Source organism: Lacrimispora sp., from assembly GCF_047605665.1.
Taxonomy (GTDB): Bacteria; Bacillota; Clostridia; order Lachnospirales; family Lachnospiraceae; genus Lacrimispora.
The window spans coordinates 1-57,671 of record NZ_JASGFH010000015.1; the positions used below are offsets into that span (position 1 = coordinate 1).

53 protein-coding genes, 1 tRNA gene and 1 pseudogene (1 of these 55 running past the window's edge) are annotated in these 57,671 nt (G+C 47.3%); 26 read left to right on the top strand and 29 right to left on the bottom strand.

The window, feature by feature from the left end; all coding sequences use genetic code 11:
- The first annotated feature begins 117 nt into the window (after positions 1 to 117).
- Together QM657_RS12930 and QM657_RS12935 are read left to right on the top strand one after the other, a co-directional pair.
- Positions 118 to 1,269 carry a tyrosine-type recombinase/integrase gene (locus QM657_RS12930; RefSeq protein WP_415067093.1) on the top strand — a complete coding sequence of 384 codons (1,152 nt, stop codon included), beginning with the start codon at positions 118 to 120 and terminating at the stop codon, positions 1,267 to 1,269.
- Positions 1,270 to 1,539: 270 nt separating this feature from the next.
- Positions 1,540 to 3,123 carry a recombinase family protein gene (locus tag QM657_RS12935; RefSeq protein ID WP_415067094.1) on the top strand — a complete coding sequence of 528 codons (1,584 nt, stop codon included), beginning with the start codon at positions 1,540 to 1,542 and terminating at the stop codon, positions 3,121 to 3,123.
- Positions 3,124 to 3,174: 51 nt separating this feature from the next.
- Here QM657_RS12935 and QM657_RS12940 read toward each other — a convergent pair.
- Positions 3,175 to 3,891, bottom strand: a pseudogene (locus QM657_RS12940) (LysM peptidoglycan-binding domain-containing protein); the annotation flags it as partial.
- A 140-nt stretch (positions 3,892 to 4,031) separates the two neighbouring features.
- On the opposite strand from QM657_RS12940, the gene QM657_RS12945 reads away from it, so the two are divergent.
- Together QM657_RS12945 and QM657_RS12950 are read left to right on the top strand one after the other, a co-directional pair.
- Entirely contained in the window at positions 4,032 to 4,727 is a 696-nt protein-coding gene (locus QM657_RS12945) for a response regulator transcription factor (protein WP_415067096.1), read from the top strand.
- An 8-nt stretch (positions 4,728 to 4,735) separates the two neighbouring features.
- Entirely contained in the window at positions 4,736 to 7,003 is a 2,268-nt protein-coding gene (locus tag QM657_RS12950) for a sensor histidine kinase (RefSeq protein ID WP_415067097.1), read from the top strand.
- Here QM657_RS12950 and QM657_RS12955 read toward each other — a convergent pair.
- Positions 6,993 to 8,354, bottom strand: a complete 1,362-nt coding sequence (locus QM657_RS12955; protein WP_415067099.1) for an MATE family efflux transporter — start codon at positions 8,352 to 8,354, stop codon at positions 6,993 to 6,995. The two genes, QM657_RS12950 and QM657_RS12955, sit on opposite strands and share 11 nt — an antisense overlap.
- A gap of 15 nt (positions 8,355 to 8,369) precedes the next feature.
- On the bottom strand, positions 8,370 to 9,893 hold the full coding sequence (locus QM657_RS12960) for a peptidoglycan-binding protein (protein ID WP_415067228.1): 1,524 nt from the start codon (positions 9,891 to 9,893) through the stop codon (positions 8,370 to 8,372).
- Positions 9,894 to 10,065: 172 nt separating this feature from the next.
- Here QM657_RS12960 and QM657_RS12965 point away from each other — a divergent pair, with 172 nt between their 5' ends.
- The 4 genes from QM657_RS12965 to QM657_RS12980 all read left to right on the top strand — a co-directional run bounded on the left by QM657_RS12965 (position 10,066) and on the right by QM657_RS12980 (position 13,018).
- Positions 10,066 to 10,872 (top strand): ZIP family metal transporter, encoded by an 807-nt coding sequence (locus QM657_RS12965; protein ID WP_415067101.1) that lies wholly within the window; start codon positions 10,066 to 10,068, stop codon positions 10,870 to 10,872.
- Positions 10,873 to 11,061: 189 nt separating this feature from the next.
- Positions 11,062 to 11,436, top strand: coding sequence for a GntR family transcriptional regulator (locus tag QM657_RS12970; protein WP_415067102.1), 375 nt, complete (start codon positions 11,062 to 11,064; stop codon positions 11,434 to 11,436).
- Positions 11,433 to 12,140, top strand: coding sequence for an ABC transporter ATP-binding protein (locus QM657_RS12975; RefSeq protein WP_415067104.1), 708 nt, complete (start codon positions 11,433 to 11,435; stop codon positions 12,138 to 12,140). Before QM657_RS12970 ends, QM657_RS12975 begins: the two co-directional genes overlap by 4 nt.
- Before the next feature lie 17 nt (positions 12,141 to 12,157).
- Complete coding sequence (locus QM657_RS12980) at positions 12,158 to 13,018, top strand: hypothetical protein (RefSeq protein ID WP_415067106.1); 861 nt, start codon at positions 12,158 to 12,160, stop codon at positions 13,016 to 13,018.
- A 197-nt stretch (positions 13,019 to 13,215) separates the two neighbouring features.
- On the opposite strand, the gene atpC is transcribed toward QM657_RS12980, so the two are convergent.
- Genes atpC through QM657_RS13020 form a run of 8 tightly spaced genes read right to left on the bottom strand, consistent with a single transcriptional unit; the run spans position 13,216 to position 19,411 of the window.
- Complete coding sequence (gene atpC / locus QM657_RS12985) at positions 13,216 to 13,632, bottom strand: ATP synthase F1 subunit epsilon (RefSeq protein ID WP_415067107.1); 417 nt, start codon at positions 13,630 to 13,632, stop codon at positions 13,216 to 13,218.
- 16 nt (positions 13,633 to 13,648) lie between these two features.
- On the bottom strand, positions 13,649 to 15,043 hold the full coding sequence (gene atpD, locus QM657_RS12990) for a F0F1 ATP synthase subunit beta (protein ID WP_415067108.1): 1,395 nt from the start codon (positions 15,041 to 15,043) through the stop codon (positions 13,649 to 13,651).
- 6 nt (positions 15,044 to 15,049) lie between these two features.
- Positions 15,050 to 15,946 (bottom strand): ATP synthase F1 subunit gamma, encoded by an 897-nt coding sequence (atpG, locus tag QM657_RS12995; RefSeq protein ID WP_415067110.1) that lies wholly within the window; start codon positions 15,944 to 15,946, stop codon positions 15,050 to 15,052.
- 3 nt (positions 15,947 to 15,949) lie between these two features.
- Complete coding sequence (gene atpA, locus QM657_RS13000) at positions 15,950 to 17,458, bottom strand: F0F1 ATP synthase subunit alpha (protein ID WP_415067111.1); 1,509 nt, start codon at positions 17,456 to 17,458, stop codon at positions 15,950 to 15,952.
- Positions 17,459 to 17,463: 5 nt separating this feature from the next.
- On the bottom strand, positions 17,464 to 17,967 hold the full coding sequence (atpH, locus tag QM657_RS13005; protein ID WP_415067112.1) for an ATP synthase F1 subunit delta: 504 nt from the start codon (positions 17,965 to 17,967) through the stop codon (positions 17,464 to 17,466).
- On the bottom strand, positions 17,948 to 18,448 hold the full coding sequence (gene atpF / locus QM657_RS13010) for a F0F1 ATP synthase subunit B (RefSeq protein WP_415067113.1): 501 nt from the start codon (positions 18,446 to 18,448) through the stop codon (positions 17,948 to 17,950). Before atpF ends, atpH begins: the two co-directional genes overlap by 20 nt.
- A 51-nt stretch (positions 18,449 to 18,499) precedes the next feature.
- Complete coding sequence (atpE, locus tag QM657_RS13015) at positions 18,500 to 18,724, bottom strand: ATP synthase F0 subunit C (RefSeq protein ID WP_333647074.1); 225 nt, start codon at positions 18,722 to 18,724, stop codon at positions 18,500 to 18,502.
- Positions 18,725 to 18,748: 24 nt separating this feature from the next.
- The gene (locus QM657_RS13020; RefSeq protein WP_415067229.1) at positions 18,749 to 19,411 is read right to left on the bottom strand and encodes a F0F1 ATP synthase subunit A; all 663 of its coding nucleotides are present in this window, start codon (positions 19,409 to 19,411) and stop codon (positions 18,749 to 18,751) included.
- Between the two features lie 622 nt (positions 19,412 to 20,033).
- Between QM657_RS13020 and pta the strand changes: the two genes are divergently transcribed.
- Positions 20,034 to 21,005, top strand: coding sequence for a phosphate acetyltransferase (pta, locus tag QM657_RS13025; protein ID WP_415067114.1), 972 nt, complete (start codon positions 20,034 to 20,036; stop codon positions 21,003 to 21,005).
- A gap of 75 nt (positions 21,006 to 21,080) precedes the next feature.
- Here pta and QM657_RS13030 read toward each other — a convergent pair whose 3' ends face one another.
- The 5 genes from QM657_RS13030 to QM657_RS13050 all read right to left on the bottom strand — a co-directional run bounded on the left by QM657_RS13030 (position 21,081) and on the right by QM657_RS13050 (position 27,765).
- On the bottom strand, positions 21,081 to 22,622 hold the full coding sequence (locus QM657_RS13030; RefSeq protein ID WP_415067115.1) for a response regulator: 1,542 nt from the start codon (positions 22,620 to 22,622) through the stop codon (positions 21,081 to 21,083).
- On the bottom strand, positions 22,600 to 24,066 hold the full coding sequence (locus QM657_RS13035; protein ID WP_415067117.1) for a sensor histidine kinase: 1,467 nt from the start codon (positions 24,064 to 24,066) through the stop codon (positions 22,600 to 22,602). The genes QM657_RS13030 and QM657_RS13035 overlap by 23 nt, the downstream gene beginning before the upstream one ends.
- A gap of 60 nt (positions 24,067 to 24,126) precedes the next feature.
- Positions 24,127 to 25,167 carry a substrate-binding domain-containing protein gene (locus QM657_RS13040; protein ID WP_415067119.1) on the bottom strand — a complete coding sequence of 347 codons (1,041 nt, stop codon included), beginning with the start codon at positions 25,165 to 25,167 and terminating at the stop codon, positions 24,127 to 24,129.
- Between the two features lie 64 nt (positions 25,168 to 25,231).
- Positions 25,232 to 26,758 (bottom strand): sugar ABC transporter ATP-binding protein, encoded by a 1,527-nt coding sequence (locus tag QM657_RS13045; protein WP_415067120.1) that lies wholly within the window; start codon positions 26,756 to 26,758, stop codon positions 25,232 to 25,234.
- 11 nt (positions 26,759 to 26,769) lie between these two features.
- Positions 26,770 to 27,765: an ABC transporter permease gene (locus tag QM657_RS13050; protein ID WP_415067121.1), complete on the bottom strand. Its 996-nt coding sequence runs from the start codon at positions 27,763 to 27,765 to the stop codon at positions 26,770 to 26,772.
- Between the two features lie 310 nt (positions 27,766 to 28,075).
- Between QM657_RS13050 and QM657_RS13055 the strand changes: the two genes are divergently transcribed.
- Positions 28,076 to 28,930 (top strand): AraC family transcriptional regulator, encoded by an 855-nt coding sequence (locus tag QM657_RS13055; protein ID WP_415067123.1) that lies wholly within the window; start codon positions 28,076 to 28,078, stop codon positions 28,928 to 28,930.
- Here QM657_RS13055 and QM657_RS13060 read toward each other — a convergent pair.
- From QM657_RS13060 to QM657_RS13090, 7 genes are all read right to left on the bottom strand, one after another.
- On the bottom strand, positions 28,869 to 29,792 hold the full coding sequence (locus QM657_RS13060) for an SMP-30/gluconolactonase/LRE family protein (protein WP_415067124.1): 924 nt from the start codon (positions 29,790 to 29,792) through the stop codon (positions 28,869 to 28,871). The genes QM657_RS13055 and QM657_RS13060 overlap by 62 nt on opposite strands.
- A gap of 10 nt (positions 29,793 to 29,802) precedes the next feature.
- Complete coding sequence (locus tag QM657_RS13065) at positions 29,803 to 30,540, bottom strand: SDR family NAD(P)-dependent oxidoreductase (protein WP_415067125.1); 738 nt, start codon at positions 30,538 to 30,540, stop codon at positions 29,803 to 29,805.
- Between the two features lie 9 nt (positions 30,541 to 30,549).
- Positions 30,550 to 31,206 (bottom strand): RraA family protein, encoded by a 657-nt coding sequence (locus tag QM657_RS13070; protein ID WP_415067127.1) that lies wholly within the window; start codon positions 31,204 to 31,206, stop codon positions 30,550 to 30,552.
- A gap of 13 nt (positions 31,207 to 31,219) precedes the next feature.
- Entirely contained in the window at positions 31,220 to 32,539 is a 1,320-nt protein-coding gene (locus QM657_RS13075) for a mandelate racemase/muconate lactonizing enzyme family protein (RefSeq protein ID WP_415067128.1), read from the bottom strand.
- A 259-nt stretch (positions 32,540 to 32,798) separates the two neighbouring features.
- Positions 32,799 to 33,224 carry an acyl-CoA thioesterase gene (locus QM657_RS13080; protein WP_415067129.1) on the bottom strand — a complete coding sequence of 142 codons (426 nt, stop codon included), beginning with the start codon at positions 33,222 to 33,224 and terminating at the stop codon, positions 32,799 to 32,801.
- Positions 33,225 to 33,379: 155 nt separating this feature from the next.
- A complete protein-coding gene (locus QM657_RS13085; RefSeq protein ID WP_415067131.1) occupies positions 33,380 to 34,801 on the bottom strand; it encodes an HD domain-containing phosphohydrolase in 1,422 nt (473 codons plus the stop codon).
- 34 nt (positions 34,802 to 34,835) lie between these two features.
- On the bottom strand, positions 34,836 to 37,055 hold the full coding sequence (locus QM657_RS13090; protein ID WP_415067132.1) for a methyl-accepting chemotaxis protein: 2,220 nt from the start codon (positions 37,053 to 37,055) through the stop codon (positions 34,836 to 34,838).
- Between the two features lie 327 nt (positions 37,056 to 37,382).
- Between QM657_RS13090 and QM657_RS13095 the strand changes: the two genes are divergently transcribed.
- Entirely contained in the window at positions 37,383 to 38,003 is a 621-nt protein-coding gene (locus tag QM657_RS13095; protein WP_415067133.1) for a recombinase family protein, read from the top strand.
- A gap of 81 nt (positions 38,004 to 38,084) precedes the next feature.
- On the opposite strand, the gene QM657_RS13100 is transcribed toward QM657_RS13095, so the two are convergent.
- From QM657_RS13100 to trmB, 4 genes are all read right to left on the bottom strand, one after another.
- Positions 38,085 to 39,062: a helix-turn-helix domain-containing protein gene (locus tag QM657_RS13100; RefSeq protein WP_415067135.1), complete on the bottom strand. Its 978-nt coding sequence runs from the start codon at positions 39,060 to 39,062 to the stop codon at positions 38,085 to 38,087.
- A gap of 340 nt (positions 39,063 to 39,402) precedes the next feature.
- Positions 39,403 to 39,475: transfer RNA gene (locus QM657_RS13105), tRNA-Lys, on the bottom strand.
- 106 nt (positions 39,476 to 39,581) lie between these two features.
- A complete protein-coding gene (locus QM657_RS13110) occupies positions 39,582 to 39,734 on the bottom strand; it encodes a hypothetical protein (protein ID WP_415067136.1) in 153 nt (50 codons plus the stop codon).
- Between the two features lie 89 nt (positions 39,735 to 39,823).
- Complete coding sequence (gene trmB, locus QM657_RS13115) at positions 39,824 to 40,462, bottom strand: tRNA (guanosine(46)-N7)-methyltransferase TrmB (RefSeq protein ID WP_415067138.1); 639 nt, start codon at positions 40,460 to 40,462, stop codon at positions 39,824 to 39,826.
- A 213-nt stretch (positions 40,463 to 40,675) separates the two neighbouring features.
- On the opposite strand from trmB, the gene QM657_RS13120 reads away from it, so the two are divergent.
- The 10 genes from QM657_RS13120 (at position 40,676) to QM657_RS13165 (ending at position 50,434) form a co-directional block, all read left to right on the top strand.
- The gene (locus tag QM657_RS13120; protein WP_415067139.1) at positions 40,676 to 41,791 is read left to right on the top strand and encodes an SH3 domain-containing protein; all 1,116 of its coding nucleotides are present in this window, start codon (positions 40,676 to 40,678) and stop codon (positions 41,789 to 41,791) included.
- Between the two features lie 151 nt (positions 41,792 to 41,942).
- Positions 41,943 to 42,254: an ATPase gene (locus QM657_RS13125; RefSeq protein ID WP_415067141.1), complete on the top strand. Its 312-nt coding sequence runs from the start codon at positions 41,943 to 41,945 to the stop codon at positions 42,252 to 42,254.
- Between the two features lie 4 nt (positions 42,255 to 42,258).
- Positions 42,259 to 43,302 (top strand): V0D/AC39 family V-type ATPase subunit, encoded by a 1,044-nt coding sequence (locus QM657_RS13130; protein WP_415067142.1) that lies wholly within the window; start codon positions 42,259 to 42,261, stop codon positions 43,300 to 43,302.
- A gap of 16 nt (positions 43,303 to 43,318) precedes the next feature.
- On the top strand, positions 43,319 to 45,241 hold the full coding sequence (locus QM657_RS13135; RefSeq protein ID WP_415067143.1) for a V-type ATP synthase subunit I: 1,923 nt from the start codon (positions 43,319 to 43,321) through the stop codon (positions 45,239 to 45,241).
- Between the two features lie 23 nt (positions 45,242 to 45,264).
- Positions 45,265 to 45,696, top strand: a complete 432-nt coding sequence (locus QM657_RS13140; RefSeq protein ID WP_415067145.1) for an ATP synthase subunit C — start codon at positions 45,265 to 45,267, stop codon at positions 45,694 to 45,696.
- 2 nt (positions 45,697 to 45,698) lie between these two features.
- Positions 45,699 to 46,007: a V-type ATP synthase subunit F gene (locus tag QM657_RS13145; protein ID WP_415067146.1), complete on the top strand. Its 309-nt coding sequence runs from the start codon at positions 45,699 to 45,701 to the stop codon at positions 46,005 to 46,007.
- 15 nt (positions 46,008 to 46,022) lie between these two features.
- Positions 46,023 to 46,625, top strand: coding sequence for a V-type ATP synthase subunit E (locus QM657_RS13150; RefSeq protein WP_415067147.1), 603 nt, complete (start codon positions 46,023 to 46,025; stop codon positions 46,623 to 46,625).
- Positions 46,618 to 48,384, top strand: a complete 1,767-nt coding sequence (locus tag QM657_RS13155) for a V-type ATP synthase subunit A (RefSeq protein WP_415067148.1) — start codon at positions 46,618 to 46,620, stop codon at positions 48,382 to 48,384. The genes QM657_RS13150 and QM657_RS13155 overlap by 8 nt, the downstream gene beginning before the upstream one ends.
- 14 nt (positions 48,385 to 48,398) lie before the next feature.
- Positions 48,399 to 49,802, top strand: a complete 1,404-nt coding sequence (locus QM657_RS13160) for a V-type ATP synthase subunit B (protein WP_415067150.1) — start codon at positions 48,399 to 48,401, stop codon at positions 49,800 to 49,802.
- An 11-nt stretch (positions 49,803 to 49,813) separates the two neighbouring features.
- Positions 49,814 to 50,434: a V-type ATP synthase subunit D gene (locus QM657_RS13165; protein WP_415067152.1), complete on the top strand. Its 621-nt coding sequence runs from the start codon at positions 49,814 to 49,816 to the stop codon at positions 50,432 to 50,434.
- 146 nt (positions 50,435 to 50,580) lie between these two features.
- On the opposite strand, the gene QM657_RS13170 is transcribed toward QM657_RS13165, so the two are convergent.
- Positions 50,581 to 52,326: a methyl-accepting chemotaxis protein gene (locus QM657_RS13170; RefSeq protein ID WP_415067153.1), complete on the bottom strand. Its 1,746-nt coding sequence runs from the start codon at positions 52,324 to 52,326 to the stop codon at positions 50,581 to 50,583.
- Between the two features lie 286 nt (positions 52,327 to 52,612).
- Between QM657_RS13170 and QM657_RS13175 the strand changes: the two genes are divergently transcribed.
- From QM657_RS13175 to QM657_RS13195, 5 genes are all read left to right on the top strand, one after another.
- Positions 52,613 to 53,263, top strand: a complete 651-nt coding sequence (locus QM657_RS13175; RefSeq protein WP_415067154.1) for a trimeric intracellular cation channel family protein — start codon at positions 52,613 to 52,615, stop codon at positions 53,261 to 53,263.
- 21 nt (positions 53,264 to 53,284) lie between these two features.
- Entirely contained in the window at positions 53,285 to 53,980 is a 696-nt protein-coding gene (locus QM657_RS13180; protein ID WP_415067155.1) for a TIGR01906 family membrane protein, read from the top strand.
- Between the two features lie 85 nt (positions 53,981 to 54,065).
- Positions 54,066 to 55,556: a D-alanyl-D-alanine carboxypeptidase family protein gene (locus QM657_RS13185; RefSeq protein ID WP_415067156.1), complete on the top strand. Its 1,491-nt coding sequence runs from the start codon at positions 54,066 to 54,068 to the stop codon at positions 55,554 to 55,556.
- Positions 55,557 to 55,573: 17 nt separating this feature from the next.
- A complete protein-coding gene (locus QM657_RS13190) occupies positions 55,574 to 56,665 on the top strand; it encodes an ATP-binding protein (protein WP_415067157.1) in 1,092 nt (363 codons plus the stop codon).
- Positions 56,658 to 57,368 carry a response regulator gene (locus QM657_RS13195; RefSeq protein WP_415067159.1) on the top strand — a complete coding sequence of 237 codons (711 nt, stop codon included), beginning with the start codon at positions 56,658 to 56,660 and terminating at the stop codon, positions 57,366 to 57,368. The genes QM657_RS13190 and QM657_RS13195 overlap by 8 nt, the downstream gene beginning before the upstream one ends.
- Here the strand turns inward: QM657_RS13195 and QM657_RS13200 are convergent.
- Positions 57,365 to 57,671: the 3' portion of an exonuclease domain-containing protein gene (locus QM657_RS13200; protein ID WP_415067160.1), read on the bottom strand. The gene runs 683 nt beyond the window's last position; 307 of the gene's 990 nt are visible here — the last part of the coding sequence; its start codon lies beyond the right edge, outside the window; its stop codon occupies positions 57,365 to 57,367. The two genes, QM657_RS13195 and QM657_RS13200, sit on opposite strands and share 4 nt — an antisense overlap.

Sequence of the window (57,671 nt, forward strand, 5' to 3'; positions counted from 1 at the left end):
AGAGAAAAGCCCTCAATCACCCAAATAGGTAAATCAAAGGCTTTCCAGACTATAAAACGTCTCGCAAACTTATTATAGCCTGGAAGCCATCTAAAATCAAGTAGGAGGATTTTTACAATGGCAAAGAGAGGACAAGGCGAGGGAACCATTTCAAAGCGTCCAGACGGTACATGGTGGGCTAGAGTTAGCTTAGGGTATGATGGCCAAGGCAAACGTAAAAGAAAGGCTTTTTACGGAAAGACCAGGAAGGAAGTACAGGAAAAACTTACTGCCGCTCTGAACGATATTAATAATGACGAATATGTAGAATCATCAGACATGACCTTTGAACGGTGGCTTGATGTATGGCTTCTTGAATATAAAAAGAATTATATTGAGCAAAGAACCTATAACATATATAGACGATATTCAAAACGAGTAATAAAAGGCTTAGGACATTATAAAATCAAGGATTTGAAGCCGAGCATCATACAGAAATACATCAATGATGAAATACAAGTCATTGAATATAGCGGAGTAGAAAAGTGTAGGTATGTGATTCGTGCTTCATTGCAACAAGCGGTTAAAAATAAAATGCTAAAGGAAAACGTAGCAACAGAATGTAAAATTCCCGATAAGAAAGCTAAGGAAAAACGGATATTAACTCCTGCAGAGCAGGATGACTTCATTAAGGCTGCAAGCCAAATGAAAGGCTGTGAAGTCTTTATAATGGCTCTAGCCACCGGAATGAGAATAGGTGAATTGCTTGCTTTACAATGGAGTGATGTCGATTTTGAAGCAGGTATTGTAACGGTAAACAAAACACAAATTAAGGTGTTTGATGTCGACGACCCAGACACTAAATTGACCTGGTCAGTAGGTCCACCTAAGACAAAATCAAGTAATAGGGTAATTCCTTTACTTCCTGCAGTCAATACCCTTTTTGAAATACTAAAACAACGACAAGCGGAAAATAAAATTCGATATGGAAAGAAATATAAAGATTCTGACTTTGTGTTCTGCCATAAATGGGGTGGAATGATGTCATATGATTATGCAGTATCACAGCTTGACCGCCTGAAAAAAGAGTTAGGTATGGACGGTATATCCCCTCACGCTTTACGCCATACATTTGCTACCAGAGGTTTAGAAAGCGGTGTGGAATTAAAGGTTATGCAAGAGCTTTTAGGACATTCCAGCATTAATATGACAGCCGACCTATACACTCACGTATTGGTTGATAAGAAGAAAAGCTCTATCATGAAAATGGAAAACACAATTAAGATATAGCTTTGACACCAGAACGTATGTTTGGTATAATATACTAAAGATTAGAATAATAAGTCAAGCCGTGGCCAAAGGGTCACGGTTCTTATTTACAAGTGGGTGGGTATAAGGTGGGTATATTTATATAGAAGAAATACGGCGAAAGCCTTATATTTTAAGGCATTTTTGAGATTTAAGAACCGTACTGGCAAGGGGCGTATTTTTTATACCCAAAATCAGAATTATGCCCCCATTATCCCCATAAACTAAAACAGATCAAGAAAGGAGACGCCCATGTCATACCTTATGTACCTCCGAAAGAGTCGGGCCGATAAAGAGGCCGAAGCCCGCGGCGAAGGTGAAACCCTCGCCCGCCATGAGCAATTACTAACCGAACTCTCCATCAAAATGGGGCTTGAGATCGGCGCCACATATAAAGAACTGGTATCCGGGGAAACCATATCATCACGCCCAAAGATGCAGCAAGTACTATTAGAGGTCATGCAGGGCATGTGGGAGGGCGTCCTTGTTATGGAGGTAGAACGTCTGGCCAGAGGTGATACCAAAGACCAGGGAACCGTAGCTGAGGCTTTCAAATTCAGCAACACCAAGATCATCACTCCCCTAAAAACTTACGATCCCTCCGATGAGTTTGACGAAGAATACTTTGAATTCAATCTCTTCATGTCCCGCCGGGAATATAAAACTATCAATCGTAGAATCCAAAGAGGCCGTATTGCCGCATTCCGTGACGGCTGGTACATAGCCGGGACAGCCCCCTATGGGTATGAAAGAGTGAAGCACAAAGGAGACAAAGGCTATACCCTTGATATTGTTCCGGAAGAAGCAAAGATAATAGAATATATTTACGAACTCTACACCACCGGCGAACCGCAGGAAGACGGCACTTATACACCCTTCGGCTCCTACCAGATCCGGGACCGGTTAAATGATTTAAACGTACCCTCACGAAATGGAAAGCCCTGGTCCGCATCCTCCATCATTGACATCCTAAGCAACCCAACATATTGCGGATACCAGCGCTGGCAATGGCGTAAGGTACACAAACAAATGGTAAACGGTCAGATCATTGAAACCCGGCCAAAGGATGCGGATTGCGAAAAGGTCCGGGGACGCTTCCAGGCAATTATACCGGAGGAAACATACAACCTGGTACAAAAAATCAGAGCCGGCAAGCCTCTTCCCATCAACACAAACACCTCCTTACAGAACCCCCTTTCCGGACTGGTGTACTGTTCTAAATGCGGCACCTTAATGATCCGTCAACCCAGTAACACCAGGCTCCGATACGCCGTCCTGCGCTGTCCAAACAGCAAGTGCAACAACATTTCCTCCCCACTCTCCCTGATCGAGGAGCGAGTCATTGAAGGCCTGAAAGAATGGATACCAGACCACGATTTAGACTGGCCGGAGGAAGAAAGAGAAGAAGGGGAAACAGCGCTGGCCGTATTAGAAAGCGTCATTCATAACCTTGAGGAAAAATATGAACAGACAATAAAGCAGCTAAACAAAGCCTTTGATCTGCTGGAGCAGGGCATATATTCCCTCGATACCTTTCAGGAACGCCATAAAACCCTTGAAGCCCAAAAAACCGACCTCCTCAAAGAACTGGAACACATCAAATCAGAGCGTAACCGCACCGCTGCCAGAGAACTTGCTAAACGGGAATTTATACCTACCATCAAGCACCTGGTTGACGTATACTGGGAAGTGAATGATATCATGGTGCGAAACACCATGCTGAGAAATGTATTAGATCACATAGACTACTTAAAGACAGAAAGAAATAAAAAAGGCGCCGGAAATACGGCGAACTTCACATTACAGTTTTTCCCAAGGCTCCCGGAAAACCGCTGAAACACTGGGTTTTTACAGAGTCAATAATTACCTATATCTTATCGGCGCTTATGTATACCCCCACTCATAAGCCATAAGCAAAACCCGATTAGCCGCCGCCCCCAGCAGCCCATAATCAATCCCCTCATACAAAAGCCCCGCCTGTGTAGATGAAGTCTTAGGAGCCAGGGCCACGGAAACCTGATAACCAAACGGGTTCATCACTTCCGTGGTCCGCCTCACAAATTCAGCATAAGCCAGCCGGTCTTCTGCCATAATATATTCAAAGTCAATGTCCAGCCCCCCATATCCCTTATCCGCCATTTCAATGCCCAGGTTCCAGATAAGCCGCTGCTGAACTTCCATATTATGAACTACCGTTGTAACCAGGTTGTTGTTAAAATGTCCGTCAGGCCCTAAAGGCGTCAGCGTCAAAACGGGCCTGACCCCAAACTCCTTAATCCGCTGTACCATCCATTCCGGCGGACTTTCAGGGGGGACCAGCTCTCCCTCCTGGGTGAATCCGTAGGAAAAAACATAAAGCCCCGTCAGAAATGGCAGGGTATTGTTGAGATTTTCTGAAGTTATAAAGGGGTAAGCATAGCCGAATACATAAAGAGGCGTTCTGTCTTCTGCAGAAGTTCCATCATCAATATAGAGGGCCTGACCAATTGCCAGGCGGTACGGAGGTGCAATTTGATTGTCAAAAACCAGCGTTCCCACAGGAATTCCCTGAGACCGGGCAATGGAATCCACATCATCCCCCTGCTTTACCACATAAATTTTCATAGCAGCATCCTTTTTCCGGAATTGGTAAAACATATGTGGAAAAAACGGGAAATATTCAAGTACCTTTTTGTTTCTTCATAAAAAAGTAATATGCTTTTTAGCTGCCTTCGTTGTATAATGTTGAAAAAGGAGGTTTTGGTATGCAGAATATTTTAGTATGTGACGATGACAAACAAATTGTAGAAGCGATTGATATATATTTAACAGGCGAAGGGTTTCATGTCATTAAGGCTTACGACGGCTTTGAGGCTCTGGAGCTTTTAGAGGACAACGAAGTGGACTTGATGATCCTGGATGTGATGATGCCCGGTCTTGACGGCATCCGCACCACTTTAAAGGTTCGGGAAACTAGCAGCATCCCCATCATCATCCTTTCCGCCAAGTCCGAGGATACGGATAAAATTCTGGGCTTAAATATCGGGGCAGACGACTACATCACCAAGCCCTTTAACCCCTTGGAGCTGGTAGCCAGAGTAAAATCCCAGCTTCGCCGCTACACCCAGCTTGGCAATATGAACCAGCAGCCTTCCGGGCAGATTTACAAATGCGGAGGCCTGGCTATTAATGACGACAATAAAGAGGTTTATGTGGACGGAGAGCTGATCAAGCTGACGCCCATTGAATACAACATCCTTCTGCTTCTGGTGAAAAACGCCGGAAAGGTATTTTCCATCGATGAAATATATGAGCAGATCTGGAACGAGGAAGCCATTGGAGCGGACAACACCGTGGCCGTCCACATCCGCCACATCAGGGAAAAAATTGAGATAAACCCCAGAGAGCCCCGCTATTTAAAAGTGGTGTGGGGAGTGGGTTATAAGATAGAAAAACAATAGGAGCGCCCATGAAAAAGAAAAAAGAAGCGGCGGTTTTCCTGCATGTGCTCTTCTCCCTTTTTATTGTCATCGGTGTCACCATCATGTACAACAATGCACATTACGGAGAAGGCATCCGCTGGATCACCCAGGAGACCTACGAAGACACCCCTGCCTTTACCCGGCAGTTTAAATCGGACATTGATGAGATTTTTAACTATGTAAAATATAAGGAAGTGTTTGAAACCAACGGAAAGCTGGACTACACAAAACCAATCGTCCAGGTCACGGAAGGCCCCGGAGTAGTCAGGCAGTATACGGTGGATGAAATGATCCGCCGCGCCAAGTCCCTTGGCCTTTACCTCAATGAACAGTTTAAGGTGAGCGGCAGCCGTCCTGCCTCCGGAGATGAAAACCTGGGCGTAAGAGTGGATTACAGGGCCTATGAGCCGGACTTTCAGGCTACAGAGCCCGGCGATTCCTTTCTCTCCTTAGACCAGCTCTCCTATGAGGTCCTTTCCCACCTGGGCAATTACTACTCCTTTTACTACCGTTTTATCCAAAATCCCAGCAACTTGAAATTTGAAGTCCGCTATCAGAACACAGATCAGGATTTTAAGCTTTACAGCAATGTATCCGGGAAAACCTTAGGTGATTTCAAGGCCATGGGAAAATATATTTATGTCACCGGGGAAGCTCTTTACGTGGATTCCAACTTAGCCATTGTCCCTAAAAATATTTCTTCCCAACTGGAAAACAGGAACCCCTACGATAACAGCAACTACCATATGATCGCCGCAGTGGACACCACCTATCCTTACACAGATGCCTACACCCTGTCTGCAGCCAACTATGAGCACATGCGCCTGCTGTTCATCATCGGGATCATCAGCCTGTGTCTGGGAATATTAGGCTGTATGGCAACCTTATATCTTTTGGTGAGCCTGACCAGCCAGCAGGTCCGCAGCCAGGGCCCAGGCCAGCTCGGCTCCATGGACCGGCTCCCCTGGGAAGGTTTTCTCCTTCTCCTTCTGGCCGCAGCCGCCCTCGCCTTACTTATCTCCCGGTTCCTGGCCTATAAAATCATCCACCTGTTTCTCTCTGATGAGCAGTGGCGCTACGGGGAACTGGTGCTGAAGGTTCTGATTTATTACACCTTAAGCCTGATCGGGGCTTTAAGCCTTTTAAAGAGATATCAGTCAGGCACTCTCTGGAACGGCAGCCTGACCTTTAAAATCCTTAAAAATATATCTCTCTATGTGAAGGACCGGCGCTTTACCGCCCGGATCACACTTTTTTACAGCATGTTCATGATCTTTAATACGGTTATGATCCTGGCATTTTCCTTCCTTTTCTTCACCTATGACAATCTGGCCTCCCGATTCCTCATGGGCGCCATAGCCCTGGTGTTTCTTTCCCTGAATCTGCTGATTTTTCATCAGATGTATAAGAATGCCTGGGAAACAGACCAGATCAACGAAGCCCTGCTGAACATTTCCCAGGGGCAGACCTCTTATAAAATTGATACGGGTAAATTTAACGGAAAAGAACGGGAACTGGCAGAAAATATCAACCACATCAGCTCCGGACTGGAAACAGCCCTTCAGGAAAAGGTGCGGAGCGAACGGTTAAAGGCGGACCTCATCACCAATGTATCCCACGATATCAAAACCCCTCTCACATCCATCATCAACTATGTGGACCTGATCAAGCGGGAGCATATTCAGGAACCCAGGATTCAGGGATATTTAGAGGTTCTGGAGCAGAAAACCCAGAGGTTAAAGACCCTGACCGAAGACCTGGTAGAAGCCTCCAAAGCCAGCTCCGGCAACTTAAAACTGGAAATGACCAGCATTGACTTTGTGGAGCTGATTCATCAGACCAACGGAGAGTTTGAAGAGAAGTTCGCCCTCCGCCACTTAGAGCTGGTGTCCTCTCTTCCCGATGAATCCATGCTGATTGATGCAGACGGAAGATATTTATGGAGAGTCCTTGAAAACCTCTATAACAATGCGTTCAAATACGCCATGGAACGAAGCCGGGTATACGTGGATATGAAGAGAGAAGAAGACATGGCGGTTTTCACCATGAAGAATATTTCTGAAAATCCTTTAAACATACGGGCGGACGAACTGACGGAACGTTTCGTCCGCGGCGATGTTGCCCGGACCACCGAAGGAAGCGGCCTGGGAATTTCCATTGCAAAGAGCCTGACAGAGCTTCAGGATGGAACCTTTCATCTTTATATTGACGGGGACTTATTTAAGGCAGAGGTAGCCTTTCCTATTAAGAAATGAGCCGTATCCTCTCCCATTTCCCCGTAAGATACCGGAAAAATGAAATGAGATAATTGGCCAGCCATCCGATGGGAACCGCAAACCAGACGGCCCGGACACCTATAACAGGAGCAAGAAATGCTGCAAAGGACACACGGATGGCCAGATTGACGAGATTGGCAGCCGTAAACACCGCAACATCTCCTGCTCCCCTTAAAAGCCCGTCCGTCACCGACTTAAGCCCGATAAAAGCATAGAAAAATGAGATAAACCGGATATAATCCATCCCCGTTTTAAAGGCCGCCTCCCCGCTTCCTCCCTTTAAGAAGCTGCGGACCAGAACATCGCCCCAGAGAATCATGAGCAGGCAGATCACCACTGCAAAGACGCCTATGATGGCATAGCAGTACCGGTAGCCCTTTCTCACCCGGTCCGTTTTCCCTGCTCCCATATTCTGAGCCGTATAGGTGGACATGGCGCTTCCTAAGGCCAGCATGGGCACAATGCAGGTGGACTCAATGCGGGTCCCCGCTGCAAATCCGGCCATGACCGCAGAACCGAACACATTGACCACGGACTGAACCAAAAGCATTCCCACATGGACGATGGACTGCTGGAGGGTGGAGGGGATGGCAACACGCATCATTTGCAGGGTGGCATTCCAGTCATAAAACCGGAAGGGTTCTGCCCCTTCATAGGATTTTAAGCGTTTTCTTAAGACCGTAAAAGAAAGCACGGCGGACAGACCCTGGGCAATGAGGGTGGCGATGGCAACTCCCGGAACGCCCATGAAAAAACGGATCACAAAAACCAGGTCCAAAACCACGTTTAAAGCCGAGGAAAAAATCAGCAGATACAAAGGTGTTCTGGAATCTCCCATGGCCTGAAAGACCGACGCCTGCACATTGTAGAGAAACAAAAAAGGCAGGCCCGCAAAGTAGATGCCCAGATACATGGCTGCATCATGAAGGACATTTTCAGGAGTGTTCATCCACCTTAAAATATGCGTATTAAAAAGAAGCCCAAGACCGCCCAGCACCACTCCCACAGCCAGAAAGTTGATGAGAGTGGTGGATATGGCGGTCTTCATGTTTCCCATCTGCCCTGCCCCCAGAAACTGGGAAACAACGACGGCGCTTCCAATGCCTCCTCCTACTGCAATGGCAATAAAAACATTGGTGATGGAGTAAGAGGCCCCTACAGAGGCCAAAGCCTCCTCGCCCACAAAACGTCCCACCACCACTGAGTCTATAATATTATAAAATTGCTGGAACAGATTCCCAAGGATCATGGGAAGGGCAAAGAGGAGAAGGGCCCTTCCCGGAGGGTCTGTTATCATATTGATTGTTTTTTTCTGCATTTTCATACCCATTATTCTTAACCGTTCTTATCCGAATATACGCCAGCCGCAGATAAAATTGTTTCTCCACCAGGAGCTTAAGGAACGCTCAACCACCCGTCCGTGGCTGGAGGAAGCATCGATGACGGTTCCTCCTCCTGATACGATTCCCACATGGCCGCTGACCACAATGATATCGCCTGCTTTTAAGCTTCCAAAGCTGGTGATCTTCGTATATTTCCCGACATTTCTCCAGCCGGAAGAAGTCAAGTAGCTCTGTCTCACTCCTGCCTGGTTTAAGGACCAGTACACAAAGCCGGAGCAGTCAAAGGAACCGGAGCCCTTTGCCCCCCACACATAGGGACTTCCGATCTTGGTTCTGGCTATGGCTAAGAGGCCGCTGACTCCGGAGCCGCCCTTGACGGTTCCACCTTTTTCTGAACCGCCGGAAGAACCGGAGGAGCCCGCAGACTTAACACCGCTTCCCGTAAGCTTTCCCATGGTCTGCTGGCCTACGGAGCCATCTGCTGAAAGCCCGTTTGCCGCCTGGAAGTTCTTTACAGCCTTTTCTGTCACTTCGCCGTAATAGCCCGTCACATTGGCGGAGGCCAGATAGCCGTATTTATTTAAAAGCTGCTGAATCCTGGTGACGGAATCTCCCTGTTCTCCCAAAGACATGCCGTTTGGCTGGGCCTGGGCGCTGGTTAAGGTGATTCTGGTGGAAGGCCCCAGATAGCCGTCTACCACCAGGTCATTTCGGGACTGGAACTGTTTGACCGCTGTCACCGTATCGGCTCCGTATGCGCCGTCCGGCTCTGTAGTCAAATACCCCAGCTCCTTAAGGCGCTTCTGGGAGGATAAGACCACCTCGCTTTTCTCCCCGTATGCCAGGAAGTTGGGCTTTATTTCATCGCTGTAGAGCAGGTTTGTGGTCTGGCGTCCCACTTTGCCGTCTATGGTCAGGCCATTGATCTCCTGAAGCTTTTTGACAGCCGCTTCGGTTTCGTCTCCAAAGTTCCCGTTCACCTGACCGGAAGCGGCCAGATATCCCAGCTCATAAAGACGGGTCTGGATTCTTAAAATATCATCACCCTGTACGCCCTTTGATACGGCGTAGTACTTGGCAGAAGGGGACATGATGGCGCTCAAGGTCTCAGGTCCCACAATTCCGTCCTGAGCCAGACAGTTCTGGCGCTGAAAGGTCCGGATGGACGCCTCGGTCACGTTTCCAAAGTAATGGGTCGGTTCATCGTTATCCATAAAGCCCAGGGTCATCAAACGCTCCTGGAGGCTCGCTACAATGGGGTGTTCCACGCCGTTTTTTAAATACTCAGGAATGGGATTTTCCTTTAAATCAGGGACATCGTCTATTTCCGGCAGGAGCCCTCCGCTCTGATCCAGGATGCGGACTGGCTGGACTGTTTTTTCTTCTGTTATGGTGACAATGGAGGGCGTGGCTTCCTGGCCGGAAACTGCCGCCTGATCCGTCTTTTCACAGCCGGACAGCAGTGCCATGGCCGCTGCCGCCATCAGAGCGGAGTGGGCAAAACGCCTTTTCCATAATATATTAATATCCATTGAACTGATTCCTTTCCTATGTAAAATCACGTCTATTTTATCACAATTATGTCGAAAAAGGAAAGAGAATTTATGTCATTGTGCTAATTGGAAGATTGTGCTATATTAAAAAAAGAAATTCCTGAAATGAAAGTAATATAGATGGAACACGAAAAGGAGGATTCATATGACACCAATTTTATGGGCTGCCGGTGGCACCGGCTTCACATTTCTTATGACAACGTTAGGGGCTGCACTGGTATTTTTCTTCCGAAATGAAGTAGGCCAGTCCATCCAGAAAATCTTTCTGGGCTTTGCCGCAGGAGTTATGATCGCGGCTTCCGTCTGGTCCCTTCTCATCCCGGCGATTGAAGAGGCAGAGTCCATGGGACAGATCGGCTGGATTCCGGCTGCGGGAGGTTTTATTCTGGGAGTGGCATTTCTCATCATTTTAGACTCACTCCTGCCTCATCTCCATCCGGATATGAGCCATACGAGAAACAATGAAGCGGAAGGAATCTCTTCCACCTGGAAGCGTACCACTCTTTTAGTTATGGCAGTTACCCTTCACAACATCCCGGAAGGCATGGCAGTGGGCCTGGCTTTTGCCCTGGCCGCACAGCAGGGAGGCGATTCTTCCGGCCTTTCCGCCGCCATTGCCCTGGCAATCGGAATCGGCATACAGAACTTCCCGGAAGGAGCCGCCATCTCCCTTCCCTTGAGGCAGGAGGGCCTTTCCACAGGAAAAGCATTTCTCCGGGGAAGCTTGTCCGGCCTGGTAGAGCCAGTGTTTGGCATTCTCACAGTCATTATTGCAGGAAGTATCGTACCCCTCATGCCCTGGCTGCTGTCCTTTGCCGCCGGAGCCATGATATACGTCGTGGTGGAGGAACTGATTCCGGAAGCCCACTTAGGGGAGCATTCCAATGCGGGAACCTTAGGAGTGATGGCAGGTTTTCTGATTATGATGATTTTAGATGTGGCTCTTGGATGAGCTGAGATAAAGCGAGTGAAAAATGGAGGTTTGACAGTGTGAATAGCTGCCGAACCTCTTTTTCTATTTAAAAAAGGGGAACACTGAAAGCAAAAGCGAATTTTTTTCTCATATCTGTTGACAAATGATCGGAAAGATTATATCATTGTATTAATCACTTAATACAATAGTACAAAAGGAGGCAGCACTATGATCTGGAAACTGACCGATGACCGGCCAATCTGGATACAGCTTGCAGAGCAGCTCACGCTGCACATCGTATCCGGAATATATGCTCCCGGCGCAGCCGTACCGACGGTGCGGGCTCTGGCAGCCGAAGCAGGCGTTAACCCCAATACCATGCAGCGGGCTCTGGCAGAGCTGGAAACCAGAGGGCTGGTGGAAACCCGTCGCACAGCAGGGCGGATGGTGACGGAAGACTTATCACTGATCCATGACGTGCGTCAGAAGCTGGCTTACTCACGGATGGAAGAATTTCTCGCTTCCATGCGGGCTCTGGGCTACACGGACCATCAGACTTACGAACTGCTTGCAGAGCAGAACAAAAAGGAGGAATATGTATGAATCAGGAACTCATTCTCGCTCAGAACCTGACCAAAACTTACGGCGCAAAACCTGCCCTTAACCATATTGACCTGACCGTAGGGAGAGGCCGCATTGTAGGCCTTTTAGGACCCAACGGCTCCGGAAAAACCACATTTATCAAGCTTTTATGCGGACTTTTACAGCCCAGCTCCGGCACCCTGGAGATCGGCGGGAATGCTCCCGGCGTGGAGACGAAGTCAATCATTTCCTATCTGCCGGACCGCATGTACTTTGCCGACTGGATGAAGGCCAGTGATCTGACCGATTTCTTCGCAGATTTTTATACAGACTTTGACCGCCCAAAGGCCATGGAGATGTTTAAGGCCCTGGGGATCGGGTCTAAGGACCGCCTTAAGACCATGTCCAAGGGCACCAAGGAAAAGGTGCAGTTAGCTCTTATTATGAGCCGCAAGGCCCAGCTTTATCTCCTTGACGAACCCATCGGCGGCGTTGACCCGGCAGCACGGGACTTCATATTGAACACCATTTTAACCAACTACAACGAAGACGGCACGGTCATGCTGTCCACACATTTGATTTCCGACATCGAGCGGGTTCTGGACGAAGTTATCTTCCTCAAAAACGGCCAGGTTGTACGCCATGATACCGTAGACAATATCCGCGAACAGGAAGGCAAGTCTGTGGACCAGCTCTTCCGCGAGATCTTTGCCTACAGCAATTGAGAAAAGGAGGAAACAACATGTTCGGCAAACTTTGTAAATACGAATTCAAATCCATTGTGCGCACCCTTGTGCCCATTTACCTGGCGGTGATCGCCGTGTCCATACTCAATGCATTTGTGGGCTTCGGCTCCCTGTTCTCCGGTTACCTTGATGACCTGGGATTTGTCAGCAACCTTCTGGGCCTGATTCAGGGAATTTCCATATTCGTCTACTTCGGCGTTATGGTTGCCTTAAGCGTTCTGACGCTGATCGTCATCATCCAGAGGTTTTATAAAGGGCTTTTATGCGATGAAGGCTACTTAATGTTCACCCTTCCGGTAAAACCGTGGCAGTTGATCGCTGCAAAGGGTACGGCAGCATTTGTGATGTCACTGGCCAGCGGCCTGACAGCCATCATATCCATTGTCATTCTCATACTGGGTTCTGTAGGTCCCGCTGATTTTTTTGAAGCAATCACCTCTCCTTATATATGGGATTCCATTGGCCGTGTGCTTTCCGAAGCCCCCTCCTGGCCCCTGCTTTTACTGGAGCTGATCCTTGCGGTCATCATCAGCGGAATGGGCCAGCTTTATCACATGTACTTTTCCATGGCCTTAGGCCATTTATCAAGCAGTCACCGGATCATGATGTCTGTTGTGGCTTATATTGCTATATCCATGGCGTTCAGCTTTATCAGCGGCTTCTTAGTGATTATAGCGTCCGTCATACCTGTTACAAATTCATTTTTTACCCTTATTGATACCATGGCCACTGCGGAAAGCATGATTTATATATTTCATACATCCTTTATCTTTTCTATTGTCTTCGGCGCCATTCAACTGGCGGTATTCTTCTTCGGGACAGAGCGCATTCTGTCAAAGAGGCTTAATCTGGAGTAACTTGAAAAATCAGACCGGTCAATATAAAAAAACAGCCAGGAAAGAACTTGACTTTCCTGGCTGTTTTACTGTCATAATATCTGCTTTTAATATTTTTATCGTAAACCCGGACTTATGGTATGCTTTGATGATGTGTCCGGCACTGCAGAATTTCAAACTTATCATTTTTAATCCGATATACCAGACGGTTTGTATCATCAAACGTGATACTTCTCCTTAGCCCGCAGTCTCGCCAAAGACCTTGCCAGGGACGCTTCAAAATGAGAATGCTCCTGAATGCTCTTCCCCTGCCTCAACTGCTCCTCTGCCCTTTCTCTGGCCTCCTGGGCCCGGCGTTCATCAATTTCATCGGGACGCTCGGCAGTGTCCACGATCATGGTCACACGGTTGTTGACCAGTTGGACAAAGCCTCTTCCCACCACACCGTAAATCCACTGGCCATTTTCATCAAGCAGGCGCATTTCTCCCGGAGACAGGGCGATTACCATGTCCTCATGATGGGGAAGAATTGCCATTTCCCCGTCTTCCAAAGGCACGATCAGGGTCTGGCAGGGTCCGTTGAAGAATTTCCTGTCACTGGCGATCACACGAAGATAAAATGTTTTTGTACTCACAGACAACACCTCCGGCCTAAGCCTCTAAACTTCCGGCTTTTTCAATGACCTCGTCAATGGTTCCCACATTAAAGAACGCCGTTTCCGGATATTGGTCCATATCGCCGTCTACAATGGCCTTAAATCCCCGGATGGTCTCTTTAAGAGGAACGTATTTCCCTTTTACTCCCGTAAAGTTTTCCGCCACCGTAAAAGGCTGGGACAAAAACCTCTGAATCTTTCTGGCCCTGTAAACCGTGGTCTTGTCATCATCACCCAGTTCTTCCATACCCAGAATGGCGATGATATCCTGAAGCTCTTTATATTTCTGAAGGATTTCCTGGACCCTGCGGGCCACCTCATAATGCTCTTCTCCCACCACATCCGGTTCCAGAATACGGGAGTTGGACTCTAAGGGGTCAACAGCCGGGTAAATACCCTGCTCCACGATCTTTCTGGACAGTACCGTAGTGGCATCCAGATGGGCAAAGGTGGTGGCAGGCGCCGGGTCAGTCAAGTCATCGGCAGGCACGTAAACCGCCTGAACCGAAGTGACGGAACCGTTCTTCGTAGAAGTGATTCTCTCCTGCAGCTCTCCCATTTCCGTCGCCAGGGTAGGCTGATAGCCAACGGCAGAGGGCATACGTCCAAGAAGGGCGGAAACCTCAGAACCGGCCTGGGTGAAACGGAAAATATTATCAATAAACAGAAGCACGTTTTTATGCTCTTCATCGCGGAAATACTCCGCCATGGTAAGGCCTGTTTCAGCAACCCGCATACGGGCGCCCGGCGGCTCGTTCATCTGGCCGAACACCAGAGCCGTCTTTTCAATAACGCCTGACTCTCCCATTTCAGTCCATAAGTCATTTCCCTCACGGGAACGCTCACCGACACCGGTAAAAATAGAGTATCCGCCGTGCTCCGTGGCGATATTGTGAATCAGCTCCTGAATGAGAACCGTCTTACCCACACCGGCACCGCCGAACAGACCGATCTTTCCGCCTTTTGCATAAGGAGCCAGAAGGTCGATGACCTTGATTCCCGTTTCCAGAATCTCCGCAACCGGGCTCTGTTCCTCAAATGACGGCGGCTCTCTGTGTATGACCCATTCCGGGCCTCCCTCCAGCTTTTCTCCGTTGTCAATTGTCTCCCCAAGGACATTGAAAAGGCGTCCCAGGGTCTGGGCTCCTACGGGCACCTTGATTCCGTCTCCTGTAGCAGTCACTTCCAGGTCTCTGCATAAGCCTTCACTGGAGGCCAGCATAATACAGCGGACCGTGTTATTCCCCATGTGCTGGGCCACTTCCATGACGCAGCGCTTTCCCCCGTTATCCACTTCAAGGGCGTCCTTCAAGCGGGGAAGGTCACTGCCTTCTAAAAATTCTACATCTACGACAGGTCCCAGGACCTGAACGATCTTTCCCTTATTCATAGTTGATTACGCCTTCTTCCTTTTCTTCTTCTGGGCCTTTGCACCGCTGATCACCTCGGTGATCTCCTGGGTGATGGCCGCCTGCCGGACCCGGTTATAGGTAATCGCCAGCTCGTCAAGCATATCCTGGGCGCTCTTTGTAGCAGCCTGCATTGCCATCATTCTGGAGTTCTGCTCACTGGAATAGGATTCCACCAGACCTCCGTAAATGAATCCTGCGATGTAATTGGGCACAATGGAATTGATAACAGCCTGGGGAGAGGGCTTCATGGCGATCTCCTCTAAGTGCACGTCAATGGGGATGGCCTGAGTCATCCGCTGTCTGGGAATGGGGAGGAGCTGAATGATTTCAGCTTCCATCTTCATGGCATTGACCATTCTGGTGTAGATCAAATGCACCTCATCAAGCTTTCCCGACAGGAAGTATTCCACGATCTCTTCCTCAATGATCCTGGCCCGGCTCATGTTGGGGTTCTGCACCGTATAGCGGAAATTCTGCTCCATGGGGATGCCCTTTTTGGCAAAATACTGCCGTCCCAGATCACCTACCACGAACAGAAAGGGCTTTCCTCCCCTGTCAATCTGCTCCTGGGCCAGTTTGAAAATATTGTGGTTATAAGCCCCTGCCATCCCTTTATCTGCGGTTACCACAATGTATCCGATCTTCCGGTCTTCTTTCCTGATTTCCGGTCTGGTATCCAGATAAGGGTCCTCAATATCAGGCGTATGCCTGATGATCCGGCCAATGGTTCGGTGAAGGGCGTAGAAATAAGGCTCCGTGTCCGTCAGAGCCTTTCTTGCTTTTTTTAGCTTTGACGAGGAGATTGTATACATGGCATTGGTTATTTTCATGGTGCTTTTGATGCTGTTCATCCTGCTTTGTATTTCTCTCGCATTTGCCATATCCTACACCCGCTTCTCTTTAAATTCAGCCACTGCCTCAAGAATCCTCTGCTTCAGCTCATCAGACAGGGCCTTGCTCTCTTCAATTTCCTTTCCGATTTCCGGATGGGACTCTTCAAAGAAAGCCAGCATTTCCCTCTGAAACTCCTTGATCTTTGAAACCTCCACATCCAGAAACATCCGGCCTCCTGCTGCGACCAGGCTGATCACCTGTTCTCTCAGACTTAAAGGATGGTACAAAGGCTGCTTTAACAGCTCTGTAAGGCCTCTTCCGTATAAAATCTGCTCTCTGGTAGCCGCATCCAGATCAGAGCTGAACTGGGTGAACACCTCCATCTCACGGCACTGAGCCAGATCGATACGAAGGCTTCCTGCTGCCTTTTTCATAGCCTTTGTCTGGGCTGCTCCGCCCACACGGGATACGGAAAGGCCTACATTGACCGCCGGCCTCATACCGGAGAAGAACAAATCGCTTTCTAAGAATATCTGTCCGTCTGTAATAGAGATTACATTGGTAGGAATATAAGCCGAAACATCTCCTGCCTGAGTCTCGATGATGGGAAGAGCTGTCAAGGAGCCGCCCCCCAGTTCATCCTTTAACCTGCTGGAACGTTCTAAAAGTCTGGAATGAAGGTAGAATACGTCACCCGGATAAGCCTCACGGCCCGGAGAACGCTCTAACAGCAGGGAAAGAGCGCGGTAAGCCACCGCATGCTTTGATAAGTCATCATAAACGATGAGCACGTCTTTTCCCTTATGCATGAAATACTCCGCCAAAGCCGTTCCCGAATAAGGCGCAATATACTGCATGGGAGCCGGTTCGCTGGCTGTCGAGGATAAAACAATGGTATAATCCATGGCCCCGTGGTGGTTTAAGGTGTTCACCAGCTTTGCCACTGTGGAAGCCTTCTGGCCTACAGCCACATAAACGCAGACCACATCTTTTCCCTTCTGGTTCAATATGGCATCCACTGCGATGGAAGTCTTTCCCGTCTGCCTGTCTCCGATGATCAGCTCTCTCTGTCCCCGTCCGATGGGAAACATGGAGTCAATGGCGAGAATTCCCGTTTCCATGGGAACCGACACGCTTTTCCGGTCAATGATGCCGGGAGCTTCGTTTTCAATGGGACGGTAGTCGTCGGAAATAATATCTCCCTTTCCGTCTATAGGGGCTCCCAAAGCATTGACCACCCTTCCGAGGAAGCCTTCTCCCACCGGAATTCCTGCCCGCTTTTTCGTCCTCGTCACCTTGCTGCCTTCCCTTACCTCCCGGTCCGGTCCGAACAGAATGCAGCCGATATCTTCTCTTCTGATATCCTGCACCATTCCCTTTAATCCATTTTCAAAAATAACGATTTCGCCGTACATCGCATGGTCAATTCCATAGACCGCTGCAATGCCGTCGCCGACGCTGATGACAGTTCCCACTTCCTGGTCCCTGGCATGCGTGTCATAATCTTCAATTTCACTTCTTAATATAGAAATAATTTCATCTGAACTGATGGAAGCCACGTTTTTCACCTCCGCATGATTTTCTGCTCCAACTGCCTGAAACGACCCTTTAAGCTCCAGTCGGTTTCCACATCTCCCACCCGGAGAATGAATCCGCCGATTAAGCTTAAATCCTGGATCAGGCTGAGTCTGACATCTTTTTTTCCGTATTTTTTACACAGCATAGCTTTGATTTCCCGAAGCTGCTCTTCTTCCGGCTCTGTCACATAGAAAAGGGAAGCTTCTAAAATCCCTTTCTGTTCAAAACCCCTGGCCCTCCACGCTTTAAAGATATCCTCTGCCAGCCCCATGCTCTGATGGTCTGCCAGAACCTTTAAAAAGTTTCTGATCTCCTCCGGAAATACCCGGTCAATGATCCGGCGCTTGCTGTCTTTTCCCACCACCGGGCTGCAAAGGGCCTCCTTAAGCTGAGGAACCGTTTTAAGGGTCAGGGCCGCCTCTTCTACCGCCTCTTCCGGGATAGAGAGCTCATACAGCACCTGTCCGTAATTAATGGCTGCCTGCGTCATAAGAATCACCTGCTTCTGCTAAAAATGAGTCGTAAATGGCCTGATTCGTCTTTGCACTCACTTCCTGGTTTACCACCCTGGCTGTTGCAGCCAGAACCAGTCCGGCAATCTGGGCCTTTGCTTCCCGCATGGCCCTTTCCTGATCCGCTTGCGCATTCTTCCGGGCATCTTCCATGAGGCGGACCGAATTTTCCTGGGCCTCCTTTAAGATGCGTTCATACTGTTTCCCAGCCTGAGCCCTGGCATCTTCCACCAGTTTCTGGCCTTCCTCTGAGGAAGCGGCCAGCTTTTCCTCATACTGTTTCCTAAGAGCCTCTGCCTGCCCTTCTGATGCTCTGGCATTTGAAATATTCTGCTCAATCATTGCCTGCCGTTTATCCATCACAGCCAGGACCGGCTTCAGCAGAAAATGCTTCAGCAAAAGATACAGGACTATGAGATTTACGATGTTCCATACCAGATTCATATCCAGTCTAAGCATCCCTGCCACCTGCCTTTCTTTCTGATTCCTTCATTTCACTCCCGATACTTATTATTTCAGGAATAAGATGATAAGAAGGGCGATAACGAAACCGTAGATGGCGGTTGCCTCTGCAAGGGCGCAGCCAAGAAGCAATGCCTTGCTGATCTTGCCTTCTGCCTCCGGCTGTCTTGCGATGGCGTCCACTGCCTTAGAGGTTGCCATACCGATTCCGATTCCTGCTCCGATTCCTGTAAATACTGCGATTCCTGCTCCGATTGCTATTAACATAATAATCTCTCCTTTTAATTTACGTTTCGTTTACTCCACTGACTCTTTAATGAAAAGAGCGGTTAAAAATACAAATACATATGCCTGGATCAATCCGTCAAAAATATCAAAATAAATGGAAAACGGAATTGGTACAAGGGGGGCTGCCAACTGCTTTAACAGCTCCATCACAACAAAGGAAGCCAATACATTGCCGAACAACCGCATGCACAGAGAAAGCGGTTTGACGAATAACTCCAGGATGTTGATAGGAGTTATGATAGCTGCCGGCTCTGCAAAACTCTTGATAAAGCCCTTTGTTCCCTTTTTGTGAAACCCCGCATATTCAATCAGGACAATGCTCATGACAGCAAGCGCTGCCGTGGCATTCAAATCCTTGGTAGGCGGCTTAAAGCCAACCAGGCCGATCAAATTGGCCACTGCCAGATAAATTGCCACTGAGATCAGATAAGGGATATACCGCTTTCCCTCTTCTCCTACCAGGTCTTCAAAAAAACCGTACATTCCGCTGACTGCCGCTTCCAGGGCCAGCTGCTTCTTTCCAGGGTTCTCTACTTTTAAATTTCTTACCAGGACGATGGAAAGGAGAGTCAGGGCAGCCATGATAATCCATGTTACCACTACGGACTCAGAAATGGGAATGCCGCCGAATAAGGGAATGGTAAACACCGTTTCGCAATTCAGTTCTTCCATCAGCTTTTCTGCCAAATCCTCCGTAACGCTCACTTCCTTTCTTAAATTAAAATGGTCTTTCCTTATGTATATCATGCCAGCTTTTTCAAATTGTACTCTTAATAATACAATTGTACTGTACAGAATGTTATAATACGTCCATCTTTTTTTAATGTCAACTTTTCGGGAAAATAGCGGCCTCATGCAAAAAAGTGTAATTGTTTGAATAATTGGAACAATTTATACGGTCATATTTTTGAAATTACTGTTCAATATTTAACCCTTCACGAGGCACATCCCTATGGACATCCGTTTTCAGAGGTATTTTTTCAGGTTTTTTGATTTAAAAAAATATTATAATTCAGCACTTTGCACATAGTTTTTCATTCTTCCTCTTCATCCCCTTGTAACTACTGACCAACATACGGGAAATTATTGAGGAATTAATGAAAAATAGGTGCTCTCTCTCCCTTTATCTGCGTTCTTATGTTAACAAATTCTACAAAAAGCGGAAATCCATTTCCGGGTTTTGTACTTTTTTAAGACCAGTCCTGAAAAAGCGGAAAACTCTGTTGATTTATATATGTCTTTAGGTATATACTTTAATGGTATAAACACTATCTGAATAACGGAGGGAAAAAACATGTTTGAGCATATGATTTCCAAACTGAAAGAGCAGGAAAGAAAAATCGTCTTCACCGAAGGCACTGATCCAAGAATCCTGGAAGCAGCCAGCAGACTGCATAAAGATGGCATTCTGGCCCCCATTCTTCTGGGAAAAGTTGAAGAAATAGACGCAGCAGCCAAGGCTTGCGGCTGGTCCATCGACGGAATTACAAAAATTGATCCGGAACAGTATGAAGGATTGGACGATATGGCATCAACAATGATTGATTTAAGAAAAGGAAAGATGGACAAGGAAGCTTGTCTGGCAGCCCTGAAACAGGCTAACTATTTCGGTACCATGCTGGTTAAAATGGGACTGGCAGACGGCCTTCTCGGCGGTGCTACCTATTCTACTGCTGATACCGTAAGACCGGCTTTACAGCTCATTAAAACAAAACCAGGCAGCCAGATCGTTTCAAGCTGCTTCATTCTCTCCCGCCCCACTGAAAACGGCGATGAGCTGCTTGCCATGGGCGACTGTGCCATTAACTTAGACCCCAGTGAGGACGAACTGGTTGAGATCACTCTGGAAACAGCCAGAACAGCTAAAACCTTCTCTATTGAGCCAAAGGTAGCTCTGCTTTCCTACAGCACTCTCGGTTCCGGAAAAGGAGAGAGCGTTGATAAGGTCCGTAATGCTGCTAACCGTTTAAAACTTATGAACCTGGATTTTGCAGTAGACGGAGAGTTCCAGTTTGATGCTGCTATATCTCCTGAAACAGCTAAGACAAAAGCTCCTGATTCTCCGGTAGCCGGACAGGCCAACACCTTTATTTTCCCGAACATCAACGCAGGCAACATCGGCTATAAGATCGCTCAGCGTTTAGGAAACTTCGAAGCCTTCGGCCCTATTTTGCAGGGATTAAACGCTCCCATCAACGACCTTTCCAGAGGCTGCAATGCGGAAGAAGTTTATAAAATGGCAATTATTACGGCAGCTTTGATCTAAATCTGCCGGATTTCCTGATGGTGAATTAAAAGAACAAGCCGTCTGCTGCGACTTCTGAAAGTCGAAGCAGGCGGCTCATCTTTTATTCCTGTTTGCCCTGTATTCCGTAGGCGTACAGTTTTCGTATTTTTTAAATATCTTGGAAAAATAATTCTGGCTGTTAAATCCCACCTCAAAAGTAATTTCTTTTATGCTCTTGTCCGTTGATAAAAGCTTCTTTGCCTCTTCCACACGTTTCTCAGATAAAATATCGGTAAAACCTTTTCCCTTATATTTCTTTAAAATCCGGCTCAAATAAAAAGGCGAGATATTTAAGGCTTCGGCCACGTGTTCCAGCATAATATTGCTTTTATAATTCCTGTCAATATAATCAAAAGCCCGGTCCACAGCCTGATAGGATTTCTCTTTATTATAGTCTCCGGTCTCCTCCATTACAGCCTTAAGGTGGATCTTAATATAAGTTTCCACTGCCATATGGTCCTCAAGGGCCATCACCTCATCCAGAATTATTTTGGAGTAATCCGCAGATTCCAGTCTGGGGTAGTATCTCTGAATTTCCTTCATGCATAAAATCATGAACTGGTATATATTTTCTTTTAACTGCTTAAAGGAGTAGGTATTTGTCATCACAGCGCGCAGGACTTCACTGGTACAGCTTAAGGCCGCCTCCTCATCAACTGACTTGATCTCATTAATGATCTTTGCAATTACCTCATCGTAATTGCCCCCACTGTCAGCCTCCGTATTGCTCTTATTATTGTATACAGAATAGGAACCCTCATCACATATCTTCACCGCAATCAACGCCTCTTTATAAGATTCCCTTAAATCACTTCCGATCTCATAAATGGTGCCAATTCCGATGCGGCATTCCTGACGTCCCAGTTCATCCAAAAGCATTCTGACGAATTTCCCGACCTCAGCCATCTTCCTCATTTCCATCCGGTTCTTACCCAGGACAAAAAACACCAATTCCTTGTGAAAGAGATCGCCAATACAGTTAAGCCCAACCTCCTGCAATGCATTTTTCACTTTCCACAGCAGATATCTTGGATTCTGCCTGTAACTGCATACAAAACAGAAGCCTGTATCCACATCAAGCCCTAAAAAAGCAGTCAGCTTTTGGACCTCTTCCCTGGACTTACCTGAAATGAGGCCATAAATACAGTCCAGTTCCACAATAGGCCTGATTTCTTCCACACTTGTCAGCAATCTGGACTTTTTCAGTTCTGTTTCCTGTTCTGCATTGATCTTTTGTATAATGTTATCAATGGCATTTTTCAGCTCTGATATTTTAGCAGGTTTAAGAAGAAATTGCTCTGCCCCTAACAAAAGCGCGCTCTGGGCGTATTCAAACTGGTTATAAGAAGACAAGATAATGTACCGGGTGCGGCTGCTTAACTTTTTCATCTCCTTTATGGTGTCCAGGCCGTTTATTCCCGGCATGTTGATATCCACCATAACGATATCCGGAATGGATTTTTGAAAGAGCTCCAGGGCCTGAAACCCGTTTTCGGCTTCTTCAATCCTTGAAATCTGAGGGCAATTGGCCTGGATCATCAGTTTTAATCCGGTTCTTTCTATGGGCTCGTCTTCAACGATCATCAAGCTGCTCATAATCTCCCTCACTTTCTCCGGTGACCGGCAGTTGGATTGCGATTGCTGTACCGCATTGCACAGCGCTTTCAATCCTCATCATCCCCTTTATTCCAAAAAACAGCTCCAGCCTCTTTCTCACATTGTTGATTCCAATGCTCTTTTCCTCCACGCCGTACTGGACCGCCTCAAGCCGGGAACTGTCCATTCCAATTCCATTGTCCTCTACCAGAATATTGACCGTGTCCCCAGTCCTTTTTATTGAAATGAGGACACAGGCGCCTTCTATCATATTCTGAACACCGTGTATCACTGCATTTTCAATCAATGGCTGTATGATCATACCCGGCATAATGACCTTGGGAAGATTTTTCTCTGCTCTCAATTCAAACTTGATTCTATGACCAAACCTCACCTCCTGAATCTCAATATAATTTCGGACGCTGTCTATCTCACCATACAGGTCAGAAACACTGTTAGACTTATCCAGGCTGTATCTCAGCAGATCAGAGGTAGTTTCCATCAGCTCAGAGGTCTTTTGCGCCCCTTCTAAATAGGCCATTTTCGATATAAGGCTCAATGTATTAAATAAAAAGTGAGGGTTCATCTGCCCCTGAAGAACCTTTAATTCCGTTCCAATCAGCAACTCCTTCACTTTCAGATTTTCATTTTCCTTTTCCAGCAGCTGAGTTGCCAGCTGTGATTTTTCCTTTACATGGAGAATGTTATTCTGTACTGCCTCCGCCATTTCCCGCACTGCCTCACTGAGAATGGAAATTTCCACAGTCCTGACCTTTCCCGGCAGCTCCGGCTTATATTCTCCTTTTTTTATATCGCTGATACCGGAAACGACTTTTCCTATGGGCGCAGTAATATTCTTAGCTGCAAAATAAGCAAAAAACAGGGTGCTGATTACCATGATAGTGATAAAGCTGGCCGTCATGATTACCTGTTCCTTCTGCCTCCTCTGCATTTCCTCTTTTTGGGCATTCATCTCGTCAGATATGAGGGTGGAGTATTCAATATAAGTATTTTGTATATTCTCACTGATCCTGCTGAAAAATCCGTATTTCTCCTGAAAATTCTGTCCCTCTATTCCGATTTCTTCAAAGACTTCAGAATAGGTATCCACCATATTCTGAAGTCTTGAATATTTCCAAATAAGTTTTTCATTCTGTGCAGTTTCCTTGAGAAATGCCAGATGATTGTAGCACACATCCAGAGTTTCCCGGTAAAGATTCAGATTAGTTTCATCAGAATAATACAGGTACTGCATGGCATAACCGTTTGCCGTCTTCATATCCTTGTAAAAGTCGTTGAGCTCACTGTATTGATTGGTGAAATCATTGTAGACTCCCACCGTTTTTCCAGTGCCCACATTCACATATACTGCAATGCAGATGAAGAGAAGGAGCAGCATCATATAGTATGTCAAAAGCCTTTGCTTAATCGTAGTCTGCTTCATTCTTCCCTTCTCCTCTGATCCGCATAAAAGCCTGTATTTTCTTTTATTTTATATCCCCCATTATTTGAGGTCAACTTTTATTTTCAGGGCATCACTGTAGTTATCGATGTTTTCATTTGTTACAATAATTGTACCCGCGTCATTGATCACCTGCTCCGGTTTCTTGCCTTCTGTAATATTCTGATACAGCCAGTAAGCTGCCTGATATCCGTAGTTATAGAAAGAGGTGGTCACTGTTCCATCTAATTCGCCTTTTCTTATTAAATCGAGAGTCTCATCCGTATCATCTACGCCAAATACCAGAACCTGATCCCTGATTCCCTTATCCAGAACAACCTTTGCGCAGGCCGGCCCAGCTTCTGCCGCCAGGTTAATGGCCACATTTACTTCCGGATAGCCTTTGAATGTATTTTCCCACTCTGTTGTGGACTTCATTTTATCTGACTTGGATTCAGAGATATTGACCAGTTCGAATCCGCCTGGATGCTTGGAAAATACTTCTTTAATGGCATCGATCATATCGTGGGACAACTGGTAATTAAGGGCAGCCACCTGGACCGATGCATGAATGGGGAAGTCTTTTCCTTTTAACTGGACGACTGTTTCATATAATACCTCTGCCTGCTTATTCACGTCTTTTCCGAAAAATGCCAGTCTGTCCGCATCGGGAATGTCTGAATCCACGACCAGAACTGGAATGCCTCCGTCAATGGCTGTCTTAACCGGTCCTGCCGGGACCAGGCCCTGTGTAATAATTCCATCGGCTTTTTGTGCCACTGCTGTCTCAATCAGTTTTGACATTTCTTCCGGAGAAATATTCTGAGGTCCTACCCAGTCTCCCTGTACCCCCAACTCATCACAGGCCTGTTCAAATCCCTGCTTGGCAATGAGCCATACCGGATGGGCCAGCAACGGGGATACGTACACAAAATGCAGTTCTTCTTTTGCAGTTTCCTGAGCTGTCTCACCGGAACCGCTTGATGACTCTGCGGCTGCCTCTGATTTTGCTGCGGTGGTCGATGGCTGTTCCGTTGGAGTTGAACACGCAGTCAAGGATGCTGCCATCATAAGTGCTGTCATAGCTGATACTAATCTTTTCATATTTTCCTCTCTTCCTGCCTCTATCGGGCAATATCAATCATTATATTTATAAAAGTTCCAGGTCCTATGTATTGGAGGCAATCTTTAACAGAGTGACTTCGTCAGCCTCCTCTTTCTCCAAAATCTTCTGAACCTTTCCCTTTCCTAAAACAACAAACCGGTCACACATTGCAATCAGTTCAGGCATTTCAGATGATACCATGATGATCCCGATTCCTTTTGCCGCCAGATCCTGTATGATCTTATATATCTCTGCCTTTGTCCCCACATCAATTCCCCGCGTAGGTTCGTCAAGCAGTATCACCTTTAAATCGGTCATCAGCCATTTTGCCAGAATTACTTTCTGCTGGTTGCCTCCGGAGAGGTTTGAAATCAGGGTATCCAGTCCAGGGGCCTTTACTCTCAGTGTATCATAATATTCCAGGGCCTTATCAAATTCCTTTTTGGGACTGATCAGCAGCATATTTGAGATTTCCTTTAAAACGGTCAATGTCATATTGTGCTTTATGGACATGGTCCCTACAAAACCGTTCTTTTTCCTGTCCTCTGTCAGCAGCCCGACTCCATACCGCTTTGCATCCCAGGGGGACCTTATGCTGATTTCTTTTCCCTCAATAAATACCCTGCCGCTTGTCTTGGAACTGGCTCCGAACAATGCATTGATGAGTTCAGAACGCCCCGCTCCCACCAGACCGGCTAAGCCGAGAATTTCACCTTTTCGCAGACTGAAACTGACATCCTCAATGATGTTCTTTCCATATGCGGAAGGATGAGGAACCTTAAAATTCTCCAGCCGCAAAAGCTCACCTCCAATCTGGCGTCCTTCCAGCTTTGGATACATGACCTCCAAATGCCTTCCGATCATATCCTCTATAATCCTGGTGCTGTCATAACCGTCTGCCTTTTTGTACTGGCTGATATACAGTCCGTCTCTTAAAATCACCATTCGGTCACACAGTTCAAAGACCTCATCCAGCTTATGTGATATATAAATACAGGATAATCCGTCCTTTTTCAGCTCTCTCAGAACAGACATCAGCTTTCGGGTCTCTCCCTCTGTGAGAACAGATGTTGGTTCATCCAGAATCAGAATTTTAGGATCACGTACCAGCGCCCTGGCAATACACACCAACTGCTGCATGGAGGGGCTTAAACTTCTTGCCGTAACATCAATATCAATTTCTGCATGTAGCTTTTGCAGTGCTGACAGAGCCTGTTTTTTAGCCTCTGCCCAGTCCACCAGCCCCAGCTTTGTTTTGGGCAGTCTGCCAAGAAGAATGTTTTCCGTAACGCTTAAGTCCAGCTCCAGGTTAAGCTCCTGATAAATCATGGCAATTCCCGCTTGCTCTGAATCAGCCGGAGCCCTGAAATCGCATTCTTTATCATTCAGGAATATCTTTCCCTCATAACTGCCCATAGGATACAGACCGCTCAATATTTTCATCAAGGTGGACTTTCCTGCTCCGTTTTCTCCCATAACAGCCAAAATTTCATCCTCATACAGCTTTAAAGACACATCTTTTAAAGCTACTGTCCCCAGAAATCTTTTAATTACATTTTCAACGGATAATACTGCTTTGGGTTCATTCATACTGATTCCCCCTAATCTTTCTTAATGGAGTTCTTTAAGATCAACTGTCTCTTATACTGATCTAACAATACAGCCAGAACCAAAATCACCCCTACAACCAGATTCTGCCAGTATACGGACACTCTCATTAAGGTCAATGAATTCGTCAGGATTTCCATAAACAGGGCGCCGATGGAGGCCCCGATTATACTCCCCATTCCGCCAAATGTTGAAATGCCTCCGATAATAGCGCCGCAGATAACAGTCAGTTCATATCCGCTTCCTGCTGCCGCCTCTGCGGAACCCAGTCTGGCCGCCATAAATACTCCGGCAAGAGCTGCCAATGTTGATGTAATGACGTATACGGAAAATTTCGTCCGTTTCGTATTAATACCCGATATCCTGGCTGCTTCCTCATTTCCGCCAAGGGCATAGATGGTTCGCCCAAAAGGCGCTCTGGACAGTATAATATGAACGATGACAGCTAAGGAAATAGCCACAATAACAACCATGGGAATATTAAATATCCTGGTCTTCTCAATATTGACCAGTCCGTCAGGAAGGGGGTAAATGGGTACGCCCTGTGTCAGCACCGATACCAGGCCTCTGGCCGCATACTGCATGCCCAGAGTTACAATAAGAGGCGGGATTCCCGCTTTTACAATAATCATACCATTGATGGACCCGATCAGAGCTCCTACCAGAACTCCTGCCACAATGGCAGGCAATACCGGAACTCCTGCTTTGCATAACATTCCCGTAATAACGCCGCCTAAGGCCAGCACAGAACCTACGGATAAATCCAAGCCTCCTGTAATCAGGACCAGGGCCATTCCAATTACAGTGATCAAGGTAAAGCCCGTAGACCGGAGGACATTGAAAATATTTCCCGTGGAAAGGAATGTGGGGTTCACGCAGGTGACAAACAGGACATAGAGCACTGTCGCAATCACAATACTGCTTTCCTGTTTTTGCATAAACCGTCCCAGTTTTGCTTTTATATTCTTTTTGTTCGACTCGTCATTCATAACATACCTCCTTTGATATTTATTATTATAAATCAGAGGGGCTGGGTCATGGGCTGCTGTTATTGTCAATATCTTGGACTCTTTAGCAATATTCTTTCACCAAGACGAGAAAAAGCGCAATATTTTACCAACAAGCCGCAAGACATTGCTAATACGGTTTTCTCATATTTTCCCTTAATTACAAGAAGGCCTTCAGCTCTGTTCCCGCTGAAGGCCTTCCCCATTTTCCTGTCTTTACATTTCAGGCGAATTCTTTTATATTGTATGTAATATAACGGGCTCAAGGCCCGTAAATGACAGGAGGTGTAGCATGAACCTGATCCTGATATCTGACGTTTTTCCGCCGGGAGATGAAACCTTATACTCCCACTTTTATCACGTTGATAATTCCCTTTATCCCCAATCTCATGACTTTTATGAGTTCACCCTTCTGTTGGAAGGCTCCATGGATTACGTGTTAAATGATGTATATTTTACCCTTCATCCAGGGGACTTTCTGCTCATCCGGCCAGGTGATGTCCACACGAAGATCACCAAAGAGGGGCAGCATATTAATTTAGCCTTTACCCCCCGGTGTATTGATGAGTGCTTCCACTACCTTTATCCCGATTCTTCCTACAAGGAATTGCTGGCAGGGCTGGACTATGTCCCCATCTGCCACCTTTCCCAAAATGACAAGCTGTCAATACAGGATAAAATACAGCATCTGCATTTTGTTTCTGTAGAGAAATCAGAATATAAGACCATTTTACTTAAGGTCATGCTGGCGGAAGTGATCAGCCGCTATTTTATCCCTGCCATCACTTCCGGCAATTACTCACTGAATAATCCCCAGGTTCCAAAATGGCTTTTAAATGCATTGGAGAACTTCTCCACCCAGTCACCGGCCACCAATGGCATGGAATATCTGGCTGCCTGTACCGGGAAGACACCGGAGCATATTTACCGGACATTCCAAAAGCATCTCCATCAGACGCCTTCCACCTACTTTAACCACAAACGGCTCGACTATGCCGCCAGCCTTCTGCTTTACACGGATATGCAGGTAATTGATATCGCCTTTGAATGCGGATTTCAAAGTGTGAGCCGTTTTTACTCCGCATTCAAGACTGAATATCAGATGGCGCCTTTAACTTTTCGGAACACAAGAACTTCCCGTCATTAAACCGTACTGATTCATAGCCCCTGACATCAGTTTTTATCCTGAAAATGCTCCCGTCATAAGTATCTGCCGCCGGAATATCCGGAAGATTCATATTAGAGGTGGTGACATAGAGAGACTTCATATCAGACCCTCCAAAACAGCATGAAGTCACATTTCCGGCAGGGACCGGTATGGTCTCCAGAAGTTCTCCGCTGACCGGATTCCATCTGGTTATTCTGGCACCAAAATAATGTGCGATCCAAAGCATACCCTTTCTGTCAATGCATATACCATCAGGCACACCCGCATTGTCCGGGATTTGTATGGCAGCTTTTCTGTTCTTGACCGCTCCTGTTTCAGCGCAGTAATCAAACTGGTATACTACCTTTTTAGGGCTGTCCACAAGGTACAGGAGCGTATTTTCTTCATTCCATGCCAATCCGTTTCCAATGATAAATCCTGTGGCTGCTTCACGGAAATTACCGTCTGAATCCAGTATAAATAAAGAACCGGCCTCTTCTTTTCCCGTCATGTCCATGGTGTCCCCATAGAATCGGCCTGACGGATCGCATTTCCCGTCATTAAAGCGGATTGCATCCGGAAATTCCGTACGGACGATACACTGTTCCTGCCCGGTTACAGGGTTATACAGTATGATTGTATCCTTTTTCGTTATGAGCAGATTTCCGCTTTCGCAAAGGGCAATGGAAGTGACCTTCCCTCCCAGAACATGGTGAGTCAGCTCTTTTGTCGTCTCGTTATAGAAATGTATTTCCCCGCGCTCAATATCTGTCCAGTATAAGATCTGATTCCTGTCATCCCACATGGGGCTTTCCCCAAGCAGATGATCCGCCTCAATTAATAATTCCACTTTCCTGTCCACTGTATCCCTCCTAATATCTCAGCAGGTTCTCCTTATATCCTCCGTCCACAAAAATGGTCGAGCCAGTGATATAAGAAGCCGCCTTACTTGCCAAAAAGATGGCCGGACCAACAATTTCTTCCACATTTCCCACACGGTTAAGGGGTATCCACTCTTCAAAATCCATGGCAGCTATAATCTCTGCATTGATATCCGTTAAAATAGCTCCCGGAGCGATGCTGTTCACCCTTATCCCATGTTCAGCCAGTTCCAGGGCGGAAACCTTTGTGTGCATTTCCAATGCGGCTTTTGACATACAGTATGCGCTGTTATTTTTATAAGCTACCAGTTGATGAATAGACGTAATGTTTATGATACTCGGATAAGATGATTTTTTCAGCAGCTCTACAGAATCCTTTACGAACATGGCTGGGGAGAAAAGGTTCACACGGAATAAATCCTCCAGTTCCTTTTCCCCAATTCCGTCTACTGTGCCGTGTATTTCACATCCTGCATTGTTGATCAGTACATCCAGCACATCTACGGACTTGGATATCTGCTCCATCATCTTATGTACATTTTCCACCTCAGTCAAATTTCCATAAACGCAGTGAAAGCCGTTTTCATCAGCCACCTGCCTGGTGGACTCTTCCTTTGAACCGTGAATCCACACATTTGCCCCGGCATTTTTAAAACCTTTTGCAATGGCAAGCCCGATTCCTCTCGTTCCTCCTGTAACCAGCACATTCATATTTTTCACTTCAAACATGGCAGCCTCCTATAGAACCCCATAAATGTTAAATGCATCCGTCACTCTCATTCCTGACTCAACAGCCCGCCTCAGTTCTTTTTCTTTTCCTGCTTTTTCAAGGGCTTTATCCACTACCTCCTGAGCCACCTTTTGAGGTATGATCAGGACGCCATCCTGGTCACCGAAGATATAGTCTCCGGACTCGATCCTCACCTGTCCTATTTCTATGGGGCACCTAAAATCAACCACCTGGGTCCTTACGCTGCTGTCCTGTGCATAGCTTCCCATGCTGAAAACCGGCCAATTCTGTTCCAATACCTGAGGAGTATCCCTATGCCAGCCGTCAACCACCGCACCGGCACCTTTTCTGTACTTTGCAGTCGCTGTCAGCAGCTCTCCCCAATAGGCACATCTTCTGGTTCCGCCTGCAGCAATATAAATTTCATTTTCTTCTATCTGGTCCAGGCATTCACACAGTCTTCCAAATGGCTTCTCCTGCACACCGAACACGTCTATCATCAGAACCGTCATAGCGATTCCGGCAATTTTCATATCATCCTTCATAGGCTTGATATTCTGGGGAAGAAATTGATGCGTGTATCCCAATTCGTCCAGGATATCGCCTACTACCGGGGTATACAGCTTTTCTTTCATTTCACGAAATAAACTTGTTAAGTCTTCCATAACATTATCTCCTTTATCCCCAGATTCGGTCATGTGACCACTCATTGTTCCACTCATCCGTAGGCTCGAACAAACCCTTCCGCTTGGGATTCATGTGTTCCATCAATACCGCTTCATCCACGTCATCAAATCCCAGACCCGGCTTATCTGATAAGGTAATAAATCCGTCTTTTACAATAGGCCCGTCCGTTCCAGTTACAATATCATTCCACCAAGGGACATCATGAGAATGGTATTCCATCGCCACCAGATTGTCGCCTGATGCCGCACATACATGTGCTGCTGCCAACGCTCCAATGGGTGTTTCTGCCATATGTACCACGGCTGCAATTCCATACTGTTCTGCTGTATCGATAATCCGCTTTGTCTCTCCAATTCCTCCTGCGGTCAGCACATCAGGATGAATGACAGACACTGCCTTTTTTTCAAAAAGAGGCATGAAGTTTTCCAGCAGATAAATGTCTTCTCCCGTACACATCTTGACAGGAACGCTCTGGCACAACTGCTGCCACTGGCCTGTATAAAACCATGGCGTACAGTCCTCCATCCAGGCAATATTATATTTTTCAAGCCTTTGCCCTAACTGGATGCAGCTTTGTAAGTCAACGTGTCCGATGTGGTCGATTGCCAGAGGGATTTCGTATCCGATCATCTCTCTTATAATTTTCACGTAGTTCTCCAGATAATCGAGGCCCTTTTTCGTAATGGATACAAAGGTAAATGGATGGGGTACGCTCATGAAATCTGCAAATTCCTTATTCGTAATTCCAAAAGACAGCTCCTGCTGGCTGAATTGCCTTAATGTGTCCACGTAACCTAAAGGTGCATTGATGGCGCCTTCTATATCTACCAGCAAATCGATTCCCAGGTCCATTTTCAGCATGGTAAATCCGGCATTCATTCTGCTGAGAAGAGCATTTCCCATGTCCTCTGGAGTATGCTTTCCATCCACGTCAGTATCGCAGTATACCCTTATTTTATCCCGGTTCTTTCCACCCAGCATCTGATATACAGGAATGCCGTATGCCTTGCCTGCAAGGTCCCATAAGGCGACTTCGATTCCGCTCACTCCGCCGCCCTGTCTCGCATGTCCTCCAAACTGCCTGATTTTCCGGAAAATGCGGTTAATGTTGCAGGGATTCTCTCCTAATAACAAACGTTTTAAAGTTAAAGCATAAAACTTGTTGGAAAAATCTCTGATTTCTCCATATCCCACAAGCCCCTGATTGGTCTCCAGTCTGAGAATCGTACAGTCCATAGGCGCCCCTACGATATCAGTAAACCTCATATCAGTGATTTTTAACTGGGAGGGACATATTTTGTCACGGTTCATTTCAGTACCCCTTTCTATCCTTTTATTCCTGTTATTTGACATGCCATTTCTGCCAGTAACGCTTCCAGCCTTGGATTAAACTATTTCTCCTTGACATTGTCTGTTGTCTCTCTCATATCATATCAGACCTTTTATTTTATTTCTTATATGCTTCTGATAAATGTTCTTATATATTGATATTTTGTTCTTTCAAGCTGTTGCTTTTATCATTCTGAGAGACGTTTCTGGAATAAAAAGATTTGAGGGCCGAAAATGGCTGTCACTCCTCTTTGCAAAGAGAAGCAAACAAATCATACAGCTCCGGCAATACCTTTTTCAGAGAAACCGGGCGCTTTTTGTTGGCGTCAAAGTAGCAATGCCTGCTCTCTCCCACGGCCCGAAGCTTGCCGCTTTCTGCATCAGTCATCTGATACTCCACGGTCATTTTGGCCGGAGTCAGGGAGGTGATTGACACCTGGATATTTACCACATCATTGAACCGGACCATGGACTTGTACTCACAGGATATGCCAAGCAGCGCAAAGTCAATTCCGGAACTGACGGCGCGGTCATATCCAAAACCCATTTGCTCCATAAAATCTACTCTGGCCTCTTCCATCCAGTGAATATAATTTGCATGATGGATGATGCCCATCTGGTCTGTTTCATAGTACTGTGCTTTTCGGGAATACGGTTTCAGATTCATAAAGTATTTCTCCTTTTTAAATTCATTTCTGCCTGGGTCATATAAAAGTCTTTCCTTCATCATAGCACATATTCATATGCAAAAAAAGACACACCTCCCTTTGACGGAAAATATGTCTTTTTCAGCACTTTCTAACACCGCACCCCGGCAAATCCTCACTTTACAACATGCTTTAAAAAAATACTCACAATCTCAGGATCGAACTGGATTCCCGAATTTTTCTCAATTTCCCTTAATGCATCTTCTTTGCTCATTCCCCTGCGGTAGACACGGTCATTTGTCATTGCATCAAAGGAATCCGCCACAGCCAGAATTCGGCACAACAGAGGAATCTCTCTGCCCTTTAACCCGTATGGATAGCCCTTTCCATCCCACCTCTCATGATGGGAAAGGATGAGGTCTGCCACCATGGCGAGTTCGGGATTTGCCTGTGCAATGCGGTAGCCGATTTCCGGGTGGCGCTTCATCTCTGTCCATTCCTCTGCAGTGAGCGCTCCCGGTTTTTTCAGTATATTGGAGTCAATTCCAACCTTTCCGATATCGTGAAGCTTTGCCAGCAGGGACAGCTCCGCCATTTCCGTTGACGATATCTCCAGCTCCCGTCCGATCAAATGGCAGTGTCCCTCAATCCTGTCAGAATGGGTCTTGGTTTCATTGCTGTTTTCATAGAGGGTGACCAGCAGCGTGTTGATAATCGCATTGCGGTAGCTTTTCCCGTTTAACAGCTTGTGCCTGTACATAAATTCCTCAGCTTCCCGCAGGGTATCTGCAATGCTGTCAGCCAGAGAGCTTTTTATGGAACAGCCAAGAGAAAGGCTGCATGGAAGCCCTCTCTCCTTGAGGCAAGCAGACGTATTTCTGATCTGCACCATAATTTCTTCCGCTTCACACAAATCCGTCTGGGGCAGAAAAGCGACCAGCTCATCGCCGCCCCACCGCGCGATAAAAGCATTGGGTTTACAGTTTTTCTGAAATAATTCGGCCACATCCTTTAGCAGCTTATCCCCTGCCTTATGGCCAAAGGCATCGTTTGCAATTTTCAGCCCATTGACATCCCCCATGATGACTGCAATGGGAAGATTTTGAGGCCGGTTTAACTGGGAGCTCACTTCTTCCATATACTGCCGGTTATAAAGGCCTGTAAGGGCGTCGTGATAGCTTAAAAATTCAATACGCCTGCGGTACTTTTCTTCCGTACTGATATGCAATTCCCTTTCAAGAAAAAGCTCTTCCCGGTAGCATTCCCTGTCTGTCACGTCAAAGAGGGTCGTACAGAGCAGCCGGGGATTTGCTCCCAGCGGCGCAGAGGAATAGACATCAAAAAGCCTCACTTCACCGCTTTTTAAAAGATAAGGAGCTGCCGAAAACAGCACTCCGGATGACCGTTTTTTCCGAACCTCCCCATGCTGTACGTTCACAGGCAAAAGGTTAAATTCCTGGACCTTACGGCCGATCATCTCATCAGGGCAATATCCCAGATAGCTGCATAGAGCCGGATTCACCTCTGCAATTTCCCCGCTGGCCGTATCAAAAACCAGATTGAACAGGGAGTCAAACAGTTCGAGTATCCCTGCCATACTCTCCCTTTGCATACTCATACCCGCACCCTCACTAATATTTGCCAGATGCTGCGTCAAAAGCCGGAAGCACTTCTTTATTCGCAGCAGCCGTTTTGCCGGATATTGCTCCGTCCTCTCTCAGCCGGAACCGTCCCACTAAATCTCTCATGAGTTCCGCCTGGCCGCTTAATTCTTCACTGGCTGCCGCGCTTTCCTCCGCTGTCGCAGAATTGGTCTGAACAACCGCAGATATCTGCTCCACACCCGTTGTAATCTGGGCGATGGCGTGTGACTGTTCTTCAGAGGCCTTGGCAATATGCCAAACCGCCTCGTCCACGGCTTCCGTTTTTTCTACCACGGCGCGCAGAGAATTTGCGGTCTCAGAAGCGTGTTTCGTTCCATTTTCAACAGCGGAAATGGCGCCTTCAATCAGGCCGGTGGTATTCTTTGCCGCTTCGGCACACTTTCCGGCAAGGCTGCGCACCTCGTCAGCCACCACGGCAAAGCCCTTTCCGGCTTCTCCTGCGCGGGCTGCCTCCACCGCTGCATTCAGCGCCAGAATATTGGTCTGGAAGGCGATATCGTCAATGGTTTTGATGATTTTGCCGATTTCTGAGGAGGCGCCTGCCATTTCCTCCATGGACGACATAAGGGCATCCATGTGTTCATTGCTCTCTTTTACCCCTGCGCCGGATTCATTGGAAAGGCGGCTTGCAAGGGTGGCATTTTTTGCAGTCTCACTGATATGCTGTGAGATTTCCAAAAGAGTTGCCGATAACTCCTCCACAGAGCTGGCCTGTTCTGCGGCTCCCTGGCTGAGGGCCTGAGCGCTGCTCGATACCTGTTCAGAGCCTGCCGACACCTGATTGGCTGCCGTATTGATTTCCGTAAGGGTCCGGCTCAAATTGCGGTTAATGCCGCGCATGGCGAGGAGAATGTTGCGGTAGTCTCCCACATATTTCTCTTCATACTGGGTCGCCAGACGGAAATTTCCTTCTGCCATCTCTCCCAGCATGTAATTCACATCAGAGATAATGATTTTCAAACGCTCCGACATTTCGCCAAATGCCCTGGCCAGAATTCCTATCTCATCCTCTGACTGGGCCTTGACCTCGATGTCCAGTTCACCGCGGGCAATCTGCTCTGCAGCAGTTACCACACCGTTGATGGGTCCCAGCATCCGCTTCAGCAGGATGGTTACCACAGTAATGACCAGCACAAGAATTAAAACAGCCAGCCCAACCATCATGATGCTCAGGCGGACCACCGCTTCATTGAGGTCGGATTCCTCAGCCGCGGTAATTGACCACCAGGTTTCCTCTCCTGCCTGAATCGGGAAATAGTACTCCACCAGGTTCACACCTTCACTGTCGGTTACGATCCGGAAGGGAAGCCCCGCCTTTTTCTGCTCACTGATCTGTCCGGCCTGCTGGGCGCTTAAAAGATCACTTAAATTTTTTCCAACTAAATCCGGTAACTGGCTGTCATATACGATGGTGCCGTCATCGGTGACAACTTCTGCAAACATGGTGGAGTAGTTCTCACTGGTGGACCTCAGTTTTGAGAAATTATCCACATTGATGTCCACCATCACCACGCCCTGGGTTGCTCCGTCGTGGACAATGGGAAATGCGGCTGTGATCATGTTCATATTCATTTTCTGCTCAAAAAATGGGTTGGTAAAAAGATTTTTCTGGGAGGATGCCGCCTGGGAGTAATAGTCCATGGTGCTGTATTCAGAATGTTTGCCGTATTGCTGTACGGTCTGATCAGCCGCATTATTCCGGTCCACATAGACGGCATAGTCCTGGATATTGCCGTCAAAGGCATAGGGCTCGAAAAAGGTGCCGATTCCGGCGATATCGGGATTGCTGTTTATGGCTGACCACGCATTGCGCAGAATATAGTTTTCCGCATCTTTATTGATTTCTTCAATATCTACATGGTAGGCCATGCTCTTCTCCATGGGAAAAGGAATTTTGTTGCCTTCCTCGTCTGTCGCCTGTGTGGCGAGCATACCATCGTATTCGCTGTAGGCAATTTTCAAGTAATCCTGAAAATTTTTCGCCACAGAGGTGGCATTATCCATGATCCCCTGCACAATGACGCCGTTTTCATCGGCCATGCCTGAAAACTCGTCATCAATGGTCCTCCTCATCTCCTTGCTGGCAGACAAGACCGATGTGAGGATGAGTACGGTCAGTAGAATGGTCAGAACGACCGCGATTGCCAGAGATGTTTTGGCAGCTAATTTCATTTTTTTCAGTTTCACACTATTGTTCCCCTTTTCATTTGATATTTTTATTGACTTGACATTGGTTATAAAATAGGTAATAGAGGGACATATTTTTATCAAAAAGGTACACTTATATAGCAGCCCCAATGCCTTTTGTTTTAAAAATTTGAATTAGCATAATTTCTCAAACAAATACAAGAACAAATCTAAATTTTGTTGTAATTTGTCAAATTTTGTTATACACTATACTGGTTACAATATGCGGGAACTATTTGCCAAAAAGGTGTACCTTTATAACAAATAGACTTTTATAATAAATTCTATCATTCCCTGCCATAATGAGGAGGTAGGGAGGTTTTTTTTATGAAAAATTTTTACGGATACATGCGTGTATCTTCACTTGATCAAAACATTGAACGGCAGAAAAAGGAATTGTTACACTGGGGAATCATTGAAAAGAATTTATTTTATGACAAGCTGTCAGGAAAAGATTTTAACAGGCCCCAGTATCAGAAACTGAAACGCAAGCTGAAAGAAGGCGATGTTCTCGTTGTAAAGAGCATTGACCGTCTGGGCAGGAACTACGATGATATTCAGGAAGAATGGCGTGAAATTGTCAAAAACAGAAAGGCTGATATCGTGATTTTAGATATGCCGATTCTGGACACCAGAACCAACAAGGACTTAGTGGGCACCCTGATTTCTGATATCGTCCTACAGCTTCTCTCCTACGTTGCCCAATCCGAGAGGGAAAACATCCGGCAGAGGCAGGCGGAGGGAATCGCCATTGCCAAGGCCCAGGGAAAGCATTTGGGACGGTTTCCCTCACCCATTCCGGAAGAATTTTACCCTGTCTATGAAAAATGGACTCAGCACCTCTATACCCTGGAAACTGCAAGCCAGGAATTGGGCATCACTGTCAGCCAGTTTCGTACCATGATAAAAAAACATATGAAATCAACTTCGGATAAGGATTTAGAATAAGAAAGAGAACAAAAAAGCGCCCCCTTGAAGACGACCGTCTCCAGGGGGCGCTTTTTGACTGACTGCTGCTTTTGTTTTATACTACTTCCTGCTCTTTACCGATTGCCCTATGGCTGCCGCAACGCCGCCAAACAGTGCGCCTGCAATGGGCCACACAATCCAGGTGATGTGCCAGTCATTTGTAACGAAGCTCCAGCCCAGGTAAATCGCTGTCGCTACCGGCCAGTAAATGCCTGCAATTCTATCAATTTTTCTGGCATTTTCTCTCTCCTCTGGTGTATATTCTCCTTCGCCGAGAAGGAGATCATAGGAATTTTTCACTGTACCGGCATTGATTAACAGGTAAACTCCTATGGAAACCAGAACTAATAGGAGTACGATAAATTCTATAAGAATAATTTCCGGCGCCTCTATGGCACCTCCCACAACCAGCGGCAGCGCGGCAAGAATACACAAGATTACACCGATGGCTGTGTTTTGTACATATTTCAGTCTGAACTTCTCTTTTCGCTCATTCAATATCCCATTGAGTCCATATTCCAGCTCAAATTCATTATCATCCAGGTATTTGTATCGCTCCATCTTTGAACTGCTGATTATGAAAATACCTACAGCAGTTGAAACCATAATAAGAATTGCAGCCACCCCAAGTCCGATGGCAAGGCCCTCACCAATGCCCATGTCGTTGTCTGCCAGGCCTGCCAGCAAAAGCAAAAGTGCCGGTGAAAGAATGCAAAGCACCACACCGCGTGAGGTCCATTTGCCATGAATTGCTTTATCCTTTATAAATTCGTTTGCGGTCTGAAGGGATACCTTCACATAATCATCGCTTTCGTCTGTTTCGGAATAAGCGAGGGATTCTATTTCATCTTTTAATAGGTAGTCTGTGGTTACGCCAAATACCTTTGACAATTCCAGTATGCGGTTCATATCTGGAATTGCGGCTGCACTTTCCCATTTGGATACGGATTGCCTGGACACATTCAGCTTTTCTGCCAGTTCCTCCTGGGACCAGCCGTTGCTTTTTCTTAATTCCAGTATTTTATCTGCTAAGATCATTTTTGCCTCCTTCTTTTATAGAACAATTGAATCATGTTTGAAACACTTTCAGTAAGATATCTTAAGCAGATTATAGCAGTTATTGAGGTTGCATGCTATCAACATCACTTATAAATTGCGCAACTGACGGTTGCAACTAAGGGTTACTATGCCCTGGACAGCAGGATTATACAGCAAATACTGGAATTGCCTTGCAAAAAAATAAAGCGGATACCTCTCCGGCATCCACTCCCTCATTCGTCTCGTTCATATGAAATAAAAACTCACAAACCTTCCTGAATTTACGCAAAATAAAAGCCCCAACCCCGTAGCTCTCTGTCTACAAAACCGGAACTTTTGATGCGCCTTCAGGGACTCGAACCCTGGACAAATAGATTAAGAGTCTACTGCTCTACCAACTGAGCTAAAGGCGCTTGCTTGTCTTTTGTTGTGCCGTGTCTCAAGCACGTGTGTAATTATATATCTGTATCCGTCAAAAGTCAACACCTTTTTTACAAAAATTTCACAAGAATTTTAAATTTATTTATTATTCTTATTTTTCTTTGAACTTCCGCCCAGGGTTTTGTTCACTTCTACAAAAGATTTGTTCAAAATGAGCAACTGCCGGTTTAAATCCGCCTTATCGCTGGTTGCCTGGAAAAGTTTTCCGGTGATCTTATTTTTCATTCCCATAACCGCGGCTCCATATCGGTTCCTTTTGCCCTATTATATGCAAAACCGGCGTCCAGGTTTAAAGCCCTGACGCCGGTTTTTTCATATAATCAGGCTCTGCCTGCCACCAGTTTATAAATGGGATTTCCCTTAGAGGAAAATTTCTCCTCGTATTCTGTCATCACGTTGCCCTCTCCCATTTCGCTCCGATGTAAGTCAAAGGTGTGCTCCCTGATCTTCCAGCCTGCGCGGGGAATGGATTCCAGGGAGTATTCAAACAGCCCCTTATTATCGGTCTTAAATTCCACAACTCCCTCAGGCGTCAAAATGGTGTCATAAACCGCCATAAATTCCTCAGAAGTCAGCCTGCGCTTTGCGTGGCGGTCCTTGGGCCAGGGATCGGAAAAGTTTAAGTATACCTTCTGTACCTCCCCCTTCTCAAAAATATCGCCCAGGTTTATGGCATCCACACACATAAAATAGATATTGTCAAGCTCCAGCCCGGCCCGTTTTTGAAGCCCTCTCAAAAGCACGCTGGGATACCGTTCAATTCCTACATAATTGATTTCCGGGTGAAGAAAAGCCAGTTCCATGATAAAACGGCCTTTTCCCATGCCCACCTCTATTTCTATGGGATTTTCATTTCCAAATACTTCCTTCCAGTCCCCCTTTTTTTCAGAAGGGTTCTGGACCACATATGGGCTGCCTGCGATTTCTTCCTCTGAGCCTGGTATGTGACGTAACCTCATATTGTAATTCCTCTTTTCGTCTCGTCTTTTTAAACTGCCTTGGCATTTTCAATTGATTGTATCATACAAGGCGGATTCATGGCAAGACGGCTATTTTTTACGTTTTTCTTTCAAATCAAATTTCGACAAAATAACAGGTGCGCAATTCGGAATAATCTAGTATAATGTCTGTATATATGGCATATAACCGTTTTTGCAAAGGAGGAAATATATATGGGAACCGCAGATAACAGTTTCTGGGCCAGAGTCCAGCAGGGCTTAAGGGAGACAGAAACACTCATGAGCCAGAAACAGCATAACATGTCCATGATCAAAGCCCGGCAGACCCTGGAATACATCGTGAACTTTTTAGGCGAAAGAGCCCTGATCGTGGAAGGCGACTTGGCCGACAGCATTGACCAGTTATTTGAAGGACGTTTTATTTCCCAGGACACCAGGGATCACTACCATCGAATCCGCATGCTGGGAAACAAGGCTGTCCATGAAGGCGACGACAGTCCCTATGATGCCAGTGAAGCGTGCCAGCTTCTGGCTCAGGAAGTCAAGGCCCTTGGCGGACTCATGGGACTTGGCAGACAGAGCGCTCCTCCCATGAGCCATCAGCCAGGTGCTGTCAGCACTGTGCCCATCACCTCCCGCAATGCCCCCTCCCGAAGAGCTCCGGGAAGTGAGGCTCCAAAAGCCGCAGCTCCAAGGAATGCAGCAGCAAGACCTGCCTCACAGAGAACGGGAGAACGCCCGTCCGGAACCAGACCCTCCGGGTCAAGACAGCCAGCATCCAGGTCTTCCCAAAGACCTTCCCAGAGGTCCGTTTCCCGTAACGGCCAGAGGATTTCCTCCCAGAGCAGAAGCAGAAGGCGTTCCAGAAACCGTGGCTTTGATCCCTATGACTTATTAAAGCCCGCGCTTATTTTCCTGGCTCTTTTAGTGGTTGTCATGATCTTTGTAAAGCTTGTACCCGGAAAAGGCGATAAAAAAGAAACCACAGCCTCCCAGACTCCCACAGAGATTTCAACAGAATCCATGCTTCCTACGGAGACACCGCCGGAGACTGCCGCCCCGTCTACAGAGGCGCCTAAGATTTATACCACCTCAAGCAAGCTGAATGTGCGCTCAGAACCGTCTACGGAAAGCACCAGGCTGGGTAGTCTGGCAAGCGGCACTGTCGTTGATTATGTGGAAACCTACGATGACAAGTGGACCGTCATCATGTTTGAAGGCAAACAGGCATACGTTGCCACTGAATTTTTAACTGTATCAGAAGCAGAATCAGAGGAAACGGGAGAGACTTCTCCGGTTTCTGAAAGTTCTTCAAGAAGCACCCCCTGACATACCCTGTAAACAAAAAAGCAGAGGCGCCGGAGGATACTCCGATGGCCCCTGCTTTTTTTTATTTTTTTGTAGCATTTTTAAAAAATAGTAGTATTATGAGAGTTATGAGTCAATGATATATTTAACCATCAGGAAGGGAGGGCAAGATATGGATGCTGTAATTGAAAAAATATCCGAGATCGAATCGGCTGCAACCGATATTATGGAAGCAGCGGCCCAGAGAAAAAAAACATTTTTTAAAGAAATGGAGGAACGGACTGCCGCATTTGACGCTCAGCTTGAAAAAGAAACGGAAAAAGAGCTGGAGGAACTGAGAGCCGGCATGGAAGTTTCCATGAATGAACGTTTAAAAAAGCAGCGAAGCGATTCCCAAAAGCTTCTGGAAACCATGGAGAAGCGATACGAAGAGCACCATACCCAATATGTAGAGGATTTGTTTCATACTATAACAAAGGAGTGATCCCATGGGAGACCTGCTATCCTACAGCGGCATTACCACTAAGATTCGGGCCATGGAAAGCCGCTTAATCACGGAAAGCCATTTCCGGGACATGGCGTCCCTTGAAACAGTTTCCGACGCAGTGGAATATTTGCGGCGCCTTCCCGCTTATGAAGGAGTGTTTCAAAACTTAGAAGGGGAGCTTCACCGGGGAGTCATTGAACAGCGCCTGATCCTCTCTCTTTATCAGGATTTCGCAAAGCTCTACCGGTTCGCCAACTTAGACCAGCGAAAGTTCCTGGATTTGTATTTTATGCACTTTGAAATCAGTATTCTTAAAAAATGCTTCCGCAATGCCATGGGCCACAGCCGCCCGGACATCGATCTTCTGGCATTTCGGGAGTTTTTTGATAAGCATTCCCGGCTGGATTTGGTGAAACTCTCCTCTTCCGCCGATATTTCTTCCTTTATTGCAGACCTGGAAGGGTCGGTCTATTACGGCCTTTTAGCTGAACTGGAAGACGGAAAACAGCCCGCCTTATTCGATTATGAGGTCCGTTTAGACCTTCTGTATTTTAAAAGCGTCTGGAAGGTCATGGGCAGGCATTTAACCCGGAAGGAGAGAAAAATCCTCTCCCGCTGCTTTGGAAGCCGGATGGATTTACTGAATATCCAGTGGATTTACCGTTCAAAAAAGTATTACCATCTGCAGCCAGCAGATATTTATTCTCTTCTGATTCCCATCCACTACCAATTGACCAGGGAACAGGTCACGAAGATGGCGGAGGCAGCCTCAGATGATGAGTTTTACAGCGTTTTACGGTCCACCTTTTACGGCCGCCTCACAGACTTGGAGGCCAGGGACCGGCCAGATTTGGAAAGCCTTACCCAAAAGGCTTTGAATAAAATTTACCGCTCAGCCAGCCAGCAAAATCCCTATTCCATTGCTGTGCTGAATTCATATCTCTATTTTAAAGAAGAAGAGATTCAAAAAATTATCACACTCATAGAGAGCATCCGGTACAGCATAAATCCGGAAGAAATTATCTCCTATGTAGTCGCACAGTAAAGGAGGCTGCCATTTCGTGATAGAAAAGATGAAATTCTTAAGCATCACCGGACCGAAAGAGGACATTGACCGGGTTATTGACACCTACTTGTCAAAATATGAAATCCACCTGGAAAATGCCCTGTCGGAATTAAAAACGGTGAAAAACTTAAGGCCTTATATTGAAACAAACCCATACCGGGAGGCTTACCAGAAAGCCATGGAGCTGGCAAAGCTGCTTCCGGCCCTGGAACCCTCCCGCAGAGAGATTTCCGTCCAGCAGGCCGCAGTCATGGTGGAGGAAATTGACCGGCAGGTACAGGATTTTACAAAGGATGAACAGGAGCTTTTATCGAGGCAGAATTCCCTTCAGGAATCCTTAGACCGGGTCCTGCCCTTTGTAGGACTGAATTATGACTTAAGCGCCATCCTTCATTTTAAATACATCAAGTTCCGCTTTGGACGGATTTCCCATGAATACTACAGGAAATTCCAGGACTATGTCTATGACACCATTGATACCGTTCTTTACAAATGCAGGGAGGACCAGGAATATGTGTGGCTGGTTTATTTTGCGCCTGAAACCATATCACACCAGATCGATGCCATTTACGCTTCCATGCATTTTGAGCGGTTCTTTCTGCCGGATGAATACAAGGGAACTCCTACGGATGCCATACACTCCCTTCAGGACGACATAAGCGCCCTCCAGAAGGACTTAGACCGGCTCCGCAGCCAGAGGACCCAGATGCTTTCCGAACGGAAAGAGGATTTAGCCGCTGCCTTGCACAGGCTGGAGACTTTTTCTGAAAACTTCAATGTCCGGAAACTGGCAGCCTGCACCAAAAAGGATGTGAATACGTTCTACATCCTCTGCGGCTGGATGAGCAGCCGGGATGCTGTGGCTTTTCAGAAAGAAATCGCTGATGACAAAAAAACCTTCTTCTTTGCGGAGGACGACCACAATAACATTTTAAGCAAGCCGCCCACCAAGCTGAAAAATCCCAAGCTGTTCCGGCCCTTTGAAATGTTCATCGGCATGTACGGCCTTCCCGCCTACAACGAAATCGATCCCACAGTTTTAATCGGAGTCATCTACTCCTTCCTGTTCGGATTCATGTTCGGAGATGTGGGCCAGGGACTCTGCCTGCTGCTTGGAGGACTGTTCCTCTTTCGCCAAAAGAAGCTGAACTTAGGAGCCATCATCTCCTGCTGCGGCTTTTTCTCAACCGTATTCGGATTTTTGTTTGGCAGCATATTCGGGTTTGAGCACATCATCGACCCGGTCTGGCTCCGCCCCATGGAACACATGACCAGCCTGCCCTTTATCGGAAAGCTGAACACGGTGTTCATCACTGCGGTTTCCCTTGGCATGGGAATCATCCTCATGACCATGGTTTTAAATATCATAAACAGCGTCCGCTCTCACGATACGGAAAAAATATGGTTTGATACCAACGGAGCGGCGGGCCTCGCTTTTTACGCCAGCCTTGTGCTGACCATAGCTCTTTATATGACTGGAAGACCCATTCCGGCCACCCTGCTTTTGATCGTTCTCTTTGTCATTCCTTTGGGACTCATGTTCTTTAAGGAGCCCCTGACCCATCTGGCGGAGAAAAAAGTTCACAAAGCCGAAGGCGGCAAAGGCATGTTCGTGGTCCAGGGCTTTTTCGAGCTGTTTGAAGTGCTTTTAAGCTATTTTTCCAATACCCTTTCCTTTGTCCGTGTGGGCGCGTTTGCCATCAGCCATGCGGCCATGATGGAAGTGGTGCTCATGCTGTCCGGCGCAGAAGCAGGAAATCCCAACTGGGTGGTTGTGGTCCTTGGAAATTTATTTGTCTGCGGCATGGAGGGACTGATCGTTGGAATTCAGGTCCTTCGTCTGGAATATTACGAATTGTTCAGCCGTTTCTACCGCGGAACCGGCCGTGAATTTAAGCCTTACGGAAAGAAAAATTAAAAACCATATCGGAGGTAAATCCTATGTCTAATTTAGTAAAAATCATATTTGCAGCTGCATTAACCTTAAGCATTGTCCTTCCTCTCGCCGCTTTTGCCGCAGGAGAAAAGACAAAGGGACGTTATAAGACCGCTCTCGGTGTCAACGCATTCTTATTCTTTGGAACCCTTATCGTATCCAGTATCTTCATGTTCAACGGCAGCGCTTTCGCTGAGGAAACCGCAGGCGCTGTAACAGGAACCGTTGCCGGCATGGGATATTTAGCAGCCGCTCTTTCCACTGGCCTTGCCTGCATCGGAGGCGGTATTGCCGTTTCTGCTGCTGCCAGTGCAGCTCTTGGAGCCATCAGCGAAGATGGTTCTATCCTCGGTAAATCACTGATCTTCGTTGGCCTTGCCGAAGGTGTGTGCCTCTATGGACTGATCATCTCTTTCATGATCTTAGGAAAGCTGTAATTATGAAAATGTATCTGATCAGTGACAACGTGGATACCTGGACCGGCATGAGACTGGCCGGGGTAGAAGGTGCCGTTGTCCATGAAAAAGCTGAGTTAAAAAGTGAACTGGATAAAGTCCTGGCCGACAGGGATATCGGAATCGTCCTTTTAACGGAGAAATTCGGCAGAGAGTTTCCTGACATCATCAACGATGTGAAGCTGAACCGGAGACTTCCGCTGATCATAGAAATTCCGGACCGCCATGGAACCGGCCGCAAGCCGGACTTTATTACAGATTATGTGAACGAAGCCATCGGATTAAAACTATAGAAAGAGGTGGTCATCTTGACAACTGAGGAAAAACTGCAGCATTTCTTAAGCTTCTGCATGGAAGATGCCAGAACCCGCAGCGCAAAAATGCTTGACGAATATACGGCTGCCCTGGAGGAATCATTTGCCGAGCATCAAAAGGATGCAAAGGCACGGGCCAGACAGCAGGTAGCCATGGAACGGGAACAGATGGAAAGGGAAATCAACAAACGGCTTTCCCTGGAACAGATCGGCATGAAACGGGAGTTCGGAAAAAAGCAGGATGAATTAAAAGAAAAGCTGTTTACAGAGCTGAAGGACCGGCTGACGGAGTTTATGAAAACCCCGGAATACGGCCGTCTTCTGGAAAAACAGGTACAGGAAGCAACAGAGCTGGCCGGCAAGGAGTTCATGACCATTTACTTAACTCCTGAGGATGAGGAAAAGGCCAAAAGCCTTACGTTTCCTGCCAGCGCCGATATACGGATAAGCGAATATTCATTTCTGGGAGGAATCCGGGCAGTGATCCCCTCCAGGCATATTTTGATTGACAATTCCTTTGAATCCAGGCTGGAGGAAGAAAAACACGACTTCCGGTTTGATATCAGGGAGATGATGGGAGGTGGGGAAAATGGCTGATACAGGAGTAATCTCCGGAATCAACGGCCCTATTATATACTTAAAGGGAAACCCCGGTTTCCGGATGAATGAAATGGTTTACGTTGGAAATGACCGTCTGGTAGGGGAGGTCATCGGTCTTACGGACCGGCGCACCACCGTCCAGGTGTATGAGGAAACCAGCGGCTTAAGGCCGGGGGAAAACGTGACCTCCACCGGCTTTCCCGTGTCTGTCACACTGGCTCCCGGTATTTTGAGCAATATTTTTGACGGAATTGAGCGCCCTTTAAAAGAGATTTCAAAGACAGGCGGAGCTTACATTGACCGTGGAATCCAGGTGGATTCTCTTGATCAGTCAAAGCTTTGGAAAACCCATATAACCGTAAAAAAGGGAGAGCACTTATTCCCAGGCGCCATCATTGCCGAGGTTCCTGAGACGCCTGCAGTGGTTCACAAGGTGATGATTCCGCCGGATATGGAAGGGTATGTGGTGGATGCGGCAGAGGATGGAGAGTACACCATATCCGATCCTTTACTGACCCTGCGCCTGTTAGACGGCACGGAGACACAGGTCACCATGACCCAGAAATGGCCCATCCGCATTCCCAGGCCTGTTTTAAAACGGTATCCGGCCACAAAGCCCCTCATTACAGGACAGAGGATCATCGACACCTTATTCCCCCTGGCAAAAGGCGGAACGGCCTGCATTCCGGGAGGCTTCGGAACAGGAAAGACCATGACCCAGCATCAGGTTGCCAAGTGGTCTGATGCGGATATTATTATCTACATCGGCTGCGGAGAGCGGGGAAATGAGATGACCCAGGTTCTTGAGGAATTCTCTGAACTGATCGACCCCCGTTCCGGAAATCCTCTTATGGACCGGACCACACTGATTGCAAACACCTCCAACATGCCCGTTGCCGCCCGTGAAGCCAGCCTTTACTCCGGCCTCACCCTGGCGGAATATTACCGGGACATGGGATATCACGTGGCAATCATGGCGGATTCCACTTCCCGCTGGGCGGAAGCCTTAAGGGAATTGTCAGGCCGTCTGGAGGAAATGCCTGCTGAGGAAGGCTTCCCGGCTTATTTGGCTTCCCGTTTATCCGCCTTTTATGAAAGAGCCGGAATGATGCAGAATATGAACGGAACCGAAGGCTCTGTCACCATTATCGGAGCCGTATCCCCACAGGGAGGCGACTTCTCAGAGCCTGTCACCCAGAATACAAGGCGTTTTGTCCGCTGCTTCTGGGGACTGGACCGGAACCTGGCAAACGAGCGCCATTTCCCGGCCATTCACTGGCTCAGCAGTTATTCGGAATATCTGATGGATTTAGCTCCATGGTACGTGGAGCATGTGGATAAGAGATTCGGGGATTACAGAAACAGGCTGGTCTATCTGCTGACCCAGGAAAGCAGTTTGATGGAAATCGTAAAACTGATCGGCGGGGATATGCTTCCCGATGACCAGAAGCTGATTTTAGAGATTTCAAAGGTCATCCGAATCGGCTTTTTGCAGCAGAACGCATTTCACAAGGACGATACGTGTGTGCCCATGGAAAAGCAGTTTTTGATGATGGACCTGATTCTTTATTTGTACAAAAAATCCCGTTCCCTCATATCCATGGGAATGCCCATGTCCGTGTTAAAGGAGGACCCGATTTTTGACAGGATCATTTCCATCAAATACGATGTTCCCAATGACAGGCTGGATATGTTTGAAGAGTATAAAAAACAGATCGATACATTTTACGATTCCGTCATCGAACGAAACGCATAAGAAGGAGGCAGACTATGGCAATCGAATATTTAGGATTAAGCGCAATCAACGGACCCATGGTGGTTTTAGAAGGCGTACAGAATGCTTCCTTTGATGAAATCGTGGAAATGACCGTGGACAGGAAGACAAAAAAGCTGGGACGCATCATTGAGGTTTATGAAAACAAGGCCATCATCCAGGTGTTTGAAGGAACTGACGGCCTGGCTCTTAGAAATGTCCACACCCGGCTGACAGGCCGCCCCATGGAGCTGGCTGTATCAGAGGATATGCTGGGACGTACCTTTAACGGCATCGGAGAGCCCATTGACGGGCTGGGGGACATCAATTCCAGCTTAAGGCTGGATGTCAACGGAAAGCCCTTAAACCCTGTGACCCGTGAATACCCCAGAGATTACATCCGGACCGGAATTTCAGCCATTGACGGACTGATGACCCTGATCCGCGGGCAGAAGCTTCCCATTTTCTCAGGAAACGGCCTTCCTCATGATGAGCTGGCCGCCCAGATCGTACAGCAGGCTTCCCTTGGCGATGATTCAAAATCCAGCGAGAAATTTGCCGTTGTATTTGCGGCCATGGGCGTCAAGTACGATGTGGCTGAGTTCTTCCGCCGCACATTTGAGGAAAGCGGCGTTTCCGACCACGTGGCTACCTTCATCAACCTGGCAAATGACCCTGTTGTGGAGAGGCTGATCACCCCAAAGGTGGCCCTGACCCTGGCAGAGTATCTGGCTTTTGAAAAAGGGATGCACATCCTGGTCATTTTGACGGATATGACGGCCTATGCGGAAGCTCTCCGTGAGGTTTCCTCTTCCAAAGGAGAGATTCCTTCCAGAAAAGGCTATCCCGGATATTTATACAGCGATCTGGCTTCCATCTATGAGAGAGCCGGAATTGTAAAAGGAAAGCATGGCTCTGTGACCCAGATTCCCATTCTGACCATGCCAAACGACGATATCACCCACCCTATCCCGGACCTTACGGGATACATTACAGAAGGCCAGATCGTTCTGGACCGCAGCCTTCACGGACAGTCGGTTTATCCGCCCATCAATGTGCTTCCTTCCTTAAGCCGTCTGATGAAGGATGGCATCGGAGAAGGTTTTACAAGGGCCGACCATCAGGGCGTGGCAAACCAGCTTTTCTCCTGCTATGCCAAGGTGGGGGATGCAAGAGCTCTGGCATCAGTTATCGGTGAAGATGAGCTCTCCCCCCTGGATAAAAAATATCTGGTTTTCGGCAGGGCGTTTGAAGACCGCTTTGTAGGCCAGGGAAACCACGCCAACCGGAATATTATGGAAACCCTCTCCATTGGCTGGGAGCTTTTAGGGCTTCTTCCAAAAGGCGAGCTGGACCGTATCGACACCAAGGTCTTAGACCAGTATTATAAAGCAGCCGACCCGGATCATAAGGAAGAATAGGAGGGGTATTTATGAATCCTAATTCATTTCCAACAAAAGGAAATTTAATCCTCGCAAAGAACTCCCTGGCTTTAGCCAGCCAGGGATATCAGCTCATGGATAAAAAACGGAACATCTTAATCAAGGAGCTGATGGGCTTGATTGATGAAGCCAAGGGCATCCAGTCGGAAATCGACGTGACCTTCACCTCCGCTTACAAGGCCCTGCAGCGGGCCAATATTGAGCTGGGTATCAATTACGTCCAGGACATCGCCATGGCCGTTCCTGTAGATCATACGGTGAAGATCAAGACCCGCAGCATTATGGGGACGGAAATCCCTCTGGCTGAGTACGGGGAAATGCCTTTGAACTTAACGTATGCCTATTACAGCACCAGGGAATCCTTAGATGAAGCCAGAGAGCAGTTTGAAAAGGTGAAAAAACTGACCGTCCGGCTTTCCACAGTGGAAAACTCCGCTTACCGTCTGGCAAACAGCATTAAAAAGACCCAGAAGCGGGCCAATGCATTAAAGAACATTACCATCCCCCGGTATCAAACCCTTACAAGGAATATCAACAACTCTTTGGAGGAAAAGGACCGGGAGGAGTTTACAAGGCTTAAGGTGATCAAGAGGAATAAAGGCAATGCTTAAAAATAGCAGGGTAAACGAAATCAGAAACGATCTGATGCCGTTTACTCTGCTGTTTCTTTATCCCATATCTTTGAAAAGCAGGGTCTGCACAAAAAACCGGGGGCAGTCATACTTTTGACTGCCCCCGGCATAGGAATTGACGCCGTTTATACCGACAGGCGGGCAGAAGCCCGTCCTTCCAGCTTGAATTTCCTGACCTCCTCCCGCAGTGACTCGGCCTGAGCTGACATTTCCTCACTGGTAGCGGAATTTTCCTCTGCGGTAGCGGCGTTCGTCTGTACAACCGCGGAAACCTGAGAGAGCCCGCCCTTGATCTGCTCAATTGCTTCCGTCTGCTCCTGGGAAGCCTGTTTAATCCGTTCCAGGTTCTTATTCACCTTTTCCGTCGTGACACCCACATTTTTCAGAATCTGCGCTGTTCCTTCTGTCATCTCCATACCTTTGGATACCGTAATAGCAGATGCCTGAATCAGATCAGCCGTCTTCTTGGCAGCTTCCGCAGACTTTGCAGCAAGGTTGCGGACCTCATCTGCCACAACGGCAAAACCCTTTCCGGCCTCTCCTGCCCTGGCCGCCTCAACGGCCGCATTGAGAGCCAGAATATTGGTCTGGAACGCAATATCTTCTATGACCTTCGTAATATTTGCAATCTGGTCGGAAGAGGAAGAAATCTCTCCCATTGCCTCCCTAAGCTGCTCCATCCGCTCAATTCCTATGCCGAAGTCAACGATGGCCTGATCAAAATATCCTGCTGCCGTATTCACAACAGCAGCATTTTCTGCAGAATGCTCGGCAACTCTTTCAATAGAAGCGCTCAGCTCCTCAACAGAAGCGGCTTGTTCCGTAGACCCTGCCGCCAGGGCCTGAGCTCCGCTGGACACCTGCTCTGAGCCGGTTGCAACCTGTTCCGCTGCGGTGTTGATCAGAGTTAATGTCTGGTTGAGAGAGGACGAAATACCGAGGAGGGCTCTTTTAACAGAAGCAAATTCCCCCTCATATGCCTGGGACAGACGCACCCTCATATCCCCCTGCTTCATGGTTTCCAGTATTGAAGTTATTTCGCGGATATAGCTGTGATATTCACCCAGCATGGTTAAAATTTGGCCCATTGCCAGACAGAGCTGTCCCACTTCATCCTTTGAAAATGTCTTTTCATCAATTGTAATCATCAGTTCTCCGTGTGCAATACGTCTGCTGATGCCGGTTATGTACTGTATGTTCTTCTTCAGATAGAGAAGAACGCTAAACGCCAATGCAGTCAATACCACGACAATGATACCGACAGCAGCAGCAGACAGCATCGTAGTATCTGCAATCTGTTTCTGAATCGCCGCAGTACTGGATTCTGCATATGCCTCAAGGAGTTCGGTCATCACATTAATATTTTCCCTGGCTGAAGCGAAGGCAGCGATATGGGCTTCATAATCTCCGCTCCCCGAAACAGGATCATAACTGTTTAACCAATCGGTATAACCCTTTGTAAATTGCTCATAAAGGTCTTTGAGCGTTGTGCCTTCCACCGGATGCTGAAAACCGGCATACAAATCTGGATTTTCCCGGATCTTTGCATATGCATTTTCCAAGCGCGTTTGTACCTGCCCTGCATTCTCTTGAAAATCGGCGGAAAGACTTTCTTTTTGATTTTCTGGAACCGTCTTTCCCTGTGCACGCAAAAGAATCAGCTCATCCTCCGCAACATAAGCCTGGTAAAAGTCCCTGTCGGCATTGATGAGCGCTGCCGTAGGAACAAAAAGTTCATCATAGAGTACATTCTGCGTATTGGTATTGGTAACCTTTAAATTGAAAATAAAGATTGCCGAAACCGCTATCAAGGCGATTAAGGCGGGGATGCTGATCAGAAGCAGCTTAAGTGTAAGCGATATGTTCTTCATATTAATTTCCTCCAATATATTGTGATCTAAAATACGGTCCGGTTTCCTATCCTTTGCTCTGAATGTTTCAGCCTCCCCTACAGTACGGTAACTGCTCTTCCTGGCGTCTATATTGCAGGATTTGTCAGAATATTTAGACTCTTTTATGTTAATCTTATTTTACCAAAAATCGACAGCATAATCAACGAATTCCGGGGCGCTTTTGCCTTTTTTCTGCATTGACAAACTCCCTTTTAAAACTTATACTTTCTTTAATTTCCTTAAGAGAATAAACCGGAGGTTTGGAATGAAAATAGATCTTACCTTATTTTTCTTTGTAGAAGCAATCGGTACCATCGCCTTTGCCTCTTCGGGGGCCATGGTTGCCATAAAAAAACAGCTTGATCTTTTGGGCGTCATTGTCTTAGGCGTCACAACTGCCGTTGGAGGCGGAATGCTGAGGGACATCATCATCGGCAATGTGCCTCCCAACCTTTTTAAAGACCCGATCTATGTCCTGCTGGCTTTTGCAACCGTTCTGCTCTTATTTGGCTTTGTGAGAATAAACCGGAAATTCGTAAACAGCCGCTCCATTGAAGCCTATGAAAAGGTCATGAACATCTTTGACGCCATAGGCCTTGGGGCCTTTACTGTGGTGGGAATCGACACGGCAGTCATCTCCGGCTACGGGGACTATGACTTTCTCGTCATCTTTTTAGGGGTCATCACCGGCGTTGGCGGGGGAATTTTAAGGGACATTATGGCCGGACAGACTCCCTATGTGCTGAGAAAGCACATCTATGCCTGCGCCTCCATTGCCGGGGCCCTTCTCTATGCAGGGCTCATGGGCAGGATCAACGGAGATTTAGCCATGCTGACAGGGGCCTGCACAGTCATTCTCATCCGTTTATTAGCCACACATTTCTGCTGGAACCTGCCCACTGCAACCGGACATTAACTTAATTAAAGGAGAACTCTTATGAAACGAATTCTGCAATACACCCTTGGAATCACTTTTTCAATCTGCCTTATGGTCGTTCTTTTATTCACCTCCATCGAGGCCGCCGTCTACTGGATTCCCGGATTCTTTGAAAAGGAATACGCCAAATACAACGTGACCCAGGACGTTTCCATGACAATGGAAGACTTACTGGATGTCACAGATGAGATGATGGCATACCTTAGGGGAGACAGGGAGGACCTTCATGTGGAAACCACCATGGGAGGGGTCAGACGGGAATTTTTCAATGAACGGGAAATCGCCCATATGGAGGATGTGAAGGAGCTGTTCTTAGGAGGCCTTGCCATACGCAGAGGCTGCCTCATAGCCATGGCCGTCTGCCTGACCGGACTCTTTCTCTTAAAAGCTCCTGTGAGAAAAGTCCTTCCCCGGTCCGTACTGGCCGGAACAGGCGCATTCTTTGCCGCCTCCGCCGCTGTGGCAGGGATCATTTCCACAGACTTTACCAGATACTTCATCCTGTTTCACCACATGTTTTTCAACAACGATTTATGGATTTTAGACCCGGCCACCGACATGCTGATCAATATTGTACCGGAAGGTTTTTTCCGGGATACGGTATTTCTCATAGGGGCCATCTACTTTTTCTGTGTTCTTCTCATCCTGGTTCTCTGCCTGTTTCTTATGCGTAAATACAGGAAAAATCACAAATAAACTTTACTTGTAAGGTCAAATAATCTATACTGTAGATTGGACAATTATCGGAAGCTGAATCAATTTTATGGAGAGATTATTCAATATGACTCAATTTATAAAAAGAATTTTCCTATATTTCCTGTGCTTCACCTTCTCTATGTTCTCCCTTTCCAGTGCCTGGGCCGCTCCTGCGTGGCCCTCTGAAGCTTCGGCACAGGCTGAGGGAGCCATACTGATGGATGCGGATACAGGAACTGTGCTCTGGGGACAAAACATTCACCAGCAGTACTTTCCGGCCAGCATCACCAAGGTCATGACCGCACTGATTGTAATTGAAAACTGTGACTTGGATGAAATGGTGACATTTTCCCACAACGCTGTTTTCAACGTGGAAGCCGGAAGCAGCAATGCCGGAATCAATGAAGGAGATGTCTTATCCGTCAAGGACTGTCTCTATGCCCTTTTGCTCAAATCGGCCAACGAATCAGCCAATGCCCTGGCAGAGCACATCGCCGGAAGCACCGAGGCCTTTGCCGATATGATGAATGCCCGTGCAAAGGAGCTTGGCTGCACCAACACCCATTTTGCCAATCCAAGCGGACTTAACAATCCGGAACACTATACTTCTGCCTATGACATGGCTCTCATTTCCAGGGCTGCCTTTAATAACCCTGTTTTCGAGGAAATCGACTCCGCAACCTACTATAAACTTCCTCCTAATTCCATCAATCAGGAGGGGCTTTCCATCTATCCGGGCCACCGGATGATGAGAAAAAGCACTCCTTACTACTATCCCGGAATCGTCGGAGGCAAGACAGGCTATACCACCCTGGCAGGAAACACCCTTGTGACCTGCGCGGAAAAAAACGGCTTAAAGCTGATCACCGTCATTTTAAAGGGTTCCACCCCCCAGTACTGGGCGGATACCAAGGGACTTTTAGACTTTGGCTTTGGAAACTTTGTTTCCTTAAAAGCTGCCGATTATGAAAAAACCTACAGCTTCATTACCAGTGACCTAAATTTCAGCGGGCTGTCCATCAGCAAGCCGGAAGCCCTGATTTTAGACCCGGAAAGCCGGATCATCCTGCCTAAAACAGCCGTTTTTTCCGATGCTGTGCCGGAGCTGAGCTACGATATCTCATCAGGGGACCCAGAAGGCGCCATCGCAAAGATCAACTACCGCTACAATGACCGGGTGGTGGGCTGTACCTTCTTGGAGGTGAATCAGGCTCTGCTTCAGGTTCCTGAGGAGAAACCTGCCCCTCAGAATCCCTTGCCCTTAGAGGAACTGTCAACGCCTACCGCCTCAGAGGACTACCGGGAGAGAGCTTTGCGGCCCTTTGAAATCCCGCTGGCCGCCTGGCTGGTTTTAGGAAGTGTGGCTCTCGTCGCAGCGCTGGGCGGTATCATATCCTTTCTGATCTACCGCAGACACCGGGAAGAGCATGAGTTTTTAATCCGCAGGGAACAGCGCAGGAGGCGGCTCCAGGATTCCGGCATTTCCGCCGATGAATTCAACTCCATTATGGAGCAAAGGCGCAGCACCTCTTCTACCAAACGCAGAGGCCGCCGGAACGGTAAAACCAAGTTCTGACAAACAAAGGGAATTTTATGAAAAGCTACTGGAAAACTTCAAAAAAAGAATTGCTGCGTAATATCCTGATTACGCTCACCTGCCTGCTTTTTGCAACCGTCATGTCTTATATGATGCTGCTATTGGGAGGCTTTACCAACAATGTGGGAATTGTCTACGTGATGGCGGTGGTTCTCATCTCCCGCTATTCCAACGGTTATATACCAGGAGTGATCGCCTCTTTTATCAGCGTGCTCTGTGTAAACTTTGCATTTACCTACCCCTTCATGGCTTTTAACTTCACCCTGGAAGGGTATCCCATCACCTTTATTGCCATGCTGGCCATTTCCATCATCACCAGCACCACTACCACCCATTTAAAGGAAAAAAGCCATATTTTAAGCGAACAGGAAAAGCTTTTGATGGAGGCAGAAAAAGAGACCATGAGAGCCAACCTGTTAAGGGCTGTTTCCCATGATCTGCGCACGCCTTTAACCGGCATCATCGGTGCCAGCAGCACCTATCTGGAGAATTCCCAGGGCCTGTCCAATGAGGAAAAGACAAACCTGGTGGCGAACATACAAGAGGATGCCAACTGGCTTTTAAACATGGTGGAAAATCTCCTGAGCGTCACCAGAATCCGCAATACAGGCGCCCAGGTGTCCAAATGCTCCGAGCCCCTGGAGGAAGTGGTGGCGGAAGCTCTCCAGCGTTTCCACAAGCGGCTCCCCCAGTCCGCCGTCCAGGTAACCGTGCCTGAGGAATTCGTCATGGTTCCCATGGATGCCACCCTGATCGAACAGGTCATCATCAATCTTCTGGAAAATGCCGCTTATCACTCCAATTCCTCCAAACCCATCAGCCTGTCTGTAGACGTACACGATGGATACGCCTGGTTTCATGTGCGTGACTACGGCGTAGGAATTGTGCCGGAACGGCTGGATACCCTGTTTGACGGCTACAGCCCGTCACAAAACAGCAGCGGAGATTCCCGCAAAGGCATGGGCATCGGCCTGTCCATCTGCAAGACCATTGTCACCGCTCACGACGGAAGTATCTCCGCTGCCAATGAGGATGAGGGCGCAGTTTTTACGTTTACATTACCACTGGAGGAAAAGAGTTATGAGTAAAATTACAGTCGTAATCATAGAAGATGAAAAGAATATCTGCAATTTCATTGAAAGTGCACTGGAAAGACATGATTATAAGGTGATTACTGCCAGCTCCGGACGGGATGGCCTGGCTCTCATCAATTCTCTCTGCCCGGATGTGATCCTTTTGGACTTAGGCCTTCCTGACCTGGATGGAATGGATATTATAAAAGGGGTCAGAAGCTGGACCTCCACCCCTATCATCGTCATCTCGGCCAGAACCCAGGAACAGGAAAAGGTGGCTGCCCTGGATTACGGTGCTGACGATTATATCACAAAACCCTTTGGAACCAGCGAGCTTTTGGCGAGAATCCGCACGGCTCTGCGCCACGGAAAGCCTACCACCAGCACTGCCTGCGGTTCTCTGGTGCAGGTTCCTTACAGAAGCGAGGGCTTATGCATTGATTTCAGCAAGCGCCTGATCACCTTAGACGGCCAGAAGATCCACCTGACCCAGATCGAATACAAGCTGGTATGCCTTCTGGCAGAAAGCTCAGGAAAGGTTCTGACGTATGACCACATCATCAACCACATATGGGGACCTTATGCGGACAGCAACAACCAGACCCTCCGGGTCAACATGGCTCACATCCGCAGAAAAATAGAAGCCAATCCCGCAGAGCCAAAGTATATCTTTACGGAAATCGGGGTGGGCTACCGGATGAGGGAAAGCGAAATTTAAGAAAGGGGGACTTCCCCTTTCTTTTTCTTATTCCGGACCCTGGTTTTTTCCACCCGTTTTTTTCTGGCTTCTTCTTTTTTCTCGTATATCCCCTTGATATCCTCTTCGCCCATCAGCCTCATGGTCTTCACCACATAAACCTTCCCATCCTCACTGCGCCTCATGCGCAGCTTTCCCTTCACATTTCCATGGACAGGACAGCAGCCTAAGGCAGTGTAGAACTTCTGGTTCGCGGAAAACCACTTGATTTTCTTTCTCAGCATCCGGCCGCATTGGCAGCAGATCAAATCTGTTACGGTTTTA

Coding starts and splice junctions, on each gene's coding strand:
- QM657_RS13185 (WP_415067156.1), top strand. CDS start 54,066: ATGACTCAATTTATAAAAAGAATTTTCCTATATTTCCTGTGCTTCACC.
- QM657_RS13080 (WP_415067129.1), bottom strand. CDS start 33,224: ATGAATCTGAAACCGTATTCCCGAAAAGCACAGTACTATGAAACAGAC.
- QM657_RS12935 (WP_415067094.1), top strand. CDS start 1,540: ATGTCATACCTTATGTACCTCCGAAAGAGTCGGGCCGATAAAGAGGCC.
- QM657_RS13035 (WP_415067117.1), bottom strand. CDS start 24,066: ATGAAGCAGACTACGATTAAGCAAAGGCTTTTGACATACTATATGATG.
- QM657_RS13065 (WP_415067125.1), bottom strand. CDS start 30,540: ATGTTTGAAGTGAAAAATATGAATGTGCTGGTTACAGGAGGAACGAGA.
- QM657_RS13175 (WP_415067154.1), top strand. CDS start 52,613: ATGAAAATAGATCTTACCTTATTTTTCTTTGTAGAAGCAATCGGTACC.
- QM657_RS13155 (WP_415067148.1), top strand. CDS start 46,618: ATGGCTGATACAGGAGTAATCTCCGGAATCAACGGCCCTATTATATAC.
- QM657_RS13100 (WP_415067135.1), bottom strand. CDS start 39,062: ATGATCTTAGCAGATAAAATACTGGAATTAAGAAAAAGCAACGGCTGG.
- QM657_RS13030 (WP_415067115.1), bottom strand. CDS start 22,622: ATGAGCAGCTTGATGATCGTTGAAGACGAGCCCATAGAAAGAACCGGA.
- atpG (WP_415067110.1), bottom strand. CDS start 15,946: ATGGCAAATGCGAGAGAAATACAAAGCAGGATGAACAGCATCAAAAGC.
- QM657_RS13190 (WP_415067157.1), top strand. CDS start 55,574: ATGAAAAGCTACTGGAAAACTTCAAAAAAAGAATTGCTGCGTAATATC.
- QM657_RS13075 (WP_415067128.1), bottom strand. CDS start 32,539: ATGAACCGTGACAAAATATGTCCCTCCCAGTTAAAAATCACTGATATG.
- QM657_RS13165 (WP_415067152.1), top strand. CDS start 49,814: ATGAATCCTAATTCATTTCCAACAAAAGGAAATTTAATCCTCGCAAAG.
- pta (WP_415067114.1), top strand. CDS start 20,034: ATGTTTGAGCATATGATTTCCAAACTGAAAGAGCAGGAAAGAAAAATC.
- QM657_RS13040 (WP_415067119.1), bottom strand. CDS start 25,167: ATGAAAAGATTAGTATCAGCTATGACAGCACTTATGATGGCAGCATCC.
- QM657_RS13110 (WP_415067136.1), bottom strand. CDS start 39,734: ATGGGAATGAAAAATAAGATCACCGGAAAACTTTTCCAGGCAACCAGC.
- atpF (WP_415067113.1), bottom strand. CDS start 18,448: ATGCTTAGACTGGATATGAATCTGGTATGGAACATCGTAAATCTCATA.
- QM657_RS13130 (WP_415067142.1), top strand. CDS start 42,259: ATGGGAGACCTGCTATCCTACAGCGGCATTACCACTAAGATTCGGGCC.
- QM657_RS13045 (WP_415067120.1), bottom strand. CDS start 26,758: ATGAATGAACCCAAAGCAGTATTATCCGTTGAAAATGTAATTAAAAGA.
- QM657_RS13145 (WP_415067146.1), top strand. CDS start 45,699: ATGAAAATGTATCTGATCAGTGACAACGTGGATACCTGGACCGGCATG.
- QM657_RS13195 (WP_415067159.1), top strand. CDS start 56,658: ATGAGTAAAATTACAGTCGTAATCATAGAAGATGAAAAGAATATCTGC.
- QM657_RS12970 (WP_415067102.1), top strand. CDS start 11,062: ATGATCTGGAAACTGACCGATGACCGGCCAATCTGGATACAGCTTGCA.
- QM657_RS12930 (WP_415067093.1), top strand. CDS start 118: ATGGCAAAGAGAGGACAAGGCGAGGGAACCATTTCAAAGCGTCCAGAC.
- QM657_RS13020 (WP_415067229.1), bottom strand. CDS start 19,411: ATGGAAGAACTGAATTGCGAAACGGTGTTTACCATTCCCTTATTCGGC.
- QM657_RS13050 (WP_415067121.1), bottom strand. CDS start 27,765: ATGAATGACGAGTCGAACAAAAAGAATATAAAAGCAAAACTGGGACGG.
- atpH (WP_415067112.1), bottom strand. CDS start 17,967: ATGACGCAGGCAGCCATTAATTACGGACAGGTGCTGTATGAGCTCTCT.
- QM657_RS12950 (WP_415067097.1), top strand. CDS start 4,736: ATGAAAAAGAAAAAAGAAGCGGCGGTTTTCCTGCATGTGCTCTTCTCC.
- QM657_RS13125 (WP_415067141.1), top strand. CDS start 41,943: ATGGATGCTGTAATTGAAAAAATATCCGAGATCGAATCGGCTGCAACC.
- QM657_RS13140 (WP_415067145.1), top strand. CDS start 45,265: ATGTCTAATTTAGTAAAAATCATATTTGCAGCTGCATTAACCTTAAGC.
- QM657_RS12945 (WP_415067096.1), top strand. CDS start 4,032: ATGCAGAATATTTTAGTATGTGACGATGACAAACAAATTGTAGAAGCG.
- atpD (WP_415067108.1), bottom strand. CDS start 15,043: ATGAATAAGGGAAAGATCGTTCAGGTCCTGGGACCTGTCGTAGATGTA.
- QM657_RS13095 (WP_415067133.1), top strand. CDS start 37,383: ATGAAAAATTTTTACGGATACATGCGTGTATCTTCACTTGATCAAAAC.
- QM657_RS13160 (WP_415067150.1), top strand. CDS start 48,399: ATGGCAATCGAATATTTAGGATTAAGCGCAATCAACGGACCCATGGTG.
- QM657_RS12965 (WP_415067101.1), top strand. CDS start 10,066: ATGACACCAATTTTATGGGCTGCCGGTGGCACCGGCTTCACATTTCTT.
- QM657_RS12975 (WP_415067104.1), top strand. CDS start 11,433: ATGAATCAGGAACTCATTCTCGCTCAGAACCTGACCAAAACTTACGGC.
- QM657_RS13085 (WP_415067131.1), bottom strand. CDS start 34,801: ATGGCAGGGATACTCGAACTGTTTGACTCCCTGTTCAATCTGGTTTTT.
- QM657_RS13070 (WP_415067127.1), bottom strand. CDS start 31,206: ATGGAAGACTTAACAAGTTTATTTCGTGAAATGAAAGAAAAGCTGTAT.
- QM657_RS13180 (WP_415067155.1), top strand. CDS start 53,285: ATGAAACGAATTCTGCAATACACCCTTGGAATCACTTTTTCAATCTGC.
- QM657_RS12980 (WP_415067106.1), top strand. CDS start 12,158: ATGTTCGGCAAACTTTGTAAATACGAATTCAAATCCATTGTGCGCACC.
- QM657_RS12955 (WP_415067099.1), bottom strand. CDS start 8,354: ATGGGTATGAAAATGCAGAAAAAAACAATCAATATGATAACAGACCCT.
- QM657_RS13055 (WP_415067123.1), top strand. CDS start 28,076: ATGAACCTGATCCTGATATCTGACGTTTTTCCGCCGGGAGATGAAACC.
- QM657_RS13170 (WP_415067153.1), bottom strand. CDS start 52,326: ATGAAGAACATATCGCTTACACTTAAGCTGCTTCTGATCAGCATCCCC.
- QM657_RS13120 (WP_415067139.1), top strand. CDS start 40,676: ATGGGAACCGCAGATAACAGTTTCTGGGCCAGAGTCCAGCAGGGCTTA.
- trmB (WP_415067138.1), bottom strand. CDS start 40,462: ATGAGGTTACGTCACATACCAGGCTCAGAGGAAGAAATCGCAGGCAGC.